This is a genomic window from Haloarcula pelagica, assembly GCF_030127105.1.
In the GTDB taxonomy this organism is placed as follows: Archaea; Halobacteriota; Halobacteria; order Halobacteriales; family Haloarculaceae; genus Haloarcula; species Haloarcula pelagica.
In genome coordinates this window covers 2,616,178-2,668,717 of the sequence record NZ_CP126161.1, presented here as the reverse complement: position 1 = coordinate 2,668,717, position 52,540 = coordinate 2,616,178, and the positions used below count along the sequence as shown (strand labels likewise).

Sequence of the window (52,540 nt, the reverse complement as noted above, 5' to 3'; positions counted from 1 at the left end):
GGTTTCTGGTGGGTCACGGTCCGTGGCTGGGCGTCGGCTAACCGGCTGATCCGGCGGTGTAGTGTTCGGAATACGTCACGTTTTCCCGGTGCGCGCCGGCTCAGTCGTCCCAGTACGCGTCCTTGAACCCGGGCGTCCCCAGTTCGTGGAGGTCGCGCGAGACCTCCCCGACCTCCTCCTGGAGGCCCTGGTGGTACTCGACGAGTCGCTCACGGAGGTCGTCGTGCTCGCGCGCGAGGATCTGCGTCGCGGTCAGTGCGGCGTTGAACGACTTGCCGGCGTCGACCGCCGTGATCGGCGCCCCCTGTGGCATCCCGATGACCGAGTCGACGGACTTCTCCTGGACCGGGACGCCGATGACCGGCAGCGGGTACGCGATCGAAGCGGTCATGTTGGGTAGGTCGGCGGACTTGCCACCCGCGCCGGCGATGATCACGTCGACCCCGCGGTCGGCGGCGGTCTCCGCGTACGCGTACATCAGGTCCGGCGTCCGGTGGGCGGAGACGACGAACGTCTCGAACGTGAACCGGGCGTCGGGTGCGTCGGCGTAGTCGGTCTGTTCTGCGAACCCGAGTTCGTCCGCGAGCGCGGCGTACGCCCCGGGTCGTTTGCCTTTCCCGCCGGCCATCGTCGCCAGGTCCGAGTCCGACCCCATGACGATACCCACGTCGGGAGTGAGTTCGTCCGGGCGATCCATCGACGCCTCTTCGTGGAGTTGGTCGATCAGCGACTGCACGCTGTCGGCTGTCATAGCCAAGGCTGCACAGTGGGAGACCTAAGCGTATGTGGTTTCTCCCCCGGGCGGTCCGGCTCCGAGCGCGGCGTGACTCGGAAAGGAAACGCCTTTGGCCCGTACCGACACACCGTCGTACATGAGCAACGGGGACGACGAGACCGAGGCACCCGACGACGGGGCCGACGCCGCCGACGAGGAGGCCGAGGCAGCCGAGGACGCCGCCGGGACGGAGCTGAGCGCCGACACGCTCGATTCGCGGCTCGACGAGGCCGAGAGCGCCCTCGACGCCGCCGAGACAGAGGCCGACTTAGACGAGGTCGAGGCGGCACTCGACGACATCGAGAGCGACATCGAGTCGGCCGACCTCCCGGAACCGGACGAGGACGACGAGGACGCGGCGGACCCGCGCGAGGAACTGGAGTCCCGGCTATCGGACCTCCGGGACGGCCTCGAAGAACAGCGCGGCCCGTACGCCGAGGACGTGGTCGGGATCGTCGAGGACGCACAGGCGACGATCGAGGACAGCGAGTGGACCGAAGACGGCGAGGAGGAGGCCCTCGACGCGGTCCGGTCGTTCCTCGACGCGGCGAGCGAACACGTCAGCCACGACGCGGAGACCGACGCCGACCTCGGAAGCGCCGCCTCGGCACTGGGGATGGTCGCCGACGCGGTCGGTGACGCCGGCCTGGACGCCGACGAGGACGACGAGACCATCGCCGGCCTGCTGGAGGCCGCCGAGACGCTCGAAGACGACCTGGAGGCAGCCGAGGTCTGGAGCGACCTCACCGTCCAGGAACAGCTCGACGCCCGCGGGTTCTACGACATCCTCACGAACGAGAACCGCAAGGACTTCCCGCCCGAGTGGAACGCTGCGAAGCTCCACGCGAAGGAGGGCAACATCGAGGATGTCCTGTTCGCGTTCGACACCCTGGGCTCGGAGTTCATGGAGGAGTACATCGTCGACATCTTCTACCATCTCGGCAGCGACGCCCAGGAGGCCTTCGACGCGATGCACCAGAAGGCCCAGCGCCGGGACAAGGGGCCGATCAAGGTGCTCGGGAAGATCGGCGACGACCGCGCCTGCGAGACGCTCCACGACTTCATCGACGGGGACGGCGACCCCGCGCTCCAGAAAGTGACTCTGCGGGCGCTCGGTTCGATCGGCAGCCCCGAGTCGGTCCAGCCGGTCGCGAACCGCCTCGACGCGGAGAACGAGGACATCCGCTCGGTGGCCGCCCGCACGCTGGGACTGCTGGGCGACACCCGCGCGGTCGAACCGCTCGCCGACGTACTCGAAAGCGACGACAGCGACCAGGCCCGCGCGTCGGCCGCGTGGGCGCTGCGCCAGATCGGGACCGAACGCGCCCTGGAGGAGGCCGCCCAGTACGTCGACGACCGGGCGTACCTCGTCCAGGCCGAGGCCGAGAAGGCCGCGAGCGCCTGAGCCGGTCACCCGTCCCCGAGCGCCGAACCCTTTTGTACCGAGGGGCGACCAGACCCCCCGATGCGGTCGCTCGTCACCCTCGCGTTGATCTGCCTGCTCGTCACGCCGGCCGTCTGTGGACCGGGCGTCGCCGGAGCGCGTACGGCGCCGGCGACCACGGACGCGACCGCCCCCGGTACGTCGATCCACGCGGTCTACCCCAATCCCGTCGCCAGTGGCGACACCGGCGAGTTCGTCGTCCTCGACGTGTCCGACGGGACCGCTCTCGGTCGGTATACGCTCTCTGACGGCCAGTCGAGGGCCACGCTCCCGAACGAAACCGTCACCGGAACGGTCGTGGTGACCGCCGCGCCCGAGGCCGTCCGGCCGCTGGTCGACCACCCCGTCGTCGGGCTCGCGGGCCACCCGGAACTGGCAAACAGCGGCGAGCAACTCCGCCTCACGAGAGACGGACGGACTGTCGACAGCGTCCGGTACACCGACGCCAGCGAGGGCGAGATCGGCGTCGTCTCCGGGTCGGCGATCCGCTGGCGACCGCTCGGGCGGACGGACAGGCCGGTCGTCACCGCACGCGGCGGGACGGTCCGGGCGTTCACCCTCCCTGATGCGCCCGGCACCCCACTCGGACCGCTTCGAGCGGCCGACGATCGGCTCCTGCTGGCCGGTTACACGCTCAGTTCCGAGCGAGTCGCGGACGCGCTCGTCCGGGCGAAAGACCGTGGCGCGCGGGTCCGAGTCCTGCTAGAGGGAGAGCCGGTCGGCGAGCGGACCCGCGCGGAGGCCCGGACCCTCGACCGGCTCGTCGAGGCCGGCGTCGAAGTCAGACTGCTCTCGGGACCGCGGGCCCGCTATCGCTACCACCACGCGAAGTACGCCGTCGCCGACGACCGGGCAGTCGTCCTGACCGAGAACTGGAAGCCGGCCGGGACGGGGGGCAACAGTAGCCGCGGGTGGGGTGTCGTGACCGGCCAGTCGAGCGTCGTCGACGGCCTGGCGACGACGTTCCGGGACGACACGGGCTGGCAGGACGCGACGGCCTGGGACTCGTACCGACGCGGCCGGCAGTTCGAACGCGGCGAGCGAGCGGTTGGGAGCTATCCACAGCAGTTCGAGCCGACGGCCGTCACCGTCGAGCGAACCGAGCTCCTGGTCACACCGGACAACGCACAGCGACGCCTGGTCGAGACACTCGACGACGCCGACCGGCGAATCGCCGTCGTCCAGCCGACAGTCGGCGGCTGGGACGAACCGCTCTTGCGGGCGCTGCGCCGAGCGGCCAAGCGAGGCGTCGAAGTTCGGCTCCTCTTGAGCGACGCGTGGTACGTCCGCGAGGAGAACACACGGACGGTCGAGCGGTTCCGGGAGTGGGCCGAGCGGACCGACACGCCGCTATCGGCTCGCGTCGCCGAGCCGGCGGGTCGGTACGAGAAAATCCACGCGAAGGGCGCGGTCGTCGACGACCGCGTCGTCGTCGGCAGCCTCAACTGGAACGAACAGGCCGCGACCGAGAACCGAGAGGTCGTCTTGCTCCTCCACGGGACGGAGGTGGCGTCGTACTACGGGCGCGTGTTCGACGCCGACTGGCAGGGCGGAACCGGCGACCTCCCCTTGGAGTTGCTCGGGATCGGGCTCGGCGTGGGAATCCTGGCCGTGTTGGCCGTTCGACGGGTCGATTTCGGCGAGAAGTGATGGCGTCGCTGCTCAGGCGTCGATGTCTTCGGGCAGCGCCGTCGAGCTTCCGAGGTCTTCGTCGATCTCCGCCTCGGCCATCTTCTCGACGAGGGCGTCGAGCACCTCGTCGCGCATCCCGGAGACGAACTTGATCGAGCCGACGACGAGGTGGCCCCCGCCGGAGACGCCGCCACCGTCGACCTCGGCGGTGAGTTCGCTGACCATCCGCGGGATGTCGAGCCGGACGCCGTCGCTTCGCAGGACGGCAAAGTCCGGCCCGTAGCCGATAGTGATGACGGGGTCGCCCGTCTCGGCGACCTTCCGGTCGTGGATCTCGCCGGTCGTCTTCCCCGGCGCTGGGTAGGTAAAGCGGTGGGCGTGGTTCTCCACGTCGATCCGGTAGAGGTGAGCGCCGTTGTCCAGCCGCTCGTGGGCGACGTGGTGCATCGCGGCGTCGAGTTGCTCGTCGACATCGCGCTGGGCCCGATCGGCGAGGAAGTCGACGATCTCCTCGTGGCGCCCGCGGTCGTCACAATCGACGTTGAGCACGTCGCTCACGAGCTGTTCGCCTGAGCTGTAGCGCAGCCAGTGGGTCGCGTAGTCAAGCGCTTCGCCGATGTCCCGCAGGTCGCTCTCGTCGTAGCCCGTCTCGGCGGCGAGGTCGAGGTAGTCGGGCATCGCCTCGCCCTCCGAGCGATCCGAAAGCCCCGCGACCGCGGGGACGTGCTGGAGCTCCTCGCTCAGCGTCGGGTCGATCATCCGGGCCAGTTCGACACAGAGCATCCCGGTCGTGATCCGGTAGTCCTCGTCGTGGAGGTAGGGGTTGACGTGGTGCTCGATGAGCGGCTCGACGGCTTCGGGGTCGGGGTGGTGGTGGTCGACGACGACCACGGGGATGTCGTAGTGCCGGAGGTTCCGGTAGGCCGGCGTGTCCTCCTCGGTCGAGCCGTTGTCGAGCATCAGCAGCATCGGGAGCTTCTGGCCGTGGCGGGTCCGGTCCTCCAGCGCGAAGTTCAGATCCCGGGTGACATCCTCCATCTCGTAGTAGGGGGCCTTGCTCGGCAGCCGCTTGAGGAGGTGCTGGGGCGCGTCGCTGTCCTCGTACTGCTGGGCGATGAACCGCTGGAGGGCGACCTGCAGCGGGACGCTGGCACAGAGGCCGTCCCCGTCGGCGTGGTGGCGCATCCGGATCGGCCGGCCGGCGAGCACCGTCCGGCGGAGTTCGGTCGCGACCTCCCGGAGGTCGTCCCAGAGCTTCTCGAAGGCCGGCCACTCGACCAGCGGGTCGATGTCGGCCGGTTCGGCCAGTTCGGCGAGAGCGGCGTCGAGGTCGTCCCGGACGGCAGTCCCGGCCTTCTCGTCGAGGACGGTCAGCGAGTCCACTTCGATCTGGACGCCGCCGTCCCGTTCCTCGGCACGGCCGGCGATCCGGACGACATCGTCCATCTCGACATCGGGGTAGGCACGGACGCCCGCCTCGTCGAAGGCCGCACACGGGACCACACCGGTCGTGTCCCGGAGCTGGAACACCGTGGGGCCGCCGGTCTGTTTGATCTGGACGACCGTGCCCTCGACGACGACGGCCTCGCCGGTGGCGTCGTTGAGATCGGCGACCGTCGTCAGATCGCCGTGTGCGACCGGTTCGACCCGGTACTCGTCGAGTCGGACCTCGTCGAAACTGAGGTCGCCGTCGGGACGGACCTCGGCGAGTTCGACGACGAACTCGTCGCCGACCTCGTAGTCGCCCAGCAGGTTCGAGTCGTGGACGAGCCCGGAGACGGCATCGGAGAGATCGACGAAGACACCGTACTCGACGACACCGTTGACGGTGGCGAGATAGCGGCCATCCTCCTCCAGATCGTCGGCGGTACACTCTGCAGCGAGATCGTAGACGACGGCTCCCCCATCGGGAGCCGCGGCACCGTCGTCGGTGCCTGTTGGCGAAGACATTTGCCGATTGTTCGGTGTTGTGCCGTTTGTACTCTTCGGAATCGCTGGGTAGCGCTCGTCGGTCCGACCGACCGTCGCGTCCGGGAGCCGGCACGCGGTTCTGCCTGGGTCGACCGGAGACACAACCCTTAGAAGCCAGCCCCACCGAGTGTTTGTATGGCGTTGTTCCGCTCGGGTGGCATCCTCGGTATCGCCGACTCCGCACTGGAGTTCGCGCGGGCCGCGTCGGAGGAGTCCCATCCCAACGAGTATATGGGGCTGCTCCGTGGCGACGACGCACGGAAGGTCGGACTCGACGAGGACGGAACGGTCCTGACCGACGTGCTCGTCATCCCGGGGACCGAGTCGAACCCGGTCAGTGCGACCGTCAAGACGAGCATGGTTCCCAACGACATGCGCGCCGCGGGATCGATCCACTCACACCCAAACGGCGTCCTCAAGCCCAGCGACGCCGACCTGGCGACGTTCGGCCGTGGCGATGTCCACATCATCCTGGGGTACCCGTACGGGCCGGACGACTGGCAGGCCTTCGACAACGAGGGTCAGCCGATCGATCTGCCGGTGCTGGATGTCGAGCCGCCCGAAGAGGCGTTCTTCGACTTCGACCAGTCGGACATCGACCGCGAGCTACGCGACGAGGAGTTCGACACGTGACGCGGGTCGTCGCACAGGGGACTTTCGACATCCTCCACCCCGGCCACGTCCACTACCTCCGGGACGCCGCGGGGATGGGCGACGACCTCCACGTGATCATCGCCCGCTCGGTCAACGTCACCCACAAGGAGCCGCCAGTCGTCCCCGACGAGCAACGCCGTGAGATGGTCGGCGCGCTCAAGCCGGTCGACGAGGCGCATCTGGGGCACCCTGAAGACATCTTCGTCCCCATCGAGCGCCTCGAACCGGACGTGATCGCGCTGGGCTACGACCAGCACCACGACGCCGACAGTCTGCGGGCGGCGCTGTCCGAGCGCGGCATCGACTGTGACGTGCGGCGGGCGAGTCCGCTACAACGGGACGACGACGACCGACTCCTCTCGACGGGCCAGATCATCGAGAAGGTCCTCGCCGAGCGGGACTGAGACGGGGCAGGCGGCGGTCGACGATCCTACAGCAGGTCGTGTTCTGCCAGCCGATCGACCGCTTCCTGCAGGCGATCCTTGCTGTTGGCGTAGGAGATCCGGGCGTAGCCGGGCGTTCCGAACGCGCTACCGGGGACGGTCGCAACCTGGGCCTCGGAGATCGCCTTGTCACACCACTCGGTGTCGTCTCCCGGTGCCACCGGTCGACTGTCCGAGTCGCTCCGCGACTCGCTGTCCCCCTCCGGCGCGATCTCGGGCATCATGTAGAACGCGCCCTGCGGTTCAGGAACGTGGACGCCGTGGTCCTCGAACAGCCCCATCAGGAACTCGCGCCGTTCGGCGAATGCCTGGCGCATCTCCTCGACGGCCTCGTCGGTGTTGGTGATCGCCTCGACACCGGCGTGCTGGACGAAGTTCACGGCACAGGAGACCGAGTGCGAGTGGACCTTCCCGGCCTGGGAGACGATGTCTTCCGGCGCGGCGAAGTAGCCGAGCCGCCAGCCGGTCATCGAGTAGGCCTTCGAGAAGCCGTTGAGGGTGACGGTGCGGTCCTCCATGCCGTCAAGCGTTCCCAGCGAGACGGCCTCGACGCCGTCGTAGGTGATCTCCTTGTAGATCTCGTCGGAGATGACCGTGATATCGTGTTCGACGGCCAGGTCGCGCACGCCCTCTAAGGCCTCGCGGGAGTAGACGGCGCCGTGGGGGTTGCCCGGCGAGTTGACGACGAGCAGTTCGGTGTCGTCCGAGACCGCTTCGGCGAGGTCGTCGAGCGCGCCTTCGAGCTGGAAGTCGTGGGCGGCGGTGTCGACGCGGGTGAGCGAGCCGTCGGCGAGTTTCACCATCGCCTCGTAGGAGACCCACGCCGGGTCCAGCAGAGCGACCTCGTCGCCGTCGTCGATGACCGTCTGGAAGATCTCGTACAGCGCCTGCTTGCCCCCGGGCGTGACGATGAGGTTCTCCGGGCCGTACTGGGTCAGCCCGTCGTCGTGGAGCTTCCCGGCGATGGCGTCCTTGAGTTCCGGAATCCCGTTCGAGGGGGTGTAGCCGGTGTGGCCGGCGTCGAGCGCCGCCTTTGCGGCGTCTTTGACGTTTTCGGGGGTGTCGAAGTCCGGTTCGCCCACCGAGAGGTCGACGACATCTTTCCCCTCCGCTTCGAGTTCGGCGGCCTTGTTGCTGATCGCGAGCGTCGCGCTCGGCTCTACACGTTCGACACGGGATGCGAAGTCCATAGTCATGGTAGTTGGGTAGCGAGTTCGATGGCGCTCGTGACTGCCGTACCGCCCTTGTGGGTCCGTGCGTCGGCCTCGGCCGTGCTCATGCCGGGGCCGATGATCCCCAGCGTCACGGGCGTATCGCGGTCGAGAGACACGTCGGTCAGCCCCTGTGCCGCCGCGTCGGCGATGACCGCGTCGTGGTCGGTATCCCCCTCGACGATGACGCCGAGGACGGCGACGGCGTCGACATCGTCCCGGCGTGCCAGCCGGTCTGCGGCCAGCGGCGTGTCGTAGGAGCCGGGGACAGCCACCGTCTCGACGATAGCGGCGTCGTGGTCGGCGGCGGCCTGTCGGGCCGACTGCTCCATCTCCTCGATGACCTGCCCGTGTTTGTCGTACTGGGCGACGACCAGCCCGAGCTGCACCATACTCGTGTGGGTGGCTGTCGTCCCTAAAGAACTACCGTTCCGGCTTCGAGAAACCAGAAGTGTTCTAACCACCGCTGTGCACACACCGGATATGGCTGCGCCGCCCCGCGAGCTCTCGCGGCTGAAACGCCTGCGGGAACGTGTCGCCACCTGGGCCGACGGCGACGAGTACGCCGTCGCCAAGGTGGTCCTCGGTATCACCCTCCTGTCCGTCGCCCTCCGCCTTGTCGACCTGGGCTCCCGGGTCGCCCACTACGACGAGGGACGAGTCGCCTACTGGGCGTTGAACCTCGCAGAGACGGGATCGTTCACGTATCGGTACATCATCCACGGCCCGTTCATCCAGCACGTCGACGCCTGGCTGTTCTCGCTGTTGGGAACCAGCGACGTGCTCATGCGGCTCCCGATCGCGATCATCGGCGGGCTGTTGCCGTTGACGGCACTACTCTTCCGGGAGCACCTCCGGCGCGAGGAGGTCGTCGGCGTCGCCGCCTTCCTCGCGTTGAACCCGCTCTTGCTGTACTACTCGCGGTTCATGCGCAGCGACGTGCTCGTCGCCGCGTTCATGTTCACCGCCTTCGGACTGTTGGTCCGGTTCTACGACACCCGGAAGGCCCGCTACCTCTACGGTGTCGGCGCCTTCGCCGCGCTCGGGTTCGCCTCGAAGGAGAACGCGATCGTCTACGTCGTGACCTGGCTCGGTGCGACCGGGCTCTTGCTCGCGAAGGTCCTCGTCCTCCCGAACGGCTACCGCGACGCGGCGTCCTTTCTCGCCGACGTTCCGTCGCCGTCGGCGGTCTGGAGCCGGATCACCGGTCGCGCCCGCGCGGACGTGAACCTCGTCGTCGGGACCGTCCGGTCGTTCCGGGATCGCCACGGGAGTCCGTGGCAGGTCGCGGTGGCTTACATCGGGCATATCTGGATCGCACTCGTCCTCTTTTTCGCGGTGTCGCTGTTCTTCTACGCGCCACGTGGGGCGGGGCTGGCCGGTATCCAGCACCCCCCGGCGACGCCGACCGCGGAGACGGTCAACTTCTGGAACGGCGTGACCACCCCCGGGATGTTCCCGGAACTGGTCCAGGTGACCTACGACCGGGTGATCGAACAGTACAGCAACTGGTTCGATCCGGCCTCCGAGCGGGCGACGACCACCGGTGAGAGCACGCTCCAAGAACGGTTCGACCGGTTCTTCGAGGAGGTCGACGGCCACTACGCGATCCTCCTGGAAGCGCTGGCGTACACCTGCGGTCCGCTGATCGCCTTCTCGGCGTTCGGCTACGCGCTCGACCGACTGGGTTCGATCCGCCCCCGTCACCTCGTCCCGTTCGCGGCCTACTGTGGCTACGTCTCGATCGTCGGCTACCCGATCGGGACCGACATCGGCAACCCCTGGATCGGTGCCCACGTCGTGGTCCCGCTGGCGATTCCCGCCGGCGTCGGTGTCGCCGCGGTGTTTCGCTGGGGGGTGGAGGCGCTCTCGGCCGACGACGTGACCGGCGTCGCGGTCTCCGCGCTCGTGCTCGTCCTCATCACCGCACTCGTCGGGAACGTGGCGGCGACGACCGTCTACAGCAACGCCCACGAGGACGCGAACCCGCTCGTCCAGTTCGCGCAACCACAGGAAGAGCTCCGCGGCGACCTCGTCGCGATGGACCGGATCGCCCGCGACAACCAGGGAACCGACGTAGTCGTCTACTACGGCGAGAGCGGAGACGCCTTCGACGAGGGGAGCGCCTACGTCCAGGCGGACCGCGACCAGTGGGGCGAGGCGTTCTGGAACCTGCGACCCACCTGTCTGAAGTGGTACAACACCCTCCCGCTGCCGTGGTACTTCGCGTCGGGCGAGATGGAGACGGTCTGTGAGAACGACCGCGAGGCGCTGAACGGGATGATCGAGGACGGGCAGCCGCCGGTCGTCATCACCCAGCCGTTCGACGGCACGGCCCCGACCGAACGGCTCCGCGCGGCGGGCTACGAGAAACGGACCCACCAGCTCCGGACCGGCGGGTACAAGAACACGTTCGTCGTCTGGATCCACGAGTCCCAGGCCGACCAGCGCCCCTCGTAGCCGGGCGACAAGAGAACGCTTAACCCCGGCGCTGGGGTACCGCCCCGTACATGACACTCACTTCGCCAGGCCCGACCGTCGGTATCGTCGGCGGGGGCCAGCTCGGCCGGATGCTGGGGGAGGCGGCCGCGCCGCTGGGAATCGATCTCGTGGTCTCTGACCCGACGCCGGAGTGCCCGGCGTCCCCGGTCGTGCGTGACCAAGTCGTCGGCGACTTCGGCGACCGCGAGACACTCGCGGAACTCGCCGAGCGGGCCGACTATCTGACCTACGAGATCGAACTCGCCGATCCAGATGTCTTGGAGGCCGTCGCCGAGGAAACAGGAACACCGGTCCACCCGGCGCCGGAGACACTCCGAACCATCCAGGACAAGCTCGTCCAGAAGCGCCGGTTAGCCGACGCGGGCGTCCCTGTCCCGGAGTTCCGCGCGGTCGAGGACGCTGCGGACCTGCGGGCCGCCTGTGACGAACTGGGCTACCCGGCGATGCTCAAAGCCCGCACCGGCGGTTACGACGGCCGCGGGAACGTCCCCGTCGAAGGCCCCGACGACGTGGCGGCGGCTATCGACGACATCGCCGGCCCGGCGATGGTCGAGGAGATGGTCGACTTCGAGCGCGAGCTGGCGATCATGGGCTGTCGCGGCGACGACGAGCGGGACACCTTCCCGGTCACCGAGACGGTCCACGAGGAAGAGATCCTCCGAGAGATGGTTTCGCCCGCACGGGCGAGCGAACGCGTCCGGGAGCGCGCCCGCGAGGTTGCACTAGACGTACTCGACGTGATGGAGGGTCGTGGCGTGTTCGGGATCGAACTGTTCCAGACCGGCGACGACCGGATCCTGCTCAACGAGATCGCACCGCGTCCCCACAACTCCGGCCACTGGACCATCGAAGGCTGTCACACCTCGCAGTTCGAACAACACCTCCGTGCGGTCACTGGCCGGCCGCTTGGCCCGACCGACCAGCGGTTCCCGACCGTCTCGACGAACATCCTCGGCGATGTCGACGACTGCCAATCGGCGACGCTCTCGGGCGAGGAGCGGGTCTTCGAGACCGATCGGGCGCACCTCCACTGGTACGGGAAACGGGAGGTGTACGACCTCCGGAAGATGGGGCACGTCACGCTGACCGGCGACGATCGTGAGACGCTGTTGTCGGCTGCTCGGGATCTGCGGTCCGGACTGACGTTCCGAGGCGACTCCGCCTGAAGCACCTTCTTCGGGACGCCCCACACCCAACTGGGGCGCAGCTTCAACCCCACAAGGGTCCGTCTGAAACATGCCCACATTCGGGCATACACAGGCAGTGTCCGGTGGATCGGACAAAGGTGTTTCGTCGACCCGCGGTGACCCGCCGTCCCCCGGGGGGTCGACGACGAATCGAGGTGTCTTTGTCCGTCCAGTCCCGAGGGCGACCATGGAGCGACGGGCCTTCCTCCGGGCTGCCGGTGCGGCCACAGTGGCCGGCCTCGCCGGGTGCATCGGCACCAGTGGCACGAGCGCCGAGTACGACATCGGGATGTCCGCCAGGGCCTTCCGCCCGCAGACGATCGAAGTCGCCCCAGGGACAGAGGTCGTCTGGCGGAACACGAGCAAGCAGGGCCACTCCGTGACTGCCTACGAGGACGGCCTCCCCGACGGCGCCGACTACTGGGCGTCGGGCGATTTCGACGACGAGGCGGCGGCCCGCGACGCGTGGGGGTCGAGCGGCGGCGGGACCCTCTTCGAGGGACAGCGCTACAGCCACACCTTCGAGGTCCGCGGTCAGTACCCTTACTTCTGTATTCCCCACGAGCGCGGCGGGATGGTCGGGACCGTCGTCGTCACCGACGACCCCGGCACGGCGACGGAGTAGCCGGCGTCGCCACTCCGGGGCAGCGACGCGAAAAATCGGTAGTTCGGACGGCTTAGCTCTCGACTTCTACGTCTTCTTCGTCGACATCGACGGCGGCTTCCTCTTCGGCGGCGACTTCCTCGGGCCGGGCTTCCAGCGTGGCCTTCTGGATCTCGACGCGGCGAAGGGGGTAGATGTCCTTGGCCTCGCCGTAGATGGCCGAGGAGAGGCGGCCCTCGACGACGCTGTCGATGACCTCTTCGAAGGTGCGGTCCTTGGCCGTCTCCTCGACGAGGTCGATCATCGTGCGGCGGATGGCCTTCTCCTGGGAGGCGTCGGCCTTCTTCGTCGTGACGGCGACGGGCTGGATCTGGACACGGTAGTCGTCCGTGGTCAGCACGGTGATGAAGGCCTCGACCTTCGAGGAGCCACGGCGCACGAGCGAGCGCAGGTAGTCCCGCGTCAGCTCGTGTTTGGTGAACTCGGTGTACGCCGAGTCCGAGGCGACCTCGTTGATCTTGAAGGTCAGCTTCGTGTTGTTCTCGCTGGCGTCGTTCTGGAGTTCGCCCAGCGTGGTCTCGATGGTGCGACCGAGCACCTTGTCCGGTTCGTCTGCTGTGGTCTCACCGAGTTCCTCCCGGTCGAACTGCTCGGGAGCGTAGACGGTGTACCACCGTTTCTGCTGTTTGCGCTTGGAGACGCTTCGTTCACTCATGGTTTGTGTCGTGTGTCGGTTGGTCGGAAAGCTGTGCTGCGACCCGGAGGTTGACGACGTAGTCGTCGACGGTGGCCTGGAGGCCACCGATGGAGTCCCGGTCGATCGTGGTCACCACGGTGTCGTCTTCGACGCGCGTGTCCATCTCGTCGGTGTTGTCCGGCCGGAGCGCGGCCGCGATCCGCTCGGCGACCGCAGGCGTCCCGTGGGTCGTGCGGATCTGGGCGCTGGTCCCGGTCATACTGCCTCCCGGAACGCTTCGATGAAGTCGGCCGTCGAAACGTCGAACCGCACGCGGGCGCGGTCCGTCGTCCCGACCGCCTCGCCGCCGACGGTGGCGGCCGCCGCGTCCATCGCGGCAGCGACATCGCGGCCTTCGGTCGCCCGGGCCGCGGCGTGGCCGTCGGTGACGGCAAGGGTCACTGGTTCCGGCGAGCGGTACTGCGAGAGCAGTCGGGCGACGGTCCCGACCGGCATCGCGTCGCCGCGAGCCACGAACAGGGTCTCGTAGCGGCCGGTCGTGACCGTCTGGACGGCCTCGTGGGCGCGGTTCGCGTGGCGGCGCCACGCGGCCAGGGCGTCCTCACGGACCCCGTCGTGCCCGAGTGCGAGCGCGACGGCGGTGCCGGGCTGTTCGCGCCCGACGGTATCGAGCACGTCCGCGTAGCCGCCGACCGTCTCGAAGGGGCCACCGACGGCCGGTCGGAGCGCCCCTGGACTGCCTCGGCAGCGCGTGGCGTGGCCGCTTGGGCGTCGGTCACGGCGAGCGCGACCAGGGACGCGACGCGCCGGTGGTCGTCCTCGTCGAGTTCCGCCGGCAGGTCCAGGTCCGCGAGGACGGCCCGTGCTTGCTCCGTGTCCCCCGAGAAGGGGGCCGAGAGCAGCGTCGAGTGAGCCAACCCGTCGGCCAGATCGGCTATCGGAACGGCGACGCCCGGTCGGCGGGTCACGCCGGCCCGTTCGGCGGCCTCGACTACCTGGCTGTCGGTGTCGCCGGCCGCGATGGTCCCGGCGAGCGCCAGCGTCGGGCTGGCGGTCGCGCCGAGTTCGCGGGCGGCCTCGAAGGCCGTCGGTGCGATCCGGTCGCGGATCGTGATGTCGGCGGCCGCGTATCGGCGACCGAGCGAGACGGTCACGTCGGCGTCGGTCGACCGGTCGGGGTCGTCGAACGGGCCGACAGCGCTGGCCTGGAACGGCGTCGTGCTGTCGGCCAGTGCCCGCGCGAGCACGCCGGTCCCGGCGAGCGCGTCGCCGGAAACGTCGCTGACGAGACGGACGAACGTCGCGTCGGCGAGCAGCCCGGCGATGTCGCTGGGGGCGGTGGCGGGCGCGTCGTCCCGACCGGTCGTCGACATCGTGGTTACTCCAGATCGAGGAGCTCGACGGCGGTGTCGTAGCTGTAGGTGAACTCCTCGTCGAGTTCATCGCCGCGGTAGTAGTCGACGAGGCGACGGATCTTCGACTGCGTGTTCTGGAGCGCACGCTTGTTCTGGTAGTCCGTCGGGTTCTCGTCCATGTGGTCACGGAGGCGGACCGCTCGCTCCATGAGGTTGCGCAGGTCCTCGGGCAGATCCGGCTGGGCCTCGTTGGCCTCCAGGATCTCGGTGACCTTGTTGCCGGTCGCGAGTTTGACGTTCGGGACGGGGGTGCCCTGGACGCCTTCGTCGCGCAGCTTCAGGCCGATCTCGCTGGGCGAGTGGCCCTGTTCGGCGAGTTCGACGACGCGGTCTTCGACGGCGTCGGCGTCGACATCGCTCCACTCCGGGGGTTCGTCTGCCGCGGGCTTGTCCGAGTCGGACGAGCCACGACGGCGTGTATGCATTCGTGCCATAGTTGGTGTTGGAACTGCACGAACCGCTCGTCGCTGGTCGCGAGGCGTCTCGGCGCGGTGCCGAACACGGCCGCAATCCCGAGCCGTGGAAGTCCACGGCGTGTCAGATTTGCGGTCGTGCTGTTCCCATCCGGTGTTGGCCTACCGACGCGTATAACGGTTACTACTCGCTTCTGTCGACGGCTGCACCCGCTACCGACGCGACCCGACCGGCGAGTGATGTCGTTCACACGGCCAAAAATATCATGTATGAGAACTGGACAACTAGCGGTATCTACACACGGGTCCGAGGTACGCAGAATGGGGTCACAGGAGCGGGTCGCTGTGGGCGGTCGCCGGGTCAGGGCGGCCGAGCCAGCGCCGACGGAGCGTGAGGCATCGTGAGTGAACCGGCCGGCACGAGGGCCCAGAGCAGTCCGATCGGTGTCGTCCTCATCATCGCACTCGTCATCAGCGGGACGGCGTTGACCGTCGCGCTGGGATCGGAGGCGTTCGGCTCGACACAGAACCAGCTATCGATGGAGCGGGCCGAGAAGTCGATGACGCAACTGGACTCCCAGGCCGCGATGGTCGCCCTGGGGAACTCCCGGGTCCAGCAGGTCGCGCTCGCCACGTCGGCGGGCGACGGCTACCGGGTCGAGGAGACCACCGGCTGGATGAACGTCTCGTACACGAACCTCACTGGCGGGGGGTCGACGACGATCATGAACGAGTCGATGGGCGCGATCGTCTACGACAACGGTGACCAGGAGATCGCGTACCAGGGTGGCGGTGTCTGGCGGTCCGCGGGCGGGAGCAGTGCCGTGATGGTGTCGCCGCCGGAGTTTCACTACCGCGAGGCGACGCTGACGCTGCCGCTCGTGACCGTCGCCGGCGAAGAATCGATCGACGGCCGAGCCGTCATCAGTCGCAACACGTCACAGGCGTACTTCCCGAACAGATCGCTCGACAAGAACTTCACGAACCCACTGGAGCGCAGCGCGGTCGAAGTGACCGTCCAGAGCGACTACTACCGCGCCTGGGGAACCTTCTTCGAGCAACGGACGACCGGGAACGTCACCTACGACCACTCCAACGACCGCGTGACTGTCGACCTCATCACGCCGCTCCAGGCGACCGACGTGAACTCCGCGGCCGCGAGCCTGGCGGCCAGCGGGACGTTTCGCGTCACCGGGTCGGCACAGAGCACGTGTCGGGCGGACACCTACACGGACAGCTACAACTCCACGGGAACCAGTAGCGGCTACTGTAGCCAGGCGCCCGGCAACGAGGGTGATGTCGTCTACGGCAACGACATCGACATCAGCAGCGGCTCCGGCGGTGACAACTTCTACGGCTCGCTGGTCTCGGGCGGGACCGTCAAGGTCGGTAACGGCGGCGGGAAACCCGACGTTGGCGGGGACATCAACTACACGACGGCCTGCCAGCCAAGCGTCGCCGACTGCCAGTCCCGAATCACCGCTCCGAGCGGGACCGTCAACCAGGTCGACGGCGTCCCCAAGCGCGGCGCGCTCGATTACCTCGTCCGGCGGACGGTCGAGGAAGCGGACGATACCAACAGTAACGGCGCGACGAGCGCGATCGCCGGCGACTCGCTCGACTACGGCGCGGCGAGTCCGTCCGACGAGGTGACGCTCGGGCCCGGAAACTACTATCTGGATCGGATCGACGCCTCGGGGAAGGAGATCTACTTCGACACGACCAGCGGGAACATCACCCTCTCCGTGCACGAGTACGTCCACCTCGCCGACAGCGACATCGAGGTGCTGGGCGACGGCGTGGTGTTCGTCTACGTCGAGGGCTCCGGTCCACAGACCGAGGACCTCTACCTTGACAAAGACTCCGAGATCACCAACGCCGGCGACGACGCGACCCAACTGCGAGTCTTCGGCCAGGCCAACTTCACCGGTCGCATCGGCTCCGGCGGCGGCGGGAGCGACCCCGCGAAGTACGTCGGCGTCATCTACGCGCCGCCCGGCAACGGTGGCACCGGCGACGTGAACCTCGACTTCGGCGAGGTGTACGGTGGGTTGGTGACCGGGACGACGACCGTCAACAAGGGGTCGATCCACTACGACGAGGCGCTACGCGAGAAACAGACACTGACCCGCGGCGACGATGTCGTCCGGGTCACGTACCTCCACATCTCGGCCAACCGCGTCAACGTCACCGACGGCTGAACCGGCCGTATCGAGGGATGACCTGGGTCCACAGACGGCGACACGATGGCCCAACGGGACCGACGCGGTCGACTACCGTTCGATGGCGATCCCGATGTCGTAGACCGGGACGAGGACCCGCTCTGGCGAGCTGCCCAGTGAACACCTGACGAATAGATCGCCGGCGGCGTCGGTCCCCTGGACGCAGTTCGAAAGGCCCGTCGCCTCCAGTGCGCGCTGCCAGTAGTCCCGTCGAGGTGAGGTGACGGTGACGTAGACATCGTCGTAGTCGGTGTCGGACCCACTGTCGGCGGTGTCGGCGACCGGAACCGTCGTCTCCACCAGATCGGCCCGCACCAACGCCGTCGATCCACCGACACTCGTCGTGCTCTCGGAGCGGGGCGCCACGACGGGGACGAGAACACGGTCGGGCTCGACGACGACGGGCGGCTGCTGGACGACGAGGCCGCCGTCCCGCTGGGTCCGGAACACGGCCCCTGCCTCGTAGACGAGCCGGCGATCGTCGCCGGCGTCGTAGACGATCGGCCGGAGCGACCGGACCACCGTGACATCACCGCTCGGCCCGTCGGTCGCCGTGACGTTGACGGTCACGTTGTCGGCCGTGTACAGCTGGACGCCCCGGAGACTGACCTCCGTGGCCCGGCTCGGTGCCCCACGCTGGTGGATGTCGGCCATGTTCTCCGAGAGCACGTCGAAGGCGCGCTCGGCGTTGTTGAGCTGTTCGGCGTCGCGGGCGTCCTGCAGCGTCTGGACCCCCGAGACCGACACCAGCGCGACCGAGGTCAGGATGATGCCAAACACCAGTGCGAAGCTCAGGACCTCGCTCGCACCCCGGTCAGTCATCGGTCACCTCCAGGGCGCCGCTGCCGGTCGTCCTGATCGCGACGGTCCCCCCGTCGACGGTCGAGGGCGACAGCGCCGTCCGGGTGTCGACCGGGAGCGTGACCTCGATGTCGGGGTTGCGCATCGAGAGGCGTAGCTGCTGGCTGGCAGGGTCGACCTCGATGTCGTAGGTCCGGCCGGTGAGCCGATCGGGGAACGACTGTTCGATCCGCACGGTCGTCGCTCCCGCCGGCCCGTCGCCGGCCACGACGAGCCGGTCGGCCCGCTGGAGGTCGGCGTTGATCTGTTCGCCGATGACCCGCAGCTCCGAGCGGACGACCTGCGTTTGCTGTCCCTCGACGAAGTTGGTCCCCGAGAACAACAGCCCGGTGACCAGCAGGGAGGCGATAGCGATGCTCAGCACGTAGTTGAGCGTCGAGGAGGTCGCACGGTCGGTCATGCCGGCTCACCCGGGGCGGCCCGGACCTCGGTCTCGTAGGTGATCGACGCACCGTCGTATCGGTAGGTGACACGGACCGCGTAGATGCCCTGTCGCGTCGCGGGATCGTCGCTCCCGAACAGGCTGATCAGGTTCAGGTTCGTGTAGCCGTCCCTGTCGACGACCAGCGAGTAGTTCCCCCGGACCAGCTGGCCGTTGTCGTACTCGATGTCGTAGCTACTTGAGACGCCCTCGGCGAACGCCAGCGGCGCACACGGCTGCCCGCCGACGCGGCCGCCGGTGAGGTCGATCTCGACGGTCCCGCCGGTCGGTGACGCGGTACAGACCCCCGCCTCGCCGCCGAACTCCTTGACGCCGACCGCCACGTCGCCCGATGCCCGTTCGGTCACGTTGACCCGCCAGGTGTCCGAACCGTCCGTGACGTTCAGCCGGAACTCGTCGGTCGTCGGCCCACCGAAGTTGGCACCGCCGGCGGTGTTGGCGTCGTGGATCGTCATCGTGTACGCCCGGGCGTTGACGTTGGTCGCGACGGTCCAGTTGTCCGTCGGGACCGCGCTGGTGAAGTTCGAGCCGCCAGGTGCGGTGTCGACGATCTGTGTCCCCTGTGTGTAGGTCGGCCCCGAGACGGTGACGACGCGCCCGCTGACCGACTGCTGTCTCGTGACGGACCGGGAGACGTTCGCGATACTCGCGTCGACGCTGTCTTCCAGGGCCGACTCGGAGGACGCGTTGTACGTGTTCGCCTGCACCACGGCCCTCTCGACCGCATCCTCGACGCCGTGACGGACTAGCAGGGCGTCGTCGCTCCCGGCCGTCTCGCCCCGGCTGGCGAGGTTCTCCGTGAAGATCGCCGCGTTGACAACGAGCGCCAGCGCGATGAACGTCACCGCCAGCGCGAACGCCGCGATCAGGATGATCTGGCCGCGATCGGCTAGATCCGCCACGTGATCACCTCCACACGCGCGACGTTGTAGACGTTCGCGCCCGTATCCTGCATGTAGAAACTCGTGGCGTTCGTCACGTTCATCCCCGGAATCGGCTCCTCGCTGGCCGAGTACAGCGGATCGTCGTCCGTGATCGTGACCGTTCGGCCGGCCACGACGGCGTTGTCGCTGGGAACACCCTGATCGATCAACGGCCGCCGGAGCCGCTCGCCGTTTGGCTTCTGGAAGACGATCCGGACGTTGTAGGAGATACTCCGGTCGTCGAACGCACGGGAGAGCATCCGTCCGAAGGTGGTGTTGGGCGGCCCGTTGGTGTAGTACCCCAGGTCGGTCGTGTTGTGGAACCGCTCCGAGGAGTTGTTCCAGTACAGCACCGTCGACTTCAGTGCGCCCTCCTCGGCCGCCGCCGACAGGATGCCGTTGGTGACCGAGCGCTGCTGGTTCTCGATGTGCTGGCTCGACGTACTCGCCGACAGCGGCGTCACCGCGGTCGCCTGCAACGCGAAGATGATACTGCTCAACAACAACAGGCCGGCGACGATCGCTTCCAGCGTGTGTGCTTGCCCGCGCATGCTACCACATCACCACTTCGACGGTGACCGCTTCCCCGTGCAGTGAGACGACCCGCGTCGCCGTCACCGAGTCGGCGTTCGTGCTCGGGGCGTCGTCGCCAGCGGTCAGCACCACGTCGTTCGTACCCGCACACCCGCTGTCCGTTTCGTCGAGCGTGCCGGCGCTGTCGTCCCAGCACAGTCGGTCCGACCCCGGGTCGGGATCGGCAGAGACGTTGCCAGCGACAGTGACGTTCACGCTCTCGCGAGGGGCGAGCCCCAATCGTTCGTTCGTCGTCGACCCGGCGAAGTTACACCCCGACGGGGTCGTCCCGTCGAAGAAGGCGACTGCACACTCCCGTTCCCAGACGTTCGGTTCCGCCGGCGACCCCAACAGTCCGAGCGAGAGGTCGTCGGCGACGCGGTTGGCCGTGACCGTCTCCTCGGGACTTCCCGCGGTGAACGTCGTCAGAATCCCCGGGACGAACAGGAAGATAAAGAGGACGATCGCGAGGAAGAGACTGATCCCGACCGCGAAATCCAGTGTCGTCTGTCCACGGCTCATCGGTGACCCCGAGATATGTGACCCTGACGCATGTTTCGACCCCGAAGACGTGTCCACGGTTCGTTGTGACCCATCAGCTCCCGGGACACCGGGGAGTTGTAGCGATAGAGACTCTCATTTGATTTAGCTGTTCTGGCCGTAATCTTACAATTGATACTCACAGATCGGGACACACCGGGTTGCGTGTCACTCTCCCTGATACCCCGACCACTTCGATGGGTTTAATTGATCTGCCGGGATACTGTGTGACGCGAGGGCTCGTAGATCAGGGGTAGATCACTCCCTTGGCATGGGAGAGGCCCCGGGTTCAAATCCCGGCGAGTCCACTTCTCTTATCCGTCGTTTCCGGGGACTGGCGAACGCCGTTTATCGCCGCCTCAGAACCGCTATCCGCCGAACTGTCGAACAGCGGACTCCCTCGCGAAACAGAGATGCTGACGACTCGTCGGGTGCCCGCCGCCGTCGGGCGAGGGATACTGTCGACATCTCGATAGAAGGCCCGATCTGTGACTACTGTGGGACCAGATTCGAGCCCGGCCAGCGCTGTCCCGCCCTCGACGACGGGAGGTGCCAGGCGTGACGATCGACCTGGCCGAACTCCGGCGCCGGCAGCAGGACATCAAGCCGACGAAGCGCCTCGAAGCCCGCTGTCCGAACTGCCGGGCGCGGATCTCGAAGTCCCCGACCGAAAGCGTCGAATACGGCCACTACATCGGTTGTCCGCGCCGTCCTGACGAGTTTCCCGACCACGGCAAGGTCGTCCGCTCGTCCAGGCTGGCCGACCCCACCCAGGAGGTGCTGCCCGATGCGGTCTGAGGTCGCGATCATCGGCGAGTGCACCGAGTGTGAAGGTCGGATGATCGAGACCGCGGCGTTCACGACCGACAGCGAACGCCGGGCGACGCTGTTCTGTGCCGACTGCCAGACCCACGTCCGGATCGAGCACGAGCTGACGCCCGGCGGCATCGAGGCGATCGACGCCGACGGCGTCCGCGAGTGCTCGCTGGAGTCGGTCGCCTGGGTCGACTGCGAGCGCTGTCACGGCCGCGGCGAGATCCTGGGCTGTATCGACGACATCTGCCACGCGAAGGGCGTGTGCATCCACGACGGGAACGACCCGTGTCCTGCCTGTGACGGGACTGGGGCACAGCCGCGGGTGACCGCGACCGACGGTGGCCGCGACGTTCGCGAGTGGATTCGCGAGCGTGTCGAGGCCCGGATCGACCTGGACGACCCGTCCGACCAGTACAACCCCTGGACGTCGAAGTACCACCTCCGCCAGGATATCGAGCACGGCGAGTTCGGCCGTGACGAGGTTCTCGATGCCTGTGACGAGATGGCTCGCGACGGCGAGTTTCTGTACTGGCACGGCTGGATCACGCCGAAACGCGAGGACGCACTGACGGCCGTGATACAGGCCGAGAAGGCGGCCGATGTGACGCGCCAGATCCTCATCGGGAAGTGCAACCGCGCACTGCAAGCGCTTCGCGACGACCAGCTCGTCACCGACGGCGGCCGCGACTACGAACACGTCGTCGAGGTCCCCGATCGGGAGACACAGATCCCGATCGAGTGTCCGGGCTGTGGCGAGACGTTCACCGAGCTACTGAGCTCGAAGATCGGCGGGTCGAGTTGTCCCGACTGCGGCGACATGATCGAGTACGTTCGCCCGAGCGAGCGTCGTGATCGTGGCGAGGACGGCGAGGACGACACCGAGCAGACGACGCTCGTCACTGACGGCGGTACCCGCGGCCCGCTCGCCATCTGTGCCGGCTGTGGGAAAGTCCCTGCCGGCCGTGCGCTGGGCGGGCAGTGTACCGACTGTGGCGGGCAGTTCGTCGAGGCGACCGACGACCGCCTGGCCTGTGATCGGTGTGGCGACGCCGACGCCAGTCGTGTCCTGAACTGCGAAGCTTACGACCGCCTGTGTACCGACTGTGTCGACTGGACCAACCGCGAGAATCCCGAGTGTCCGGAGCCCACCTGCGAGCGTCGCCTGATCGAATGGTCCGGCGCCTGGGAGTGTCCGGGGTGTTGGCGTCACGTCGACGCCGACGATCAGCTCGCCACCGACGGCGGATTCGAGTTCGTCGACGAAGCACGCCCGCCGAAGTACGGCCCGCACACAGTCCCGCGAATCGAGTGTGGGCGCTGCGGGCACGAGCACCATATCGACTGTGCGACCGGCGAGTATCAGGGCCACTGTTCGAACTGCTATGGGTTCCTGCGGCGACCGTCCGAGGTCGAACAACGGCGGTTCTACGACTTCATGGCCTGGAAGGCGCGGTTTGTCGAAGCCGAGTCCGACCGGAGAGTTGTCACCGACGGCGGGATCGACCGACACGACCTCGGCGACCGCTGGGGCGAGCGCGCCGAGGAGAACGTCGAGACCTGGGGCAACCAGCGCCATGACGTGTTGCTCCTCGCCCTGATCGAGGAGGTCGGCGAGGTCGCGATGGCGATGCAGAACCACTGCGAGGGTGGCGCCGGTCTGCCCCCGAACGCCGTTCCCTACGACCAGCCCGAGGTCGTCGGTCGTGACCTGATCGCCGAGATGGCGTCTCTCGGTCGCCAGACGCGGGCGTTTCTGGAAGACGAGTTTCCCGAGCCCGCTGGTCGCGATGCCGACGGTCGCGAACACATCGCGATCACTGGTGACCCGACCGACGCCGATCGGATCGTCGAGGAGGTCGAGGACGCCGCGCCGCTGCTGTGGCAACTCCACTGGGCGCTTCAGGGCGGTGATAGCGAATGACCATCCGCGCCGTCGACCTGTTCTGTGGCGCGGGCGGCCTCTCGACCGGGCTCGCGATCGCCTGTGAGGACACGCGAGGTCGCCTGCCAGCGCTGCATCCTGCCGACGAGTTGTGGCGTGGTCCGGTCGACACCGGTCCCGAACAGACGACGCTCGTCACCGACGGTGGCTCGACCTGGAAACACCTCGGAAACCGCTGGGCGCACGACGAGCGGTATCGCTGTACCGAGTGTGGTCGCGAGCGCGGCATCTCGAACCGCTCGGACCAGTACCAGGAGCACGGCGAACCCGAGCCGTGTGACTGTACCGACGGCGACGGGGGTGAGTCGGCGTGACGATCGCGACCGACAACGCTCGGAAGACCCGCCAGCGTCGCGAGGAACGCGCCGACGCCACGATCGACGTGCCGTTCAACGAGCGCGTCGAGGTCGCGTGTCCCGAGTGTGGCGAGGCGTTCGAGAATATCATCCTCACCTCGACGCCGCGCCAGTACACGCCGACGTTCCGGAACTGTCCGACGTGGGACTGTGACGCGTTCCTCAAGTTCTCCTGGGACGGCAGCACGGCCGAGGAGCCTGAGGGCGACGATCAGCAGGCTTCGCTGGCGGCGTTCGCGGGAGGTGAGCGGTAGATGAGCGAGATTCGCCGCCCGGCCGTCTGCGTCGACACGCTCGACTACGACGGTGCGGAAACCCACCAGGACGCGATCGAGGGCGAGGTGACGCGCCACTACTACGACTGTCCGAGTTGCGGGCACCCCATCGCGACGTGGATGGACTGCCCCGAGTGTCTGTGGTACGACGAGGACGTGTGGGCGCGGACGCTGTCCGAAGGAGGTGAGCGGTAGATGGCCGCCGACCGCTGTCTCGACTGTGACAGTCGGCTCCCACCCGAGGGCGGTATCGAGAGTGCGTTTTCCCGCGAGGACGGCCAGTACTGCCAGGATTGTGTCGCGACGCCTCGGATCGCACTCGTCGGCTGTGGGTCTGCGAAACAGGATCTCGACGATGGCGAGACCGTTCCCGCAAAGGACCTCTACACCTCGCCGTACTTCTCGCTGAAACGGGAGTACGCCGAGGAGTGCTGTGACGAGTGGCAGATCCTCTCGGCGAAACACGGTCTGCTCGATCCCGAGACGGAGATCGAGCACTACGATGCCTCGCTGAATCCGCAGTCAGACAGCTACATCGGCGACTACGAAGCCGGCGTGTGGGCTGTCGAGACCGCGCAATCGCTCTCCGTCTGGACCTCGCTGAAGATCCCGTACACGCACTACGTCGTGCTTGCCGGCGAGGACTACGTCGGTCACCGGCACATCGAGGACGAACTCGATCGGCACCGACACGTCGCCTACCCGTTCCGCCGGGACGACCTCGGCGGGATCGGCGATCAACAGGGCTGGCTCCGCGAGCAAATCGACAACTACCACCCGCCTGGGCAGGCCGATATCGAGCACTTCGCTGCCGACGGCGGAGGTGAGCGGTAGATGCCCTCCGAACAGCAGGCCGGCGACCGCGACGAGCGGCTGCGCTGTCCCACCACCCGCGAGCGTATCGGCGAAGATCCCGCCCGCTGGCTCGATCGGGAACTCATCACCGACGCCGATCGGCGCCGGATCGTCCTGACGCTGATCGACGGCATGGACTCCATCGAGCGCGTCCGTGCCTGGAAAGCGTGCGAACGCCGGCTGGCGAACCCACAGGCGGACGACAACCCACGAAACCCGCTGGAGGAGCCGCGAGCGAAGATCATCCACCGGCTCGAACAGCGCGAGGCGTGGCTAGAGTTGCACGGCGAACGGCCCGAGCGACTTCCCGAGGGGCCACGCCGGCCGTGTGACTGCTGTGGTGCGGACGGCGGTGTGTCTGCCGCCGACCTTCGCGAGCGCGACGCAGGCGCCGCTGGGCGGCTCGCCGAGGGGTACAGTCCCGACGGTGTCGATGTCGACGAAACGAGCACGCAGACCGAGGCAGCGACGATCGGTCAGTTCGCGACCGACGGGGGTGAGCCCGAATGACGCTGTCCTCGACGATCGATGACGTGGTCGCCCTGCGGCCCCATCGCGTGGCCGCGAACCTGCTGTTCGATGACGACGACCTCTCTCCGTATCACGCAGTCGTCGGGCAGTACGAACCCGACCTCGACGAGCGTGAGGAGACGTTCGCCTTCGACGATCGGCAGTGGGGCATCGAGAACTCGGTTCACTGGGAAGGGCAGATCGCCGCCGACAGCGAGTTCTTCGGGTTCGACGGTGGCCTGAACGAATACAAGCTCGGTGTGTACGCCGACGACGACGAGCACGACGAACGTGGCGCCGACTTTACGTTCCGGCCGGGCTTTCCCGAAGCTCGCCACGTCGAGACTGGCGACATGATCCAGGGGATGCCCACGCAGTGCCCCGAGTCGATCCGTGTCCAGGTCGAAGCGACGAACCTCGACCAGCGGGAGATTCTGGGGTTGCTCCAGGCGCTGGCCGATCACCTGGGCATCAACGCCGAGTACTTCCAGGCCCCGCACGAGTGGTCGTCGATCTACGGCCTGGAGGTGTACGGCCGCATCCGTCGCGCGGTCGCGACCGGCAAGGTCGCCGGGAAGGGCGGCGTACTCGAACACATCGCGCAGTTCAGCAACGGCCGCGGTCGGGGCGAGTACAAGTGGGACCACGAGGAGATCGTCGGCCACTACGAGGCTGTGTCGCTCAGTCCGGCCAACTGGGCGCGGCTGATCGACGGGCAAGGGCTGGCGAAGCGGTTGAAGTGCTACCAGCCTGAGTGGGTTCGGTCCGACGGTGAGGACGACCCGCTGTACCACCACAAAATCGAGTGTCAGTACTGGAAAGGCTACTATCCCAACGGCGACGACTCGCTTCGGTGGGACGGCTACGACAGTGCCGTCCAGGAGTTGGGCCAGACGATCGTGAACGCGCTGAACTGGGCTGGTGTGGACTTTTCGCCGACCACCGAGACGTGGGTCAGCGATCCGTACTTCGACGTCGAGGCCGGCGATCGCAGTTACGAGGTGCATCCGAACCCGATGCCCGACCTCGAAGAACAGGAGCGTGCCGACGCGAAAGACCAGTTGATGAGTCCGGAGACGACGGCCGCCGAGTGGGACGTGCTCGAAGCCATGACCGACGGCGGCTCGCGACCCTACGACGAACTGGCCGAGGACGCCGGTCGCTCCACGTCGACGGTCTACCGGGCCGTCGAGCAGTTCGACGATATTCTCGCCGTCGACGGCGGCGAGATTAGGTTTCGTGACGGTGTCGTCCGCGATCAGATCGAAAAAGTCGCCGACTGGTTCGGCTCGACGAAAGACGCCGCCGTCGAGTCGTTGCGGAGTGTCGCCGATCGGGCGACGCCGCTGTCGCGTGGCGACGACGGCGAGCCATCGGCCCTGGAACGGTGGCTGAACCGCCACGGGATCACCGTGCAGGACGCCACGAACGGTCTGGAGATGGAACTGTCTCGTCCCGTCAGCCTCCAGGAGATGTTGAAGATCGTCCGCTCGGGGATCGAGGCCGCCGAGGCGTCGGCCATGCTGACCCGTGAGTTCGAGGACGCCGAGATCACCTGGACCGAGCCCGACGGCACTACGCACAACGACGAGCGGATCGTCGTGAACCGTCGGTTGCTCGGTCGGCACAACCGAGATCGACCCATTTGGTAGACGGCTCCGGCAGAGTGGCAACACTGTTCGTCGGTCGGGTTCTTTTATATACCAATCGCGTTCCAGTCCGTGTCGCCGTGTAACAAACGGCGTGGTCGATCGGTTCTCGCGTCCAGGCTGGGGTGTCGGCTGGCTCGGTTCCCCGTGGCTGGGCAAGGCCCCCTTAGGCAGTGTGGCAAAGGCCACACAATCCAAATACCCCCAGGCCCTCGCTGGCGCTCGGCCTGGGGACCGCACCGCAAAACCGCAATACTCCCGCGACCGCACCGCCGTGGACACCTGGCCAGGAGAAACGAAAAGATTACTCCAGCGTCTCGACCAACCGCTTGGCTCGTTTCTCTCCGATCCCGTCGATCCGCTCGAAGTCCGCCGCGTCGGCCCCTCGCAACTCGCTCACAGTGTCGAACTCACGGGCGAGGTCGCGTGACAACGCCTCGCCGATGCCGTCGGCGTCGTCGGCCATCTCCCGGATCGTCCGCGCTCGATCGTCGACCAAGACGGCCAGCCGTCGCTCCAGCTCCTCGACGCCGATCTCGCCCTCGACGAACGCGTGGTGGGCCTGATCGATCGGCGTCGGCTCCGTCTCAGGGTCGTCCGCCAGTACGTCCGTGACGACGCGCCTGAGCTGTGGGAGCTGGAACACGAGCAGCGTCGTGAGGCCTGCCACGAGGCCGAACGAGGGATCGGCCATCGCTACGGACCGCCAGCGCTGCCGGCCCCACCAGCGCCACCGCCGCCCTGGTAGCGCCGGTACAGCGCCAGGCCGATCGCGCCGACGGCCGGCACGCCGATCAGGAGTGGCGAGGCTCCCGAACCAGCGTCGTCGCCGATGATAGCGCCACCACCAGCACCACCGCCGATCGCGTTCGAGCCGTTGGTCGGTGTCGTCGGATCAGTCGTGTTCCAGCCCGAATCCGCCGGTGGCAGGTCGCTCCGACAGTCCTGGGTGCCGTTGGCGACCGTCCCACCGGAGCTGTTGTAGGCGCGGAACTGGACCGACGCTGCGTCACAGATGTCGCCGCTGTCGATCGGCGTTGCCGTGGTGAACTCGTCGCCCTCCGTCGGCGTCGACGGGTCCGGATCGAAGAACCCACTGTCGTCCGTCGGCGTTGGCGTCGCGCCCGGCGCCAGCGTCGGCGTCGGGTCTGGCTCGGGCTCGTCATCGATCGGTGGGAACTCCTCGGCCGCGATGCAGCTCGACCAGTAGCCGATCGGCTCGACGAACGTCTTGTCGATCGTCACCTCCCGGGTGACGCCATCGTTGCCGGTCAGTTGCGGGTCGGCGGTGATCCGCGTCGTCTCTTTGTCGCTGTCGTAGTACTCGACGTAGAGGCCGGGCGAGCCGTCGGGCATCGTACACCGCCGCGTTGCCCACGCGTAGCCCTCCTCGTAGGGGTAGTCCCGGGTCGTCACCGGTGTCGGCGTGGCCGTCGCGTTCGGTGGCGCCTCGATCGGCGCCTGGGTCGGCGTTGGCCGGGGCGTGATCGGCTCCGGCGTCACGAACCCGCCGTCACCAGGCGTGGGCGTCGGTTCGACCGTCGGCGTTGGCTGTGGGTCGGGCACGATCGGGCCGATGATCGGGTCCGACGGTGTGGGTGTGGGGGCCGGCGTGATCGGCGCCGGCGTCGGGGTCGGGTCGGGCGTGATGTAGCCGCCATCGGCCGGCGTCGGCGTTCCTGGGTCTGACAGTGTTGGTGTCGAGCCCGTGGCCGTCGGTGTCGGCTGGGTCTGGTTCGTGATGTACTTCGACGGCCCGGTTGGTGTGATCTGGATCACGTCCGGGGTGTTGGTCGTGTACTGCCAGCCGCGCCAGGACAGTGACGAACCCGGTGCGTTGACGGCGACGCGGTACTTCGCGCCGAGTTTCAGGTTCGTGGTGACTTCCTCGTCGCTCCCGAAGGTCTTGCTGGAGACGGTTTTGTACGTGAATGGTGGCCGGAGGTTCGATCGCTTCTCGACGACGAGTGTGGTCTGTGTCGCTGGGAACAGGCCGCGCTGTGTCTGGTCGTCCAGCACGAATTTCGTCTGGTCGGACTGGGGTAGCGTAATATCGAGTGTGGTGGCGCCCGAGACCGCCGTCGTGTCGCTGGCGGTCTTGTAGCCGCTTTTCGAGACGCTGACCGTGGCGTCGATGCCGTCGCTGACGGTGACACTATAGTCGCCGCCCGCATCGGTCGTTGTCGTGGCGATCGTGGCGCCCGTGCTGTTCGTGACCGTGACGTTGGCCGCGCCGACGACGTTGCCCGAGCCGTCGGTGACGGTGCCGGAGAGCGTGGAATAGTCTTGCCCTACACCATATTCGTCAAGATACGCGCCACTTTGGGGATACACTAACACATTCAAGTTATCCTTTGAGATGTCGGATGGGTAGCTGTAGCTATACGTCGGCGAACTTGGCATCCCATCAGACGGATAGAATATCCATATATCGATTGTATTATCTGGATGGATTTCGGCGTAGAACATCGTCCATTTAGTTGGGTCCCATCCAGTGTCCGCTACTGTCTGGAAGTTTCCATCAAACCGCTTCCCCATCTTGTAGCTGTTTTGGGTAGGCCCCTTGAACGAAATTGAGACCAGTTTGTTATTATCATCCTGGGCAATCTCGAATTTGAAGTAGTCGTGCTTGAACGTCCCATACACTGATTTTGTTCTCTGAGAAGCGTCAATGTTGTAGTTTATTGTCCCGTCGGCCTCCAATGATTTGCTACCGAAGTAGCCTTTGTCAATCACTGAACCGAATGAATGTGGATTGTTCCCGTCTTCGTAATCCTCCCAGTTGGCAAAATCGCTACTGGATGGGTCAGACGGTGGGGCAGCCATCACCGCCGATGGGAAGGCGGCCAGGACGACCACCAGCGACAACGCGATAGCAGTGGTGCGTTTCACGCCACCACCCCCGGGTACGGCACCATGCCTGTCGCACCGACGACATCGTGCAACTCGGCCAGGACAGCGAGATTCCAAGCGGCGAGCCACGCCCCCCTGACAACCAGGATCGCAAGCATCCCGAGCTGGAATGGCTGGGCGTCGATCCGGAGCCGGTCGCCGACACGATCGAGGAACAGCCACGCGACCCCAACGAACGACAGCGCCAGCAGTTTGAGCCCGACCAGACCCAGCAGGCCGACCTCGTCGAGTGCCGCCGTCGCGACCGCCGAGGCTTCGACACCGCCGCTGGTGAGGACGGCGATCGTCGTCGCCGTGTCGCCGACGCCGTAGAAGACGACGACAGCGATCACGAACAGCCGGTGCAACGTACTCAGTCGGAAACGATGCCTCGCAGCCATGCCCAGGTAGGGCAGTCGCTCAGTGTCTGTCATCGGAACCTCCGCCTGTCGCGCCCACAGGCCGGGCAAAACCGACACTCGTCGTCGGCCGCCGCACACCGCTGGCAGGCGACGAGTGACTTCGCTTGACTCACAGTGCCACCTCCGCGATCGCGGTCGCCACGTCGACGAGCGCACCGAGGAGGTCGGTCAGCGTCGTCAGCGACACGTCCAACGTGACACCCGGGATCAGGCCCAGGAACGCCGCGAACAGGAGCACGCCGATCACGCCGCCGACCTTGGCGGCGAACCCGATCGTGCCCAGGAAGGCCATGATCGACCGACCGTGATACAGCGCGACCAGGCCCGACGCGAACACGGCGATCGAGCCCGGCAAGCCGATGGCTTTCAGCGCATCGCCGAGCACGAGCGCGATCACTGGCCATCACCGTCCTCGACCTGACCACGGACGACGATCCGCTGTGGGCCGCCTCCGTCGCCACCCAGCAGCCGCCACAGCAGTGCGATCGTGCCGACGGCGACGATCGGCCCGACATTCGAGTTGACGATCGTCCCGATGACCGGCTCGCCCAGTGCCGAGAGTGAGATCACGACGGTCGCGCCGGCCGTCAGCGCGAACAAGCGGAACCGATACTCGCCGAGCGCCCGGAGCACGAGGAACGTCGCGATCAACTCCAGCGCGACGACTAACTGGAGGCCCGTCCCCTCTGCCAGGTCGAACGCGCCCGAGAGGATGAGGACCAGCAGTGTCGCGACGCCGGCCAGCAGGAGCATCGGCGTCGAGGTCGCGAAGGCCAGCGTCGAACCGATGATCCCACTGTCCGAGTCGCTGGCGGCGCCGGACGAGCCCAGCGACCCGCCCAGCGACGGCAGCCAGCCCAGCACGTCGATGCCGGTGAGCGTATCGAGCGCGGCGAGTGCGAGTGCGGCCACGACCGCCAGGAGCACGAGCCCGCCTGCGCTCCCGGTCGTACTCGCGGCCTCGCCCGTGGGCGTCGCGAACTGCGCGGCCACGCTCACGGGTGTCCTCCCGCGTGGCCGGGCGAGGGTGCCCGCCCACGCTCGTCGCGCACAGTCCCCGCGGCTGGCCGGGCGCACATTATCCATGCGCTCGCTCGCACACGGACTGAACCGGCCCCCCTGGGGGCTTCGCGTTGCATAGCATCGCGCCCGCGCGTAGAGTCTCGGCTGAGCGACAGGTCACGCCGACCGGGGTCGCGATCGAGATCGAACGTCGATCCCGACTCAAGCACTTGCCTCACCTCCAGCGTCGTCCTTGATCTCGCGCTTTGGATCGGGGTTTGTGCTAATCGAGAGCCAGCGGTCGGCGTTCTCGCCGGAGCAACTGATGTCGTCCCAGCCGAAAAAGGACCAGCGCTGTTTCGTGTAGCACAACGCCTCGCCGATCGACGCGCCGGACATCAGGTCCGCTTCCATCGGGATGTCGCCCTTGAACCCGACTGGATGGGTCGCCCGCGAGCCCGCGATCGGGTTTGAGCGCCCGTCGGGCATGACGACACGCCACTTGAACTCCCGCCGGAGTTCGCTGTGGAGGTTGGCCTCGTGGTGGACGAACATGAACAGCGAGAGGAACCGCTTCCGAGAGGTCGCCCACACACCCCGGAGCATATCGATCAGGTCGTACAGCGGCCGCCCGTCCTCGTTGCGGGCGTGCTCGGGGAACAGGTCGCCAGCCTCGTCACAGACCCACGATGTCCACTCGAACGGACCATGTTCGGCGCGAGCCACCAGGAACGGCGCCCACCAGTCCGTCAGCGGCGTCGGCGTGTCGTCCTCGCCGGCCAGGTGTTCGGGCGTGAACGGCAGGCCGCCAGCGAACTGGCCGCGATCGGTCTCCTTGGTGACCTCGTGGCAGTCACGGAACAGCGGGTCGGGATAGACGACGTTGAACGTCCCGCCAGGGCGCTCGCCCAGCTCCCGCAGCAGGTCGTAGATGCCATCGTAGCGGTACACGTCCCGAACTACGTCGTCGAGGGCGGCGGCCTCGCCGCCACCCATCGCGATGTCGGCGTGGTCGTCCATCCACGTCGCGTCGATCTCGACCTCTGAGGGGAGGTACAGCGTCGTCCAGGGCGCGAAGGCCAGCCAGCCCGAACCGCCCTTTCGACCACGCCAGATCACGCGCTCGTCGTTCTCGTCCATCAGCCGGGCCGAGAGGTTCAGCGCGAACGTCGTCTTCCCGCAGTCACGATCGCCGCGGAACAGCCCGTCGGTCCCTTTCGTCGAGAGAGTCCGGTCGGGCGTTTTCTCGTGGACGACCATGTCGGGATAGGCGATCGCCTTCGGATGTTGGTCGGTGAACGCCTCGACATCGAGTGCTGGGATCGAGAACCGGCGCCGGATCTCGTCGGCATCGGTGTGCCAGTCCTTCGGTGCGGCATCCTCGCCGACCGCCTGGACGGTCTGCTCGCCCCAGGTGGTTGTCTGACTCATCGTTATCCCCTCGGAACGGTGCGCTCACTGCGTGAGGCGGTCGCTCGCTCGCCGGCCCGGAGGCGGTCGGTCCGGGCCGCGAAGGCGGGCAACAGGATTGTCGCCGCGAAGCGATCGCGCCAGTTGTGCGCGGTGTGTGTCTCTTGCTGTAGCATGTCGAGTGCGTGTCTGTCGGTCGCGATAGCGGTGGTTATCGAGCGATCCAGCAGGTCGTCGAACTCGGCGACGGCCGGCAGGGCGTGGGTCCAGCGCGTGATCGCCTCTCGATCTGCGAACCCGTCCCACAGGCTCGCCAGGACGCGAGCCTGTTCAGTGTCGAGGCGGGAGAACGCGGGTCGCATGGCAACGTGGTCCTGGTCGGCCGGGTCAATCGACTGGTAGTCCTCGGCACTGTTCTCGGAGTCGGCCAGCCACTCCTGGGCGCGCCCTTCGAGGTCGCGATAGGCGCGGTCACAGGCGTCGATCGAGCGTTCGAGCACGCGCTGACGGAGATGGGCGTCGTCCGACTGGTCGCCCGTCAGCGCCGCCAGCAGGCGTTCGTCGCGGACGATCTGGTTGGCCGGGAACTCCTGCTGGAGATGGCCGAACGTCCGGACACAGGCGGCCTGCCACCAGTTGATTACCTCGCGGCGGTGGCCGAACCCGTCCGAGAGGGCATACACTGGCGGCGTGCGCTCCTGGTCGCCGTGGAACAGAACTGCGCGCTGGTCGCGCTGGAGTACGTCGACGGCGACGCGTGGATGGGCAGCGTCAGGCCGGTCAGTCGGCGGCTCGGCTGGTGACTGCTGGCCCTGGCTACTCATCGTCGTCCTCCTCGTCAGCGGCCGGATGTCGACGGTCGCTGTGGCCGTTGGTCTGAGCGCGATCCTCCAGTGGGTCGGCGTCGGTGTCACGACCGCGCTCGACGCCGGGCATCTCCTCTTTCGCGATCGTCATGGTCAGCGTCTCGTCACGGTCCTGTTCGAGGTCGCGCGCGTCCTGAGCCGTCGACGCGCGTTCCTTGTGGACCTCTTTCCAGGCTTCGCGAAGCCCCTTCGCGTCGGCATGCGCCGGGCCGAGCTTCGAGAGGGTCGCCCGAGCCGGCCGGTAGTGGATCGGCGCCGGCTGGAACTGGGCGTGGCCGTCGTTGGCGGTCGCCGCGATCGCGACGAAGCCGACACCGGCGCCGACCAACGCAGCCGCCGTGCCCGAGCCGAACAGCCAGCCACCCGTGACGAAGCCGGCGACGCCGCCGATCGCCGTCACAGCCAGCAGCCGGACGTTCAGTTTCGTCAAGATGCGCTCGACCTGACCGACCTCGTCGTCGAACACCACGTCGTCACGCAGTAGTTCGGGTTCGAACGTCCAGTGGGCCGGTGTCCAGACCAGCGGGTCGTCGGCGTCCGGATCGGTGAGGAACACGTGGTCGTCCGGGCCGTCACGAACCTCGATGTCCGTCTTGAGGTCCGCGTCGTCGATCGTCGCCGGGTCGGCGAACAGCCGCGCGAGGAACGGCCGGATGCCGGACTTGATGAGACCGAGCCGGCCGTCGTCCCGACGGACGGTCTGGATCCGGGCCTTGTCCCGGTAGAGGTGGTTCCGGACGTTCTCGCCCATCGTGTCGACGGTGTCGCCCAGCTCGTCGCGGACGAACTCGTCCGTGCGCTTGCGTGGCCCCATCGATTCGAGCATGGCGATGAACCCGACGGCAGCGATGAACGCGCCGAACACCTGCGGGAGCCGGGTGATGATCTGGGCAGTCTGGAAGTACGCCATCGTGCCCAGCACGAACGCGCCGATGCCGACGATCAGGCCCCACCACATCGCGCCCTTGTCAGGCCCGCGTGCGGTGCGTTCGATGATCGCGCGGGCACCGACAGTGCCGCCCAGGAGGCCAGGGATCGCGATGATGAGGATGTTCTGAGCCGCCCACACCCAGAGGTCGCCCTGGCTGTTGACGGTCGTGCCGGCGGCGCTCTGTGAGGACTGATGCCCGAACCGCCAGCGAGCGCCGTCGATGGGCTGGCCGCCGTCCGAGAGCCACATCGTGGCCTGGAACTTCTGGTCGAAGTGGCTCGGGAACGTGACGTTGGCCGTCGAGTAGCCCGTTCCGAGACTGACATCGTAGACGCGCTCGGACTGGTTGCCGGCGACCGTGACCGTCCGGGTGCCGTTCTCGGTCTCGACGGTCTGCTGGGTCGGTTCCCAGAACACGACGTGGAGCTGCACGTCGCGATCCTCGATCGACCGGCCGAAGCGCGTACTGTAAAGTTGGATATCGTCAGTATGGAGCGTCGTCCCGGGTTCGAGGTACTGGAGGTTGTTCGACAGTGGTTTTGCCGGCTCGTAGCGGACCGCGAGCGCGCCGGTCGACCCCAGCACGCGAACGGACTGTGGTGCCGAGGCCGGTTGTCGGCCGCCACGGCGGAGTTGCTCGATCGAGTACGATCCACCTGCCTGTGCGCCCGTGTTGGGACCGGCCCCGGATGCGGGGGTGGGTGTCGGGGTCGGTGTCGCGTCGCTGCCGGCGGCCGCGCCGGCCGGGACGGGCGTCGCGGTCGGCGTCGGCGTGTCCGTCGGCACCGCGGTCGGGTAGACTTGCGGTGTCGCCGTCGGAGTCGGCGTGGTCGTCGGCGTCTCGGTCTCGGTCGACGTGGCATCGACGACTTCGATCGTTTCCTCGGTCGTGTCCGCGTTGCCGTCGTCGTCCTCGACGGTCAGGCCCACCTCGTGGGCGCCCGTGTCGTCGAACTGTGTGACGATGGCCGGCCCGAAGTCTTCGATCCCGCCGTCGTCGTCGAGGTCCCACGCGTACCGGACGATCCGGCCGTCGGCGTCGAGTGAGTCGCTGGCATCGAGTTCGACCGGTTCGTCGACACTCACCCGGTCGTCGTCCACGTCGATCCAGGCGTTGGGATCGGCGTCACGATCGGGGCGTGGCGTCGGCTCCGGCGTGGGTTCTGGCGTGGGTGTGGCCGTCGCGGTCGGGTCTGGCGTCGGGGTCGCGGTCGCCGTCGGCGTGGGGTCCCGAGTGGGCGTCGGCGTCGGGTCCGGCTTGGGATCCGGCTCCGGCTCCGCCCGGGTAGGGGTAGGTGTTGGCGTTGGACTCGGGCTGGCCGTTGCCGTCGGCGTTGGTGTCGGGGTGGAACCGACGGTGAACGTCGTCGACGCGTAGCTGGAGTGTCCAGCGCTGTCGGTTGCGTTGATCGTGACCTCGTTCTGACCCTGTTGGACCAGTCCGGCTGGCAGCCCCAGCGTGACTGTCAACGGCTGGACATCGGCCGTGATCGTCCTGGTGACCAGCGGGTGGCCGTTCAGCCGCGGCGCCAGTTCGATCGTTTCGTTGGCCATCTGCGGGTCCGAGACCGTCAGGACGATATCGGCGTTGACCGCGTCACCGACGGTCGCGTAGTCTCCGGTCGGTCGGACCAGGTTCATCGACGGCGCTGAATCGGTGTCTCCGGCGACGGTTTGCGCGGTCATGGCGCCGACCGGCACGGTGACGATCAGCGCCAGCACGGCCAGGACGGCGATGCGACCCCGGTCCATCAGGCGATCCCCTCCGCTGTGGACTGGACCGCGGTGACGGCGCTGTCGATCGTGGCGCCGGTCGCCTCCGGAGCGATCACGGCGGCGGCGACCGCGACGAGTGCGATCCCGAGGATGATGGCGGCGCCGCGGTCGATTTGGACGAACATCAGACGACCCTCCCGATCGCGCTCTTGGCCGTCTCGACGAGGTCTGACAGTGTCGGAGCGCCCTTGTACCGCTCGAAGGTTGTGATGCCGGTGACGTGTGCGTGCTCGCCGCCGAACCCTTCCATGAGGTCGTCCAGTTCGACGACCACTGCTTCGGGTTCGCTGACGGTAGCACGCACCATCACGTAGTTCCGCCCCGCGTCGTGGATGCGGTGCTGTGCGAGCGGTGGGCTCCGCGGTGGGTCGGCGGCGACGTTCCAGCAATCGAGGTCCGCGGCGTACTCGATCGAGAAGTCGCCGTCAGATGACGTGATCGAGAACCGGGCGGTGTCGTGGTGGTGCCGACCCTGGACGCGACGGATCGCGGTTTCGGGTTCCATCAGTCGTCGTCCCCCGTTGGCGCGGCCGCAGTCACGTCGCGGAGCGGTGTTCCCGCTCTGGTTGGTTCGTCTGGTGAGATCGGAACGTGATCGCGCTTGGCACAGTCCGGCGAACAGTAGTCGCGTTCGATGCGTCGCGTTTCGACGACGAACGACAGTGGGCCGACACTGGCGCGGCGTGGCGAGCCAGTTTTCCGGACCAGCACCATGGAATCCTCACCTTCTGCACCGGTGTTGATCGTCAGTGAGTTGCCGCAAGAGTCACAGACACCGTCGAACTCGGGGCTGGCCTGTGAGTACGCCGCGAGGATGCAGATCAGTGCGGCAATTGTGGCGAAGCCTGTGGTGTCGATCTCGACGCCGGGGAACCCGAGCAGGAGCCCTACGACGTTCCGGACGGCGAACAGTGCGAGCCCGACTGCCAGCCCCACCAACAACACACTCAACCAGTTCAGGTCGCGAGTGCGGACGCCGTCGATGTCGATCATGACGGCGCCTCCATGTCCTCGCGTTTCTCCATCGCCGCGTGGAACACGACGCCACCGAGCAGGAGCGCGGCCAGCGCGGGCGTCTCCATCGGAGCCGGCCAGGTGACAACGGCGATGAACGCCGCGATCCCGGCCGAGACGTACGCACCACTAACCAGGAACGACGCCGAGCCCAGTGCCGAGGAACTGAACTTCCGCAGGCTCGGGTCCGAATCGTCGACGGTGCGACGGTACAGCGTCCAGGCCCAGTACAGGCCGACCGCGATCGCGATGGGTGCGGCGAACTGGTTGATGAGCTGTGCGACGAGTTCGAGGAGTTGTGCGGCTGGTGCTTGCATCATTGTTCTCTCACCGCCCAGGCGCCCGCCGTCAGGACGACGGCGATGGCGAGAAACGCGATCGGTGGCAGGCTCCCCAGCCAGGTCGCGATCGGCTGGACGCCGGGGATGTCGGCGATAACCGAGGGGAGCGGGCCGCCGCCAGTCAGGTAGCCCAGGATGCCGGTCACGAAGTTGGTCGCGACCAGCGGCGCGTCAGCCACGAAGTCGCCTGCGATCGCGGCGACCTCGCCGCCCTCGCGTGCGATGAGTGCAACGCCAGCCAGCGAGAACGTGACCAGCAGTCGGCCGATCGTCACGTAGTCCTCGACGAGTTTCGTGACGACGCCTTTCGTCTCACCGCGGCCGCTGCCGAACATCGCGGTGGAGACGCTGGTGGCGTTGCGCTTCTGGGTCCGGATCTGGACGGCCCAGAACGCGAGCACGCCCGCAAACGAGAGGACGACGAACTGGATGGCATCGACGGCGCCGGGCTGGAGGCCCAGAAGACCGAACACTGGCTGGAACGCCGTCCGGATAACCGCCGGCACGACGAACTGGTACAGTGCGACCAGCAGTGCGACGAACGTCAGGAGGAACGGGAGCGACAGTTCCGACTCCGACCGGACGACGACGTACATCGCGACCAGCATCACCGACACGGCGACGGCGATCTGGATCGGCGAGAGGCCGAACAGGCCGGTGAAACCGACCGCTCCGCCAGCGATCAGGACGACCCAGGCCAGCAAGAACGGGAGCAGGCCGTCGAAGGCGCCGACCAGGTTCTCTCGGAGCGTGGTGGCCCCTTCCGACGCGCTCACGAGTCGTCCCCCCTGAGCCGCTTACGGAAGCCCATGTAGACCACCTTGATCTTCGACAGGAGGTACAGCGCCCCCGTGATGAGCGCCGCCACTTGCAGGTGCTCGACCGGGAGCCAGGATACCTGCGGCGCGAACGTCCCCGCGGCGACCGACGTGATCGTGAACAGCGTGCCCGACTGGCTGACCAGGACGCCGAAGGCCGCGTCGACGAACGGGACCTGGAACAGTTGAGCGATCGCCGTCAGTATGGCCGCGAACAGGCTGAACGGGTGTGTTGCGAACTCGCGGAGTGAATCGATACCCCTCATCGGATGAGTTTCTGGATTGCATTGATTGGTACCATGACAATTCTGAGGATGCCGCCGAGTTTGATGAACGGCACATCGACGGTCTGGACGACCGACCAGAGGACGAACAGCACGGCTGCGATCTCGGCGGCGTACAGGACGAACACGACCGCGGGCGCGGCGATACCAGCCTGTGCGGCGGTCTGGCCGACGGCGACGTTGTAGGACCTGATTACCCCCAGGATCGACGCTGCCGGCCCGCTGGCTGCGGTCGTGAGTTGTGTGGCTGCCCAGATTGGCAGGTCGGCGATGCCGAGCTGTCCAGTCGCGCCGACAGCGCGATCGGCGCCGAAGAAGATCAGCAGGACCGTGTCGATCAGTGCCTCGCCGGTCGCGATAATGCCGTTCAGGATCGGGTAGACAAACTCGTTGAACACGAACGTCACCACGATGCTCAAGACGGCGCCACGTGGGTCGCGGAAGAAGTTCCGAATCCGGCCGCTGTAGACGTATACCCAATCGGGAACGACGCTTTGGGCAACGGCCTCGATGTACTGGTCTGAGGGGCCGCCGCTGGCACTCATAACTGGACCACCCGCGACATGAAGTAGAGCAACAGCGCAATCGACACCGCAGCCAGTCCGAACGCGAGGATGCCGCTATCTTGGACCATCTGGATCGCCGCATTGGTTGCGATCCGGGCTGCCACGTCCGCGCCGAACGCGGCGTCGATCAGGTCTAAGACAAACGACGTGACGCCTGCGTACAGCGCCGTGATCGTGTCGCCGATGGCACCGATCGAGGCGACGATCCCGGTCTGAACAGCCAGGATGACGCCGCTGACGATCGACATGAGTAGGCCGACAATGTTGATGCCGTAGCGATACGGGCCGCCCCTGCTGGATTCGGTCACGAAATCGCGCGCATCAACCATGCTGCCCTCCAGTCTCGCCAGTGACCCGCGCCCGACTCGCTGGGCGAGTGGGCACGGACGGCATCAGTCGCCCTCCTCCTCTTCGTCGACGCCGAGGAACGGTAGGTCGGTGAAGGTGAACGGGATCGTGTCGCTAGTCGGTTCCAGACTCAACAGTTCGGCCATCACGTAGAGCGCGATCCCGATTGCACCGACAGAGATAGCGAAGCTGAACGGCCCGACTGCCCACACCTGGCCGGGCAGGAGTGACTGCTGGGCAGTGATCGCGCCCTGCTGGACGATCCGAGCGGCGCCGCCGATGAACGCCTGGACCACGTTCGAGGCGTTGATCCCGACGGCCTCGACGGGCAGGATGATGAGGTTCGCCGCCGCCTGGATAAAGTCGATCCCGGCGAGGTACAGCGCCAGCCAGATCCCACCGATGCCGCCGCTGACGACCTGTGGAAGGCCGACACTTCTCGCTCGGCTGAAGATGTCCTGCGGAGACTGAGCCATCTGGATCAGCTCCTGACTTTCCTCAGCCCCAGTGCCCCGAGGATGCCCGCGATCCACGTGCCGATGGCGCCGAAGAACCCGCCATCGCCACCGGAGCCGCCGGCGAAGATCCCGCCACCGCCACCGGCCGTCGACGCCGACGTGAGGGCGTTGTGCTCCTCACCAGTGACGACGTAGTCGACGTGGAACACGACGCCCTCGCCGGCGCCGATGCCGGTCGCCAGTTGGATCTCGCTGTCGAGCGAGCCGAACTGGCTGGTCGCATCGCTCAGGCTGGCGTTGGTCATGTTCGTCGAGTCCGAGATTCCGGTCCCGTACTCGACGGCCTGGTAGCGCGTCGACGGCACCCGGACCTCGGCGACGAACTCGGTGTTGGCGTAGCTCAGGTCGTAGGCTTCGGGGAGGATGATCCGGCGGTAGTCGTTGACGCGCTGATCGAAGTTCGCGAACGCGTCAGCCTCGGAGTAGTTGACGAACACCCGCGGCGGGTCGTCGCCGGTCGGTTGCATCGACGACCAGAACTGCATCGGGACGGTGAGGTCGTGGATCGTCGTCGAGTCGAAGGCCGGCCCGAGCGTGTCCAGGCTCGATCGGGACTGCTCGCCCGGCATCGTCACGTTGTCGACCTGAACGGTCTCGTTGTCGCCGTCACCGTCGGTGTCGGCCATCCGGTCTCCGAGATCCCACTGGCCGAGTTTCTCGGCGTTCAGGCCCGCGATGTCGATGTCGGCGTTGCCGTCTTTGACCAGTACCGACACCTCTTGGACTTCCTGCATCTGGCCGTCTCCCGATCCCATGACGGAGAGTTGACCGATCTGTTCCTGGGAGACGAAGCCCTCGCCGGTCTGGTTGGCGGTGGTGTTGTCCCACGAGGCCATCGCGCCCGATCGGTTGTCGATCATGGTCGCGACGTAGTCGCCGTCGGAGTCGTTCAGGGTCACCATCGCGTAGGCGCCCGAATCGATCGACTCCACGTCGGCGACGAGCTGGAGGTGGCGCTTCTCCACGTCGCTCGTGAGGCTGACCGAGTCGAAGGTCGCGCGGTAGGTGTCGCCGCTGGTCTGGCCGGAGGTGGCGACCTCCAGACCCTCAACGTCGGGCGCGGTGGTGACGTTCGTGACCGTGCCCGAGCCGGCGGTGCCGGCCTCGCTTTCGCTCCACCAGCGCGCGTTCGCCCACGTGTCGACGGTGTCGTTCGAGCGTGGGAAGTCCTGATACGCGTTCGCTTCGATGTCCGAGAACGTGAACGCAACGGGGTTGACGTGACTCTCGTTCATCGTCGCGGGGAGCATGGCGCTCTGGCCGTTGTTGGCTTCGTACTCCCGGAGGTCGTCGTCGCCGACGGTGTGTTCGGCCTTCGTCACGTCGGCCTCGATGTACGGGTTGTGGGCCGCGGAGGCGTTGGGGTTGATCTGTGCGGCGGCCACTGGTCCGACGGCGATCGTCGAGACCAGCAGGAGCGATACGAGCAGTGCTGACAGTTGGCGTCTCATGTGGTCTGAGGAGTGGGGTGCGACACGTCCGAGAGCGAGAGATCGCGGCTCGCGCCAGCGGCTTCGGCCCGGTCTCGGGCGCGGCGTCGCTGATCGATGTTTCTGTAGTCGGTGCGCCAGGTCGATGGCGTGGGTTCGACCACGCTATCCGGCGGTTCTGGGTCGCCGGTCGAGTGTGGTGGCATACCTGTGGTGTCCCCCCGCGGACCGCCCGCGGGTTGGCCGCGGTATGCCCGAGATGTGGCTTAAGAGCGCGTCTATTGGGGGTAGACTGGTACCACTCTGGTGACGGCGTGACCAGCGTCTGGGTTCGTCGGCGCCATTTATTACGTGGCAGTCGACTGGTTCGTATATGCAGACGCTCCAGAAACGAGGCGGGTCAGGACTCGTGACGATTCCGAAAGACGACCTCGAACGCGACGGGCTCGTCGACGACGATGGCGAGCCCGCGGACGTGCATCTGAGTGTGGAACGGCTCGGGGAACGAGTCTGGGTCGTTCGCGTGTGTGATGGGTCGATCCCCGAGTTGCGAGAGTGTGAGGAAGTCAAGCGGATCGCCGCCGAGCGCGTGCTGGACGAAGACGTGTACGGAGAGCAGCAGGACGATGAGTGAGAACCTCTCGAAGAACGAGCGGTTCCTGGCGCACGCCCGGACGCTGCCGTTCTGGCTGTATATCGCGTTCGGTGCTGTGGTCGTGACCGGTGGGGCGTTGGCTGTCCGGGTTGTCGACATCAGCCCGATGCTTGCGTTCCTCGCTGGGATCGGACTCTCGACCGTGCTGGACGTGCCGCTGGATCGCGTTCAGGAGTGGGCGGCCGAACGGAGTGGTTTAGATGGGTGAAGTGTCTGCCGACGGGTGGCGTCGACGGGAGCGGTCGCTGATGGTCGGGATCGTCCTCTGGTCGACCTCGGTCGCGATTGGTCTGGTGTTCGCGCCTGCGGATCTTGCGGCGTGGGCGGTCGCCAGTGATCCGCTGGCTGTGGCCGGTGGCATCATGGTCTCGATCGGGCTGTGGTCAGGCCTGGTGCATTTCGCGTTCGTCGCGAGCACGAAGTTCTGGACCGACCACGACCAGGATCTGACCGAGTGGGGGGGGTGAGATGGGGGCGCTCGAACAGGTTCGGTCTGTAGCCCAGCCCTGGACCTGGCCGTTGTGGGTCTGTACGGCACTCGTCGGGATCGTCGGTGGTGGGACTGTGTTTCTCGTCGCTTCTTGGGGCTACGGCGGCCTGATTTCTATCCTGGCCGGACTGTTTGCCGCGACATTGGTTCCTGTCAGTCGGTTCGAGCGGTGGGCTGAACGGCGGCGTAACCAAGAGTGTGGTGGGTGAGATGGCGACGCCAGCGTGTCTCGCGACCGGCAGTTACGTGGGCGAGTTTCTGGGTTTCACGGTCTGTTCTGGCGACTTCGTGAATATAGTCGTTGCAATCGTGTGTTATTTCGTGGGTCTGACGCTCGGGTTGGTTCCGAGGCCCGGCTGGCTTCGTCTGTGGAGGTCTTTCTGATGGACTGGCCGACAATCGCGTTCGGTGTGGTCTGTGTACTCGGGGCTGTGGTCCAGATTCACTGGTATCTCGACGCGACCGCGGGCGAGGTGCCCTGGTACGACGCTGGCTTTCCGTTCATCGGTGAGGGAAAAGAGTGATCGACTGGCTCAAGAGCGGGCTGGCCTGGGCGACCGTCGTCGTCATGGTCCTGTGGTCCGTGACCCACGCCTGTGGTCGCGTCGCCTGTGTTCGGTATCCGTGGGCCGGGGCGCTGCCCGGGTTGGAGCTGGTCGAGGCTGGTGTCGTCCTGCTCGCCGCGGTCGCGATCGCCGCGGTCGCGGTCGACTCGGTTCGGTCGTGGATCGGCGTGTGAGAACGCCCCGTTATCGAAGTGTTACAGCCCGACCTCGCTCATCGACTCGATGATGTTCTGTTCGGTCGGCGCCGCCAGGTAGGGCTCGATCGCGTCGTAGGACGACCAGCCACCCAGCGCCATGACGATCCGCGGTGAGACGTTCTCCTCGACCAGCAAGTGGTTCGCCCAGCAGCGCCGGAGGTCGTGGGTCGAAACGCGCCGGTAGTCGTCGTCGCCCAGCTCGTCGGCGGCAGCGTCGGCCGCGTCCTCGACCCAGTACTGGAGGGTGCGTTTGGACTTGTCGACCAGCGGCTCGTCGTCGGCGAGGTCGTGCTCGGTGACATAGCGGTGGATCGTCGCTTCGAGGTCGACCGGGAGCCAGGTCTCGCGGTGTTTGCCGCCGTCGTACTCGCCTGTGGTGTCTTTCCCGCCGATCACTTCGAGTTCGTAGTGGCGGCCGTCGGTCATGCGGTCGATGTGCCGGGGTTGCACGTCGAGCACTTCCCGGACGCGGAGGCCGCAGTCCCCCATCAGTCGGATCGCGATCTCGCGCTGGGTGGTCGTCGCGTGTCTCGGGAGTTCGCGATACTCGTCGCGAGTTAGCCAGACGTTGAAGGAGCCGTCTTTGTTCCGTTCGGTTCGCATTCGTGTTCGTCATGGGAAGCGTGCAACTTCAAGCCCACAGACGAGTTCGGTCGGGTCGTCAGCGGGCCGAACCCGCAGGGTTCAGCGGAAACCCGGTGTGTCGGTTGCGTGTTTCTACAGAAATGTGCAATGTGTCAGCTGGGTATCTCGGGCGCCTGATACAGTTGAAATGCTGCGGGTGCGGTAAGGCGCCACACTTCCGAATCGCCCGTGACAGCCGATTCAGCAGTCACCGACTCGCAAAGCGCTTGGATATCTTCCCGAAACTCGTCGCTTCGTGTCGTTTTGATTTGCACTGGTGTCTGGGGCCGATTCTGCCGCTCGACCCCGCGGTTGAAGACGAACGTCTGTGCGAAGGCACGTCGCACGTCGTCCGGAGCCTCGCTGAGCCACGGCGGCAGTGAGACTTCGCTGTCAGGTGTCTTCGACCCTGTCGGGGCACCCAGTGCAGATAACACCCGTCCAAGGACACTGCCATCGGCGGCTGGCAGTAGTTCGGTCGCTCGGCCGTCGTCGTCCGAACGGACGGTTCGTGCGCCGACACCCAGTGCCTCGTAGACGCTGTCCGCGAACGCACGGGTGTTCTCGGTGACGGCAAACGATGGCGCCCACATCTCGTTGATACTGCCGCCGCTGAAGATCCAGGCGACGGCGATCGTGAGTGTGTGGCACATCGGTGTTTCCCAGGAGAGATCGAACCAGCCATGCCCTTCAGCGACTTGCATCCCGCGGGCGGCATCCGGCATCCCGCCTCTGTCCACCCATGTTCTAACACGGGGACGGGGTAGGTCGACAGCCGACGAGACAGCAGCAGATCCTTTGTCCGGGTGTTTCGCTGTATACTGGGTCACTCGGTGGTACTGGCGGACCAGTTCTTCCGGTGAAGCGGCTTCACTCCCTTTGTAGGTCGCAATGAACGCTGCAATCAGGTCGTCCTTGTCAGTCGGGTCCGTACAGGGCACGAATAGAAAGGGTGGTTCTCAGTTAGGCTTCCGGACCGGTCCAGCGGCCGAGCGTTGCGGAGTTGCCGCCGTCGTTGGACTGGAAGACGGTACGAATCGTGTCGTCATTTGAAACCTGAATATCGGCGCTGTTGCCGGCTCGCACCTCACTCGAACTGCTGACGGTGCCGCTAAGACTCGACCAGTTTCCGGTTTCCCCGCTTACCGATGACCCTCGGAGGAACAGTTCGTCGGCAGCGATCGCGTCGCCGCCGTCGTGGGTAATCGTCAGTACGCCGTTGGCATTAGTGGCGCTGAGTGAGCTGTCAGCCTCGTAATCGAAGCTGAAACTGGCTTGCGGGGCAGTGTTACTCACTTGGTCACCGAGACCAAGCACAAATGTTGCGATGACGGCCGCGAGGATCACGGTAATGGCCACCATGAGGATGACGCCAATGACAGGCGATACACCTTGCTCGTCGTCAAACAGGTTGCGTATTTCCATAGTTGTCTCCGGAAAGCCGGCGAAAGAGATTTGTTGAAGCTTCAACAACTACCCGTGGGGACCGGGTGGTTCTCCACCTGACTTTCCAGTGGACCTGATTAATGCATAGCTACACTTATACTCCATGTTCTGTTTACAGAATATGAGAACGCCACCGTTTCAAAAATCTTGATCTACTGGAGAGCATCTGAGACGGTGGTCTACGCACGATGGCTTGCTGTTCAAGACGGCGTTGAATCGGTTTCAGCCCGGGGTTGAGCGCGTCGATCGTGGGTGAGTTGAGGCTGTTCGGTCTGAATAAAACGGAAAAACGGCCGTCAGTTATGCTTCGGGACCGGAGTCCTGACCGAGCGTGGCCGAGGAGTCGCCTTCTGCGGACTCGTAGACAACACGGATTTCGTACGAGTTCTGGACTGCCACCTCGACGCCATTCCCAGCAGACACTTCGCTGACGCTGACGTTACCAGCGAATTGGCCATTACTTGACATTGTGCCAGACGGCGGAGAAGAGACCGTTGTGTAATCGCTACCCCGGATGTAAAGCTCGTCTGCCGGGATCGTGTCACCACCGTCATGCGTGACTGACAGAACCCCTTCCCCGGAAGTGCCACTGATACCACTCTCATCATATTCGAACGAGAAACTGGCTTGCGGCGTGGCACTCTGTGTCTGGTCCCCGAGCCCGAGGACGAACGATGCAATCACTGCGGCGAGGATCACCGTAATGGCGACCATGAGGATGACGCCAATGACCGGCGAGACGGCATCATCGTCGTTGAACAGTTCTTTGAGCTGCATTACACTGTCCACATATGCCGACCTTATTATAAAGTAAGAACACGTTTTACGAGAATTAGCCGTTTCAAGGCCGTCTTGACTGGTTTTTAGTCTGCCACTGAAAGAACGGGCGTGCCCCATGCGAAAGGATCTAAGAGGTGTGTTCAGGCCCAGGGAGTGTCGTATTATCCGATAACACGGAGAGGTGTCCGTACTGAGAATCGGTAGTGATGGTCCAGTACACCAATCAGTCGTGTCGGCAGATCTGATGTTTCAGGACAGACTTGAACAGTGGTTCTCATATTTGGAATCGATCGGTACCATCGGTGAATCGCCTGGATTGAGGGTTTCGGCGGTGTTTAACCAACACTGGCATCGGTTCGGGTGCCTGTGTTGGTTAAGGTGGTTCGCGCTTCACTTTCACTCCGGACGGCTGACGCTTTTCCCCGTCCGCGGGTGACACGTAGGCGATGATTACCGACGCTCGTGCGCTCCGGACCGACACTGTCCCGCAGGACCTGCACCATCGCGACGGCCAGATCGACCATCTCTCTGCTGTCTTGGACCCGACCGGCTTCGACGCGCCCGAGTCGGTGACGATCTTCGGCCCGAGCGGCGCGGGGAAGACGACGCTCGCGAAGTACGTCCTCGGGCAGCTCCGGCGCGAGACGCTGGACGTGCGGTGGGGGTATGTGGACTGTATCGCGGACCCCACCGAGGCCGCCGCGTTGCACCGCCTGATCCGCGAGGTCGGGCTGGGGGCGGACCTCCGGCGGGAGGGCGCCCCGCGGTCCGAGGCACTGGATCGGTTGCGCGAGGCCGACGAGCATATCATCGCGACGCTGGACGAGGTCGGCGTCGCCGACGAGGAACTGCTGTTGGCGCTGTCGAACCTGCCGGGCGTCTCGCTCGTGTGCATCACCGTCGACGAAGACGAGTGGTTAGCCGAACTGTCTCAACCCGTGATCTCGCGGATGCAGTCGACACAGACGCTCCGGCTCGATAAGTTCAGTCACGCCGAACTGGTCGATATTCTCGACAGTCGGGTCGCCCACGGGTTGATCCGCAGTCGGGTTGCCGACGGCGCGATCGAGCGGGTCGCCGACATCGCCGCGGGGGACGCCCGCCACGCGATCACCGTGCTTCGGTGGGCGGCCCAGCAGGTCGCCGAGCGCGATCGCGAAGAGTTGACTTGCGAGGTGGTCGAGGCGGTCGCGGCCGACGCCGAAGCCGACTTGCGGCGCCGACACGTCCGGTCGCTCGGAACGCATCAACGGCTGTTGTTCGATATCATCGACGAGGCGGGCGAGTTGGATGGCGAGACAGTCCATGCGCGCTACGAAGCGCGGTGTGAGGCGCCCAAGAGTCGGACGACGCGGTGGCGGTATCTCAAATCGCTCGAACAGTACGAGTTGATCGAGAGTCGCGGGCAGGGGCGCGGGACCGATTACGTTTCACTGCTGTAATCGCCCGAGGGCGGCATTTTGTTTCACTTCGTTGCATCTTCGTTTCACTGCTGTTTGTCGGTGTCTCTGGTGTGTGAGTGGGTAGTTTTCGCTGGTTTTGGTGGCGAGTTTTGACTTCGTTTCACGCGCCCCGGTTAGCCTCTTACCCCTCTCCCCGGACTGGTCGGATATGGCAACGCGGCAAGCGCGAACGACGACGGTGGCACTGGGGAACGGCTCGGAAGCGAAAGCACACGTCTCGGACCATCCCGACCAGGACGCGCGGGTGGTGATCGAGCGCGACGGCGAGCGCTGGGCGTTCGGCGTCGACGGCCGGGAGGCGGAGTTAGAGACGACGACCGAGGCCGGCGACGTGCTCGACCTGCCCGAGCCGCCGGCTTGGGCCGAGACTGTCCTGTGGGAGATCGGGCTGTCGCTCAGGGACGACGAATGAGTGATGGAAACTCGGGCGCCGATGTGGGGGGAAAGAGCCTATCACTGATGGTTCGGCCCGGCGCCCATCTGAGGGTTAATTCCGGCTGTAAAAAAGGTGACGAGATTAGATCCGGTAGACGTTCTCGACGATTTCCCGACCAGTCGGCCGCCACGTGCAGCCAGTCCAGACGGACTCGATCCGCTCAAAGCGACCGTCACTGCGTGGTTCGTACAGGACGCGGCGTTTCGGGCCGCGGGCCGGCTCGTAGACGAACCCGCGGGCGTCGGCGACAGTCTCGGGATTCATGCCTCGATCCCGCGGACGAGGTCGCCGACGAGCGAGCCGCCGACGCGCGGTTCGGTCGCCCACTCGCGCTCGTTCCGGACGTGTTCGCACCACTGGCCGAGCGTGTCGATCGGCAGGTCGGCCAGCTCGAAGCGCTCGGTGTCGCCGTCGCCGTCGATCACCAGGATCGCCTGGGCGTAGGACGACCAGTAGTGTGCCGCGCCGTCGCCGTCGGTGCCGACGTAGAAGGGTCGCTGGGTGAATTGTTCGCGAGCCAAACGTTCTTGTGGGTGGGGTTGCGTAGTTGCCATCGTTGTTGGAGGAACGGACGCGCCTGGCCTGCTGATGACAGGTCGGGCGATTCCGATTCTTCGCTCGAAATCACCCAGCAGCGCGTCTGTTCCTACTCAATAGTAAGGACTGCCAGCCACTTAGTTTTTCCCATAGTTGTGGGAAAGTTCAGATTAGTATCTGAAAAATCAGTCTTCGAGGTAGGCCCTACCTTCTTCAGTGATAATGTAGTACGGTCGAGTTCCTGCCTCCGCTTCTACCAGATCACCATCGTCAAGCGGCTCTTTCTCTACCATTTTCACCAGCCCTTCTTCGGCGAACTCATCGAGATAGTTCCGGACGCTATCGACTGTGAAAGTCACGTCCATGTGAAGTTTCAGATTCCTGTAGATAAGAAGCGGTGGAAGCGCCAGCGGATGCTCTTTCATAAATTCGAGCAACTGCCGGCGTCTGTCCTCCTTTGTCATGTCTCCCCCATCACTCCGAAGGGGCATATTTACACCGAAAATCTCAGATTTCACACAACTATCTGTACTATCCTCTTCTTCAACCATATTTCGTATACTTATGGGAAACTACTAAGTACTGTTGGAAATGACTGTTGGAGCAAGGCCGACGCGGCGCTGTCGAACTCGCCTCGGAAGAAACCGCGAGTGCGGCACCGTGCTCACAACACGGATGCCGCGTCGGTCTACCCGCGACCTATGCCAAACGACACGCTCACGGGCCAAAAAGCCCACCGACGATTCGCTGAACAGTTCACGAGTAATGCATCACTAACTGGGACGTGCCCGGTCTGTGGCACCGAGATCGACGCCGTCGAGTCGGACCCGCGCCGGACCGCCGCGCCCTGCGGGCACGCCCTCGCCGACTATTCACTATCGAGTATGACCACCGACACCGACAGCGACGCGCATCGCATCATGACCGACGGCGGTACCCCCAAAACCGAACCCGTGACCGTCGTCTTCCAGACCTACGAGGACGACGCGGACCTCGAACACGACGACGAGGGCCAGATCACCAACCACGACGAACTGGTCGACGCGGGCCAGACCTATCGTGAGATTCGCGTTCTCAAGCGCCACACCGCCGAGAAGTTCGACATGGAGATCGTCGACGAGGACCACCAGCTGTGGTGTGACGCGGTTGCGTCCCTCGAACCTGGTGAGGCGCTGCGGGTCGACGACCTCCGGGAGGACGACCGATGAGAGGCGGCCTGCTCGATTTGGAGATCGTCGGCGAGGTCGCCCACCTCTCGCCGGACAAGACCGTCGGCCTGGTGGCGACCAACGACCCCGACCGGTTCCCCGAGTCGCTGCTGGTCGATCCCGAACGCCTCGAACGCGCGCTGATCGCCGTCCGCGAGGAGTTCGACAACCCGCGCGGGGTGAACCTCGCGCTGGTCCAGGGCAGTACCGACGACAAGCCGGACCTGGCTCTGTATGCCGACGATCGACGCGACCAGGCGGTCGTGATCGCGCCCCGGCTCCGGTCGCGTGACGATGGCGGCCTGGAAGAGGCCAGTGTCGAGACGATCGAGACGGAGGCGACCGATGACTAAGCCCGACGACGTGATCCACGAACGCACCGACCGGGACGTGACCGACCTCTCGAAGGCCGCGCTCGTCGCGGAGTGGTCCGAGATCTGTGAGAACCTCCGGCATATGCACCACGGCGAGGACGGCCACGCCACTGCCGTCGACCGGCGTCACGAGCTGTGGACCGAGATGCGCGCCCGCACTGATGCCGACCCGCCGGAGTGTCCCGAGTGTGACGGGACGCGCTGGACGCAGGCGATCGGCGGGCCGAAACACTGCACCCAGTGCGGCCTCGGACTCTCGGAGCAGCACCAGGAGACGATCGAGGCCGTCGACGACTACTGGGAGTCTGTGCAGTCGGTCCCCGAGGACCAGCGACTCGTCACCGACGGCGGCCCGGAAGTCGTCGGCCACGACCGATTCCAGCTGTGTGAGCGATGTGGTGATCCAGTCGACACCGAACAACCAGGCGTCTGGAAAGCCACGAACGATGAACAGTGGTGGCACGAGGATTGCTACGACGAGGATGAGCGGCTCATCACCGACGGCGGCGTGCCCGATCCCGACCAGTTTCGTATCCCGACGATCGCGGAACTCGATGCGATGCGGGCTGACGCTGGCCTCTCGATGCGGGACCTGAGCCGCTGTGCCGGCTACAAGGACAACCGATTCAGTCACATCCTGAACACCGACACGAACCCACACTGCCGGACGGTTCGGGCGTTCCTGACCGTGCTTCGTGAGTTCGACGGCGAGACCGACAGCGGCGACCAGGGGCCGGACCCGGAACCCAGCGCGCAGGCTGCCGACGACGGCGAGGGGCCGACAGAGGTCGATGTCGAGCGCATCGCCGCGAAGCTCCGGCACCTGGAGGCCGACGACGTTGGTGAGGACCCGTCACCGGATGTCATGACCGACGGCGGCGTCGACTACGATCGGTTCGATCACTTCTATATGCAGCGGGGCAACACCAGTACGTCCACGTTCCACGCGAGCCCGGCGTGTTCGGCGATCAAGGGCAAGTACGAGGATCGCACGGAGGACCGCGGCCCCGAATACGCCCGCTTCTGTGACGCCCGGCCCTGCCCGCGGTGTCACGGCGACGACGAGTACGTGTTCGTCAGCGCCGGGAAGAACCACAAGCATCGGTTTCACCGCGATCCCGAGTGTGGGCACCTCCAGCGGGCCGCCGAGATCACGCGCAAGCGCCTGGACGATATCGCGGTCCACTTCGAGCCCTGTCGTCGGTGTGCTGGGGGCACCGGCCACAACCAGCGCGGGGAAATGGACGAACAGCCCTGTCCACTCTGTGGCGAGCCGGTGAAGGAACTGCCCGCGCACCTGCCCTGTGATGGGGACGGCGAGGAGGTCGCGACGGACGGCGGCGACGTATGGTACTGCGGGGACTGTCTCGCCGAGTACGAGAGTGACGACGCGGCGCGGCGCTGTTGTACCGAGTCGGCGATCGACAACCAGCCCACGGGCGCGACCGACGAGGCCGTTCGGGACGCGGTCGGGGAGGTGACCGACTGATGCAGTGTCCGAACTGTGGCTACGAGCCAGACGCCGAGTCCGACGAGTTCCGGAGTGGTGGGGGCTGGGCGGTCGGCCGCTCGATCACTGACGTGGGCACCGCCGCGGTCCAGTACGAGGAAACGAACTGCCCGCTCTGTGGCGAACTGGTCGATCGGACAGAACTCTCGCGCAGTCGCTACGACGACGATCGCGACCTCGTGCCCGACGGCGGGCAGAGTTCGTATCGGTTCGAGGTCACCGAGGAGTCTCGGAGTACGGTCACCTACGGCCCGGCTGGTCCCGACACGGATCGGTGGGTACTGACGGCGACAACCGAGTACGGGCGCGTCGAACTGGAACTGGACGAACAGCCGATGTACGAGCTCTGGACCGAGGTGCGCGGTGTCCCCTGGCCACCCCGCGAGGGCGACCAGCACGACCGGCTGATCCGGCGCGTGCTCCAGGCAGCGAACGGCGCCGACGAACAGATGCTATACGACGCGCTCGACGCGCTGGGGGTGCGGGATGAGTGACGAGCATCCGATCCACGCAGAGGTCTACGACGTGGAGATCGAGGAGTCGACGGACTTCGATATCGAGGGGCGGCAGTTCAGCGCCCGGCTCGTAGACAAACCCGCAGTCTGGCGGGTCGAAGAGGTGTACCGCGGCGATATCCGACTCGGGGTTCGGCACAAGACCGACGCAGTGCGCGCCGAGTCTGGCACCATGCTCGATCCCGACCAAGCTCGGGATTTTGGAGTGG

65 protein-coding genes, 1 tRNA gene and 1 pseudogene (1 of these 67 cut by a window edge) are annotated in these 52,540 nt (G+C 66.2%); 29 read left to right on the top strand and 38 right to left on the bottom strand.

The features are described 5' to 3' along the window. Nucleotides 1-100 precede the first annotated feature (100 nt). Entirely contained in the window at nucleotides 101-751 is a 651-nt protein-coding gene (locus P1L40_RS14065) for an AIR carboxylase family protein (RefSeq protein ID WP_284007894.1), read from the bottom strand. Between the two features lie 121 nt (nucleotides 752-872). On the opposite strand from P1L40_RS14065, the gene P1L40_RS14060 reads away from it, so the two are divergent. Continuing rightward, entirely contained in the window at nucleotides 873-2,180 is a 1,308-nt protein-coding gene (locus P1L40_RS14060; RefSeq protein ID WP_284007893.1) for a HEAT repeat domain-containing protein, read from the top strand. Nucleotides 2,181-2,240: 60 nt separating this feature from the next. Beyond that, complete coding sequence (locus P1L40_RS14055) at nucleotides 2,241-3,869, top strand: phospholipase D-like domain-containing protein (protein WP_284007891.1); 1,629 nt, start codon at nucleotides 2,241-2,243, stop codon at nucleotides 3,867-3,869. A 12-nt stretch (nucleotides 3,870-3,881) separates the two neighbouring features. Here the strand turns inward: P1L40_RS14055 and P1L40_RS14050 are convergent, their stop codons facing one another. Further along, the gene (locus tag P1L40_RS14050; protein ID WP_284007889.1) at nucleotides 3,882-5,801 is read right to left on the bottom strand and encodes a Hef-associated nuclease; all 1,920 of its coding nucleotides are present in this window, start codon (nucleotides 5,799-5,801) and stop codon (nucleotides 3,882-3,884) included. Between the two features lie 156 nt (nucleotides 5,802-5,957). On the opposite strand from P1L40_RS14050, the gene P1L40_RS14045 reads away from it, so the two are divergent. Together P1L40_RS14045 and P1L40_RS14040 are read left to right on the top strand one after the other, a co-directional pair. Then, on the top strand, nucleotides 5,958-6,455 hold the full coding sequence (locus P1L40_RS14045; protein ID WP_284007888.1) for a Mov34/MPN/PAD-1 family protein: 498 nt from the start codon (nucleotides 5,958-5,960) through the stop codon (nucleotides 6,453-6,455). After that, nucleotides 6,452-6,880, top strand: a complete 429-nt coding sequence (locus P1L40_RS14040) for an FAD synthase family protein (RefSeq protein WP_284007887.1) — start codon at nucleotides 6,452-6,454, stop codon at nucleotides 6,878-6,880. The genes P1L40_RS14045 and P1L40_RS14040 overlap by 4 nt, the downstream gene beginning before the upstream one ends. A gap of 26 nt (nucleotides 6,881-6,906) precedes the next feature. Here P1L40_RS14040 and P1L40_RS14035 read toward each other — a convergent pair whose 3' ends face one another. Further along, nucleotides 6,907-8,115 (bottom strand): pyridoxal phosphate-dependent aminotransferase, encoded by a 1,209-nt coding sequence (locus tag P1L40_RS14035; protein ID WP_284007886.1) that lies wholly within the window; start codon nucleotides 8,113-8,115, stop codon nucleotides 6,907-6,909. Beyond that, nucleotides 8,112-8,522: a 6,7-dimethyl-8-ribityllumazine synthase gene (gene ribH, locus P1L40_RS14030; RefSeq protein ID WP_284007885.1), complete on the bottom strand. Its 411-nt coding sequence runs from the start codon at nucleotides 8,520-8,522 to the stop codon at nucleotides 8,112-8,114. The genes P1L40_RS14035 and ribH overlap by 4 nt, the downstream gene beginning before the upstream one ends. Before the next feature lie 91 nt (nucleotides 8,523-8,613). Here ribH and P1L40_RS14025 point away from each other — a divergent pair, with 91 nt between their 5' ends. The 3 genes from P1L40_RS14025 to P1L40_RS14015 all read left to right on the top strand — a co-directional run bounded on the left by P1L40_RS14025 (nucleotide 8,614) and on the right by P1L40_RS14015 (nucleotide 12,444). Then, entirely contained in the window at nucleotides 8,614-10,590 is a 1,977-nt protein-coding gene (locus tag P1L40_RS14025; RefSeq protein ID WP_284007884.1) for a flippase activity-associated protein Agl23, read from the top strand. Nucleotides 10,591-10,640: 50 nt separating this feature from the next. Beyond that, a complete protein-coding gene (locus P1L40_RS14020) occupies nucleotides 10,641-11,798 on the top strand; it encodes a 5-(carboxyamino)imidazole ribonucleotide synthase (protein ID WP_284007882.1) in 1,158 nt (385 codons plus the stop codon). A gap of 208 nt (nucleotides 11,799-12,006) precedes the next feature. After that, nucleotides 12,007-12,444, top strand: coding sequence for a plastocyanin/azurin family copper-binding protein (locus tag P1L40_RS14015; protein WP_284007881.1), 438 nt, complete (start codon nucleotides 12,007-12,009; stop codon nucleotides 12,442-12,444). A gap of 52 nt (nucleotides 12,445-12,496) precedes the next feature. On the opposite strand, the gene P1L40_RS14010 is transcribed toward P1L40_RS14015, so the two are convergent. From P1L40_RS14010 to P1L40_RS13990, 4 genes and pseudogenes are all read right to left on the bottom strand, one after another. After that, nucleotides 12,497-13,138, bottom strand: coding sequence for a 30S ribosomal protein S3ae (locus P1L40_RS14010; RefSeq protein ID WP_284007879.1), 642 nt, complete (start codon nucleotides 13,136-13,138; stop codon nucleotides 12,497-12,499). Continuing rightward, nucleotides 13,131-13,379, bottom strand: a complete 249-nt coding sequence (locus P1L40_RS14005; protein WP_284007877.1) for a KEOPS complex subunit Pcc1 — start codon at nucleotides 13,377-13,379, stop codon at nucleotides 13,131-13,133. The genes P1L40_RS14010 and P1L40_RS14005 overlap by 8 nt, the downstream gene beginning before the upstream one ends. Beyond that, nucleotides 13,376-14,493, bottom strand: a pseudogene (locus P1L40_RS13995) (hypothetical protein). Before P1L40_RS13995 ends, P1L40_RS14005 begins: the two are co-directional and overlap by 4 nt. Before the next feature lie 5 nt (nucleotides 14,494-14,498). Next, the gene (locus P1L40_RS13990) at nucleotides 14,499-14,969 is read right to left on the bottom strand and encodes a 30S ribosomal protein S15 (RefSeq protein WP_284007871.1); all 471 of its coding nucleotides are present in this window, start codon (nucleotides 14,967-14,969) and stop codon (nucleotides 14,499-14,501) included. Between the two features lie 380 nt (nucleotides 14,970-15,349). Here P1L40_RS13990 and P1L40_RS13985 point away from each other — a divergent pair, with 380 nt between their 5' ends. Further along, on the top strand, nucleotides 15,350-17,149 hold the full coding sequence (locus tag P1L40_RS13985; protein ID WP_284007869.1) for a DUF7289 family protein: 1,800 nt from the start codon (nucleotides 15,350-15,352) through the stop codon (nucleotides 17,147-17,149). Between the two features lie 72 nt (nucleotides 17,150-17,221). On the opposite strand, the gene P1L40_RS13980 is transcribed toward P1L40_RS13985, so the two are convergent. The 5 genes from P1L40_RS13980 to P1L40_RS13960 are packed head-to-tail and all read right to left on the bottom strand — an operon-like array spanning nucleotide 17,222 to nucleotide 20,491. Next, nucleotides 17,222-17,992: a DUF7289 family protein gene (locus tag P1L40_RS13980; RefSeq protein WP_284007867.1), complete on the bottom strand. Its 771-nt coding sequence runs from the start codon at nucleotides 17,990-17,992 to the stop codon at nucleotides 17,222-17,224. Further along, the gene (locus tag P1L40_RS13975; RefSeq protein ID WP_284007866.1) at nucleotides 17,985-18,431 is read right to left on the bottom strand and encodes a DUF7266 family protein; all 447 of its coding nucleotides are present in this window, start codon (nucleotides 18,429-18,431) and stop codon (nucleotides 17,985-17,987) included. The genes P1L40_RS13980 and P1L40_RS13975 overlap by 8 nt, the downstream gene beginning before the upstream one ends. Continuing rightward, nucleotides 18,428-19,375, bottom strand: a complete 948-nt coding sequence (locus tag P1L40_RS13970) for a DUF7261 family protein (RefSeq protein ID WP_284007864.1) — start codon at nucleotides 19,373-19,375, stop codon at nucleotides 18,428-18,430. Before P1L40_RS13970 ends, P1L40_RS13975 begins: the two co-directional genes overlap by 4 nt. Beyond that, the gene (locus P1L40_RS13965; protein WP_284007862.1) at nucleotides 19,363-19,947 is read right to left on the bottom strand and encodes a DUF7288 family protein; all 585 of its coding nucleotides are present in this window, start codon (nucleotides 19,945-19,947) and stop codon (nucleotides 19,363-19,365) included. The genes P1L40_RS13970 and P1L40_RS13965 overlap by 13 nt, the downstream gene beginning before the upstream one ends. 1 nt (nucleotide 19,948) lies before the next feature. Then, nucleotides 19,949-20,491, bottom strand: a complete 543-nt coding sequence (locus tag P1L40_RS13960) for a DUF7287 family protein (protein WP_284007860.1) — start codon at nucleotides 20,489-20,491, stop codon at nucleotides 19,949-19,951. Between the two features lie 254 nt (nucleotides 20,492-20,745). Here P1L40_RS13960 and P1L40_RS13955 point away from each other — a divergent pair. The 9 genes from P1L40_RS13955 (at nucleotide 20,746) to P1L40_RS13915 (ending at nucleotide 26,915) form a co-directional block, all read left to right on the top strand. Beyond that, nucleotides 20,746-20,817: transfer RNA gene (locus P1L40_RS13955), tRNA-Ala, on the top strand. Nucleotides 20,818-21,067: 250 nt separating this feature from the next. Continuing rightward, the gene (locus P1L40_RS13950; RefSeq protein ID WP_284007858.1) at nucleotides 21,068-21,307 is read left to right on the top strand and encodes a hypothetical protein; all 240 of its coding nucleotides are present in this window, start codon (nucleotides 21,068-21,070) and stop codon (nucleotides 21,305-21,307) included. Beyond that, nucleotides 21,297-23,246, top strand: coding sequence for a hypothetical protein (locus P1L40_RS13945; protein ID WP_284007857.1), 1,950 nt, complete (start codon nucleotides 21,297-21,299; stop codon nucleotides 23,244-23,246). The genes P1L40_RS13950 and P1L40_RS13945 overlap by 11 nt, the downstream gene beginning before the upstream one ends. Then, on the top strand, nucleotides 23,243-23,581 hold the full coding sequence (locus P1L40_RS13940; protein ID WP_284007855.1) for a hypothetical protein: 339 nt from the start codon (nucleotides 23,243-23,245) through the stop codon (nucleotides 23,579-23,581). Before P1L40_RS13945 ends, P1L40_RS13940 begins: the two co-directional genes overlap by 4 nt. Then, nucleotides 23,578-23,877 (top strand): hypothetical protein, encoded by a 300-nt coding sequence (locus P1L40_RS13935; protein ID WP_284007854.1) that lies wholly within the window; start codon nucleotides 23,578-23,580, stop codon nucleotides 23,875-23,877. Before P1L40_RS13940 ends, P1L40_RS13935 begins: the two co-directional genes overlap by 4 nt. After that, entirely contained in the window at nucleotides 23,878-24,093 is a 216-nt protein-coding gene (locus P1L40_RS13930) for a hypothetical protein (RefSeq protein WP_284007852.1), read from the top strand. Then, on the top strand, nucleotides 24,094-24,732 hold the full coding sequence (locus P1L40_RS13925) for a DUF6884 domain-containing protein (RefSeq protein WP_284007851.1): 639 nt from the start codon (nucleotides 24,094-24,096) through the stop codon (nucleotides 24,730-24,732). Next, nucleotides 24,733-25,263 carry a hypothetical protein gene (locus P1L40_RS13920; RefSeq protein WP_284007849.1) on the top strand — a complete coding sequence of 177 codons (531 nt, stop codon included), beginning with the start codon at nucleotides 24,733-24,735 and terminating at the stop codon, nucleotides 25,261-25,263. Then, nucleotides 25,260-26,915: a DUF7845 domain-containing protein gene (locus P1L40_RS13915; protein ID WP_284007848.1), complete on the top strand. Its 1,656-nt coding sequence runs from the start codon at nucleotides 25,260-25,262 to the stop codon at nucleotides 26,913-26,915. Before P1L40_RS13920 ends, P1L40_RS13915 begins: the two co-directional genes overlap by 4 nt. A gap of 301 nt (nucleotides 26,916-27,216) precedes the next feature. Here P1L40_RS13915 and P1L40_RS13910 read toward each other — a convergent pair whose 3' ends face one another. The 18 genes from P1L40_RS13910 to P1L40_RS13825 all read right to left on the bottom strand — a co-directional run bounded on the left by P1L40_RS13910 (nucleotide 27,217) and on the right by P1L40_RS13825 (nucleotide 41,551). Further along, on the bottom strand, nucleotides 27,217-27,606 hold the full coding sequence (locus P1L40_RS13910) for a helix-hairpin-helix domain-containing protein (RefSeq protein WP_284007846.1): 390 nt from the start codon (nucleotides 27,604-27,606) through the stop codon (nucleotides 27,217-27,219). A 2-nt stretch (nucleotides 27,607-27,608) separates the two neighbouring features. Then, entirely contained in the window at nucleotides 27,609-29,246 is a 1,638-nt protein-coding gene (locus tag P1L40_RS13905) for a carboxypeptidase-like regulatory domain-containing protein (RefSeq protein WP_284007845.1), read from the bottom strand. Nucleotides 29,247-29,800: 554 nt separating this feature from the next. After that, nucleotides 29,801-30,238: a DUF5658 family protein gene (locus P1L40_RS13900; protein WP_284007843.1), complete on the bottom strand. Its 438-nt coding sequence runs from the start codon at nucleotides 30,236-30,238 to the stop codon at nucleotides 29,801-29,803. A 97-nt stretch (nucleotides 30,239-30,335) separates the two neighbouring features. Further along, a complete protein-coding gene (locus P1L40_RS13895) occupies nucleotides 30,336-30,623 on the bottom strand; it encodes a hypothetical protein (protein WP_284007841.1) in 288 nt (95 codons plus the stop codon). Further along, nucleotides 30,620-31,225, bottom strand: a complete 606-nt coding sequence (locus tag P1L40_RS13890) for a hypothetical protein (protein WP_284007840.1) — start codon at nucleotides 31,223-31,225, stop codon at nucleotides 30,620-30,622. Before P1L40_RS13890 ends, P1L40_RS13895 begins: the two co-directional genes overlap by 4 nt. Nucleotides 31,226-31,450: 225 nt before the next feature. Then, on the bottom strand, nucleotides 31,451-32,659 hold the full coding sequence (locus P1L40_RS13885) for a hypothetical protein (protein ID WP_284007838.1): 1,209 nt from the start codon (nucleotides 32,657-32,659) through the stop codon (nucleotides 31,451-31,453). A gap of 2 nt (nucleotides 32,660-32,661) precedes the next feature. Then, a complete protein-coding gene (locus P1L40_RS13880; RefSeq protein ID WP_284007837.1) occupies nucleotides 32,662-33,462 on the bottom strand; it encodes a hypothetical protein in 801 nt (266 codons plus the stop codon). Further along, complete coding sequence (locus P1L40_RS13875; protein WP_284007836.1) at nucleotides 33,455-36,187, bottom strand: PKD domain-containing protein; 2,733 nt, start codon at nucleotides 36,185-36,187, stop codon at nucleotides 33,455-33,457. The genes P1L40_RS13880 and P1L40_RS13875 overlap by 8 nt, the downstream gene beginning before the upstream one ends. Next, a complete protein-coding gene (locus tag P1L40_RS13870) occupies nucleotides 36,187-36,336 on the bottom strand; it encodes a hypothetical protein (RefSeq protein WP_284007835.1) in 150 nt (49 codons plus the stop codon). Before P1L40_RS13870 ends, P1L40_RS13875 begins: the two co-directional genes overlap by 1 nt. Further along, complete coding sequence (locus P1L40_RS13865) at nucleotides 36,336-36,716, bottom strand: hypothetical protein (RefSeq protein ID WP_284007834.1); 381 nt, start codon at nucleotides 36,714-36,716, stop codon at nucleotides 36,336-36,338. Before P1L40_RS13865 ends, P1L40_RS13870 begins: the two co-directional genes overlap by 1 nt. After that, nucleotides 36,716-37,204, bottom strand: coding sequence for a hypothetical protein (locus P1L40_RS13860; RefSeq protein ID WP_284007832.1), 489 nt, complete (start codon nucleotides 37,202-37,204; stop codon nucleotides 36,716-36,718). Before P1L40_RS13860 ends, P1L40_RS13865 begins: the two co-directional genes overlap by 1 nt. Further along, nucleotides 37,201-37,545, bottom strand: coding sequence for a hypothetical protein (locus tag P1L40_RS13855; RefSeq protein WP_284007831.1), 345 nt, complete (start codon nucleotides 37,543-37,545; stop codon nucleotides 37,201-37,203). Before P1L40_RS13855 ends, P1L40_RS13860 begins: the two co-directional genes overlap by 4 nt. Next, complete coding sequence (locus P1L40_RS13850; RefSeq protein ID WP_284007829.1) at nucleotides 37,542-38,342, bottom strand: hypothetical protein; 801 nt, start codon at nucleotides 38,340-38,342, stop codon at nucleotides 37,542-37,544. Before P1L40_RS13850 ends, P1L40_RS13855 begins: the two co-directional genes overlap by 4 nt. After that, the gene (locus P1L40_RS13845; RefSeq protein ID WP_284007828.1) at nucleotides 38,339-38,650 is read right to left on the bottom strand and encodes a hypothetical protein; all 312 of its coding nucleotides are present in this window, start codon (nucleotides 38,648-38,650) and stop codon (nucleotides 38,339-38,341) included. The genes P1L40_RS13850 and P1L40_RS13845 overlap by 4 nt, the downstream gene beginning before the upstream one ends. Beyond that, the gene (locus P1L40_RS13840) at nucleotides 38,647-39,213 is read right to left on the bottom strand and encodes a hypothetical protein (RefSeq protein ID WP_284007826.1); all 567 of its coding nucleotides are present in this window, start codon (nucleotides 39,211-39,213) and stop codon (nucleotides 38,647-38,649) included. Before P1L40_RS13840 ends, P1L40_RS13845 begins: the two co-directional genes overlap by 4 nt. Beyond that, nucleotides 39,210-39,563 carry a hypothetical protein gene (locus P1L40_RS13835; RefSeq protein ID WP_284007824.1) on the bottom strand — a complete coding sequence of 118 codons (354 nt, stop codon included), beginning with the start codon at nucleotides 39,561-39,563 and terminating at the stop codon, nucleotides 39,210-39,212. Before P1L40_RS13835 ends, P1L40_RS13840 begins: the two co-directional genes overlap by 4 nt. 63 nt (nucleotides 39,564-39,626) lie before the next feature. Further along, on the bottom strand, nucleotides 39,627-40,058 hold the full coding sequence (locus tag P1L40_RS13830; protein WP_284007822.1) for a hypothetical protein: 432 nt from the start codon (nucleotides 40,056-40,058) through the stop codon (nucleotides 39,627-39,629). Nucleotides 40,059-40,063: 5 nt separating this feature from the next. Further along, nucleotides 40,064-41,551, bottom strand: a complete 1,488-nt coding sequence (locus tag P1L40_RS13825) for a hypothetical protein (RefSeq protein ID WP_284007821.1) — start codon at nucleotides 41,549-41,551, stop codon at nucleotides 40,064-40,066. A 352-nt stretch (nucleotides 41,552-41,903) separates the two neighbouring features. On the opposite strand from P1L40_RS13825, the gene P1L40_RS13820 reads away from it, so the two are divergent. From P1L40_RS13820 to P1L40_RS13800, 5 genes are all read left to right on the top strand, one after another. After that, the gene (locus P1L40_RS13820) at nucleotides 41,904-42,164 is read left to right on the top strand and encodes a DUF8053 family protein (RefSeq protein ID WP_284007819.1); all 261 of its coding nucleotides are present in this window, start codon (nucleotides 41,904-41,906) and stop codon (nucleotides 42,162-42,164) included. After that, complete coding sequence (locus tag P1L40_RS13815; protein ID WP_284007818.1) at nucleotides 42,157-42,393, top strand: hypothetical protein; 237 nt, start codon at nucleotides 42,157-42,159, stop codon at nucleotides 42,391-42,393. The genes P1L40_RS13820 and P1L40_RS13815 overlap by 8 nt, the downstream gene beginning before the upstream one ends. Then, a complete protein-coding gene (locus tag P1L40_RS13810) occupies nucleotides 42,386-42,652 on the top strand; it encodes a hypothetical protein (RefSeq protein WP_284007817.1) in 267 nt (88 codons plus the stop codon). The genes P1L40_RS13815 and P1L40_RS13810 overlap by 8 nt, the downstream gene beginning before the upstream one ends. A gap of 406 nt (nucleotides 42,653-43,058) precedes the next feature. Next, the gene (locus P1L40_RS13805) at nucleotides 43,059-43,199 is read left to right on the top strand and encodes a hypothetical protein (RefSeq protein ID WP_284007816.1); all 141 of its coding nucleotides are present in this window, start codon (nucleotides 43,059-43,061) and stop codon (nucleotides 43,197-43,199) included. Continuing rightward, nucleotides 43,196-43,414 (top strand): hypothetical protein, encoded by a 219-nt coding sequence (locus P1L40_RS13800; protein ID WP_284007815.1) that lies wholly within the window; start codon nucleotides 43,196-43,198, stop codon nucleotides 43,412-43,414. The genes P1L40_RS13805 and P1L40_RS13800 overlap by 4 nt, the downstream gene beginning before the upstream one ends. 21 nt (nucleotides 43,415-43,435) lie before the next feature. Here P1L40_RS13800 and P1L40_RS13795 read toward each other — a convergent pair whose 3' ends face one another. The 4 genes from P1L40_RS13795 to P1L40_RS13780 form a co-directional block, all read right to left on the bottom strand. Beyond that, entirely contained in the window at nucleotides 43,436-44,041 is a 606-nt protein-coding gene (locus tag P1L40_RS13795) for a site-specific integrase (RefSeq protein ID WP_284007814.1), read from the bottom strand. Between the two features lie 134 nt (nucleotides 44,042-44,175). Continuing rightward, nucleotides 44,176-45,003 carry a hypothetical protein gene (locus tag P1L40_RS13790; RefSeq protein ID WP_284007812.1) on the bottom strand — a complete coding sequence of 276 codons (828 nt, stop codon included), beginning with the start codon at nucleotides 45,001-45,003 and terminating at the stop codon, nucleotides 44,176-44,178. A gap of 22 nt (nucleotides 45,004-45,025) precedes the next feature. Next, nucleotides 45,026-45,487 carry a type IV pilin N-terminal domain-containing protein gene (locus P1L40_RS13785; RefSeq protein ID WP_284007811.1) on the bottom strand — a complete coding sequence of 154 codons (462 nt, stop codon included), beginning with the start codon at nucleotides 45,485-45,487 and terminating at the stop codon, nucleotides 45,026-45,028. Nucleotides 45,488-45,808: 321 nt separating this feature from the next. Further along, nucleotides 45,809-46,285 (bottom strand): type IV pilin domain-containing protein, encoded by a 477-nt coding sequence (locus tag P1L40_RS13780; RefSeq protein ID WP_284007810.1) that lies wholly within the window; start codon nucleotides 46,283-46,285, stop codon nucleotides 45,809-45,811. 449 nt (nucleotides 46,286-46,734) lie between these two features. On the opposite strand from P1L40_RS13780, the gene P1L40_RS13775 reads away from it, so the two are divergent. Together P1L40_RS13775 and P1L40_RS13770 are read left to right on the top strand one after the other, a co-directional pair. Then, nucleotides 46,735-47,730, top strand: coding sequence for a Cdc6/Cdc18 family protein (locus tag P1L40_RS13775; RefSeq protein ID WP_284007809.1), 996 nt, complete (start codon nucleotides 46,735-46,737; stop codon nucleotides 47,728-47,730). A 169-nt stretch (nucleotides 47,731-47,899) separates the two neighbouring features. Beyond that, entirely contained in the window at nucleotides 47,900-48,163 is a 264-nt protein-coding gene (locus P1L40_RS13770) for a hypothetical protein (RefSeq protein WP_284007807.1), read from the top strand. Nucleotides 48,164-48,268: 105 nt separating this feature from the next. Here P1L40_RS13770 and P1L40_RS13765 read toward each other — a convergent pair whose 3' ends face one another. The 3 genes from P1L40_RS13765 to P1L40_RS13755 all read right to left on the bottom strand — a co-directional run bounded on the left by P1L40_RS13765 (nucleotide 48,269) and on the right by P1L40_RS13755 (nucleotide 49,275). Further along, nucleotides 48,269-48,451, bottom strand: a complete 183-nt coding sequence (locus P1L40_RS13765; protein ID WP_284007806.1) for a hypothetical protein — start codon at nucleotides 48,449-48,451, stop codon at nucleotides 48,269-48,271. Further along, the gene (locus tag P1L40_RS13760) at nucleotides 48,448-48,708 is read right to left on the bottom strand and encodes a hypothetical protein (protein ID WP_379774800.1); all 261 of its coding nucleotides are present in this window, start codon (nucleotides 48,706-48,708) and stop codon (nucleotides 48,448-48,450) included. Before P1L40_RS13760 ends, P1L40_RS13765 begins: the two co-directional genes overlap by 4 nt. Before the next feature lie 201 nt (nucleotides 48,709-48,909). Continuing rightward, nucleotides 48,910-49,275 carry an ARID/BRIGHT DNA-binding domain-containing protein gene (locus P1L40_RS13755; protein ID WP_284007802.1) on the bottom strand — a complete coding sequence of 122 codons (366 nt, stop codon included), beginning with the start codon at nucleotides 49,273-49,275 and terminating at the stop codon, nucleotides 48,910-48,912. Between the two features lie 150 nt (nucleotides 49,276-49,425). On the opposite strand from P1L40_RS13755, the gene P1L40_RS13750 reads away from it, so the two are divergent. The 5 genes in view from P1L40_RS13750 to P1L40_RS13730 are tightly spaced (each overlapping or abutting the next) and all read left to right on the top strand, a layout consistent with a single transcriptional unit that may run on beyond the window. After that, on the top strand, nucleotides 49,426-49,932 hold the full coding sequence (locus P1L40_RS13750) for a hypothetical protein (protein WP_284007800.1): 507 nt from the start codon (nucleotides 49,426-49,428) through the stop codon (nucleotides 49,930-49,932). After that, the gene (locus P1L40_RS13745) at nucleotides 49,929-50,285 is read left to right on the top strand and encodes a hypothetical protein (protein WP_284007799.1); all 357 of its coding nucleotides are present in this window, start codon (nucleotides 49,929-49,931) and stop codon (nucleotides 50,283-50,285) included. The genes P1L40_RS13750 and P1L40_RS13745 overlap by 4 nt, the downstream gene beginning before the upstream one ends. Further along, a complete protein-coding gene (locus P1L40_RS13740) occupies nucleotides 50,278-51,795 on the top strand; it encodes a hypothetical protein (RefSeq protein ID WP_284007797.1) in 1,518 nt (505 codons plus the stop codon). Before P1L40_RS13745 ends, P1L40_RS13740 begins: the two co-directional genes overlap by 8 nt. Continuing rightward, complete coding sequence (locus P1L40_RS13735) at nucleotides 51,795-52,310, top strand: hypothetical protein (RefSeq protein ID WP_284007796.1); 516 nt, start codon at nucleotides 51,795-51,797, stop codon at nucleotides 52,308-52,310. Before P1L40_RS13740 ends, P1L40_RS13735 begins: the two co-directional genes overlap by 1 nt. After that, nucleotides 52,303-52,540 carry the 5' portion of a hypothetical protein gene (locus P1L40_RS13730; RefSeq protein WP_284007794.1) on the top strand. The gene runs 53 nt beyond the window's last position, so 238 of the gene's 291 nt are visible here — the first part of the coding sequence; its start codon is at nucleotides 52,303-52,305; the stop codon falls past the right edge of the window. The genes P1L40_RS13735 and P1L40_RS13730 overlap by 8 nt, the downstream gene beginning before the upstream one ends.

What these genes read in the sequence shown, in the direction of transcription:
- P1L40_RS14060 (WP_284007893.1), top strand. Translation starts at nt 873, where the DNA reads ATGAGCAACGGGGACGACGAGACCGAGGCACCCGACGACGGGGCCGAC.
- P1L40_RS13960 (WP_284007860.1), bottom strand. Translation starts at nt 20,491, where the DNA reads ATGAGCCGTGGACAGACGACACTGGATTTCGCGGTCGGGATCAGTCTC.
- P1L40_RS13755 (WP_284007802.1), bottom strand. Translation starts at nt 49,275, where the DNA reads ATGGTTGAAGAAGAGGATAGTACAGATAGTTGTGTGAAATCTGAGATT.
- P1L40_RS13765 (WP_284007806.1), bottom strand. Translation starts at nt 48,451, where the DNA reads ATGAATCCCGAGACTGTCGCCGACGCCCGCGGGTTCGTCTACGAGCCG.
- P1L40_RS13825 (WP_284007821.1), bottom strand. Translation starts at nt 41,551, where the DNA reads ATGAGACGCCAACTGTCAGCACTGCTCGTATCGCTCCTGCTGGTCTCG.
- P1L40_RS13750 (WP_284007800.1), top strand. Translation starts at nt 49,426, where the DNA reads ATGCCAAACGACACGCTCACGGGCCAAAAAGCCCACCGACGATTCGCT.
- P1L40_RS13885 (WP_284007838.1), bottom strand. Translation starts at nt 32,659, where the DNA reads ATGAGTCAGACAACCACCTGGGGCGAGCAGACCGTCCAGGCGGTCGGC.
- P1L40_RS13740 (WP_284007797.1), top strand. Translation starts at nt 50,278, where the DNA reads ATGACTAAGCCCGACGACGTGATCCACGAACGCACCGACCGGGACGTG.
- P1L40_RS14025 (WP_284007884.1), top strand. Translation starts at nt 8,614, where the DNA reads ATGGCTGCGCCGCCCCGCGAGCTCTCGCGGCTGAAACGCCTGCGGGAA.
- P1L40_RS13815 (WP_284007818.1), top strand. Translation starts at nt 42,157, where the DNA reads ATGAGTGAGAACCTCTCGAAGAACGAGCGGTTCCTGGCGCACGCCCGG.
- P1L40_RS13945 (WP_284007857.1), top strand. Translation starts at nt 21,297, where the DNA reads ATGCGGTCTGAGGTCGCGATCATCGGCGAGTGCACCGAGTGTGAAGGT.
- P1L40_RS13855 (WP_284007831.1), bottom strand. Translation starts at nt 37,545, where the DNA reads ATGATGCAAGCACCAGCCGCACAACTCCTCGAACTCGTCGCACAGCTC.
- P1L40_RS13965 (WP_284007862.1), bottom strand. Translation starts at nt 19,947, where the DNA reads ATGCGCGGGCAAGCACACACGCTGGAAGCGATCGTCGCCGGCCTGTTG.
- P1L40_RS13930 (WP_284007852.1), top strand. Translation starts at nt 23,878, where the DNA reads ATGAGCGAGATTCGCCGCCCGGCCGTCTGCGTCGACACGCTCGACTAC.
- P1L40_RS13805 (WP_284007816.1), top strand. Translation starts at nt 43,059, where the DNA reads ATGGACTGGCCGACAATCGCGTTCGGTGTGGTCTGTGTACTCGGGGCT.
- P1L40_RS13735 (WP_284007796.1), top strand. Translation starts at nt 51,795, where the DNA reads ATGCAGTGTCCGAACTGTGGCTACGAGCCAGACGCCGAGTCCGACGAG.
- P1L40_RS14010 (WP_284007879.1), bottom strand. Translation starts at nt 13,138, where the DNA reads ATGAGTGAACGAAGCGTCTCCAAGCGCAAACAGCAGAAACGGTGGTAC.
- P1L40_RS13830 (WP_284007822.1), bottom strand. Translation starts at nt 40,058, where the DNA reads ATGGCTCAGTCTCCGCAGGACATCTTCAGCCGAGCGAGAAGTGTCGGC.
- P1L40_RS13785 (WP_284007811.1), bottom strand. Translation starts at nt 45,487, where the DNA reads ATGGAAATACGCAACCTGTTTGACGACGAGCAAGGTGTATCGCCTGTC.
- P1L40_RS14065 (WP_284007894.1), bottom strand. Translation starts at nt 751, where the DNA reads ATGACAGCCGACAGCGTGCAGTCGCTGATCGACCAACTCCACGAAGAG.
- P1L40_RS13980 (WP_284007867.1), bottom strand. Translation starts at nt 17,992, where the DNA reads ATGACTGACCGGGGTGCGAGCGAGGTCCTGAGCTTCGCACTGGTGTTT.
- P1L40_RS13775 (WP_284007809.1), top strand. Translation starts at nt 46,735, where the DNA reads ATGATTACCGACGCTCGTGCGCTCCGGACCGACACTGTCCCGCAGGAC.
- P1L40_RS14055 (WP_284007891.1), top strand. Translation starts at nt 2,241, where the DNA reads ATGCGGTCGCTCGTCACCCTCGCGTTGATCTGCCTGCTCGTCACGCCG.
- P1L40_RS13940 (WP_284007855.1), top strand. Translation starts at nt 23,243, where the DNA reads ATGACCATCCGCGCCGTCGACCTGTTCTGTGGCGCGGGCGGCCTCTCG.
- P1L40_RS13990 (WP_284007871.1), bottom strand. Translation starts at nt 14,969, where the DNA reads ATGGCACGAATGCATACACGCCGTCGTGGCTCGTCCGACTCGGACAAG.
- ribH (WP_284007885.1), bottom strand. Translation starts at nt 8,522, where the DNA reads ATGGTGCAGCTCGGGCTGGTCGTCGCCCAGTACGACAAACACGGGCAG.
- P1L40_RS13875 (WP_284007836.1), bottom strand. Translation starts at nt 36,187, where the DNA reads ATGGACCGGGGTCGCATCGCCGTCCTGGCCGTGCTGGCGCTGATCGTC.
- P1L40_RS14045 (WP_284007888.1), top strand. Translation starts at nt 5,958, where the DNA reads ATGGCGTTGTTCCGCTCGGGTGGCATCCTCGGTATCGCCGACTCCGCA.
- P1L40_RS13770 (WP_284007807.1), top strand. Translation starts at nt 47,900, where the DNA reads ATGGCAACGCGGCAAGCGCGAACGACGACGGTGGCACTGGGGAACGGC.
- P1L40_RS13810 (WP_284007817.1), top strand. Translation starts at nt 42,386, where the DNA reads ATGGGTGAAGTGTCTGCCGACGGGTGGCGTCGACGGGAGCGGTCGCTG.
- P1L40_RS13780 (WP_284007810.1), bottom strand. Translation starts at nt 46,285, where the DNA reads ATGCAGCTCAAAGAACTGTTCAACGACGATGATGCCGTCTCGCCGGTC.
- P1L40_RS13845 (WP_284007828.1), bottom strand. Translation starts at nt 38,650, where the DNA reads ATGAGGGGTATCGATTCACTCCGCGAGTTCGCAACACACCCGTTCAGC.
- P1L40_RS13870 (WP_284007835.1), bottom strand. Translation starts at nt 36,336, where the DNA reads ATGTTCGTCCAAATCGACCGCGGCGCCGCCATCATCCTCGGGATCGCA.
- P1L40_RS13860 (WP_284007832.1), bottom strand. Translation starts at nt 37,204, where the DNA reads ATGATCGACATCGACGGCGTCCGCACTCGCGACCTGAACTGGTTGAGT.
- P1L40_RS13840 (WP_284007826.1), bottom strand. Translation starts at nt 39,213, where the DNA reads ATGAGTGCCAGCGGCGGCCCCTCAGACCAGTACATCGAGGCCGTTGCC.
- P1L40_RS13915 (WP_284007848.1), top strand. Translation starts at nt 25,260, where the DNA reads ATGACGCTGTCCTCGACGATCGATGACGTGGTCGCCCTGCGGCCCCAT.
- P1L40_RS13975 (WP_284007866.1), bottom strand. Translation starts at nt 18,431, where the DNA reads ATGACCGACCGTGCGACCTCCTCGACGCTCAACTACGTGCTGAGCATC.
- P1L40_RS13920 (WP_284007849.1), top strand. Translation starts at nt 24,733, where the DNA reads ATGCCCTCCGAACAGCAGGCCGGCGACCGCGACGAGCGGCTGCGCTGT.
- P1L40_RS13820 (WP_284007819.1), top strand. Translation starts at nt 41,904, where the DNA reads ATGCAGACGCTCCAGAAACGAGGCGGGTCAGGACTCGTGACGATTCCG.
- P1L40_RS14035 (WP_284007886.1), bottom strand. Translation starts at nt 8,115, where the DNA reads ATGACTATGGACTTCGCATCCCGTGTCGAACGTGTAGAGCCGAGCGCG.
- P1L40_RS13880 (WP_284007837.1), bottom strand. Translation starts at nt 33,462, where the DNA reads ATGAGTAGCCAGGGCCAGCAGTCACCAGCCGAGCCGCCGACTGACCGG.
- P1L40_RS13900 (WP_284007843.1), bottom strand. Translation starts at nt 30,238, where the DNA reads ATGACAGACACTGAGCGACTGCCCTACCTGGGCATGGCTGCGAGGCAT.
- P1L40_RS13835 (WP_284007824.1), bottom strand. Translation starts at nt 39,563, where the DNA reads ATGGTTGATGCGCGCGATTTCGTGACCGAATCCAGCAGGGGCGGCCCG.
- P1L40_RS13865 (WP_284007834.1), bottom strand. Translation starts at nt 36,716, where the DNA reads ATGGAACCCGAAACCGCGATCCGTCGCGTCCAGGGTCGGCACCACCAC.
- P1L40_RS13745 (WP_284007799.1), top strand. Translation starts at nt 49,929, where the DNA reads ATGAGAGGCGGCCTGCTCGATTTGGAGATCGTCGGCGAGGTCGCCCAC.
- P1L40_RS13910 (WP_284007846.1), bottom strand. Translation starts at nt 27,606, where the DNA reads ATGGCCGATCCCTCGTTCGGCCTCGTGGCAGGCCTCACGACGCTGCTC.
- P1L40_RS14005 (WP_284007877.1), bottom strand. Translation starts at nt 13,379, where the DNA reads ATGACCGGGACCAGCGCCCAGATCCGCACGACCCACGGGACGCCTGCG.
- P1L40_RS13795 (WP_284007814.1), bottom strand. Translation starts at nt 44,041, where the DNA reads ATGCGAACCGAACGGAACAAAGACGGCTCCTTCAACGTCTGGCTAACT.
- P1L40_RS13925 (WP_284007851.1), top strand. Translation starts at nt 24,094, where the DNA reads ATGGCCGCCGACCGCTGTCTCGACTGTGACAGTCGGCTCCCACCCGAG.
- P1L40_RS14020 (WP_284007882.1), top strand. Translation starts at nt 10,641, where the DNA reads ATGACACTCACTTCGCCAGGCCCGACCGTCGGTATCGTCGGCGGGGGC.
- P1L40_RS14015 (WP_284007881.1), top strand. Translation starts at nt 12,007, where the DNA reads ATGGAGCGACGGGCCTTCCTCCGGGCTGCCGGTGCGGCCACAGTGGCC.
- P1L40_RS14050 (WP_284007889.1), bottom strand. Translation starts at nt 5,801, where the DNA reads ATGTCTTCGCCAACAGGCACCGACGACGGTGCCGCGGCTCCCGATGGG.